This window comes from Burkholderia sp. E168m15 (assembly GCF_016586105.1).
Lineage (GTDB): Bacteria > Pseudomonadota > Gammaproteobacteria > Burkholderiales > Burkholderiaceae > Burkholderia > Burkholderia orbicola.
Window position 1 is genome coordinate 1 of sequence record NZ_BCPO01000220.1, and the last position, 50844, is coordinate 50844.

At 68.4% G+C, this 50844-nt stretch carries 50 protein-coding genes; 25 read left to right on the forward strand and 25 right to left on the reverse strand.

Translation table 11 applies throughout. The features are described from left to right. Both JMF86_RS33490 and JMF86_RS33495 read left to right on the forward strand, forming a co-directional pair. On the forward strand, positions 1-813 hold an 813-nt coding region (locus JMF86_RS33490), incomplete at its 5' end, for an FAD-binding oxidoreductase (protein WP_201317346.1). A 35-nt stretch (positions 814-848) separates the two neighbouring features. After that, positions 849-2000 carry a branched-chain amino acid ABC transporter substrate-binding protein gene (locus JMF86_RS33495; protein WP_027807767.1) on the forward strand — a complete coding sequence of 384 codons (1152 nt, stop codon included), beginning with the start codon at positions 849-851 and terminating at the stop codon, positions 1998-2000. Between the two features lie 31 nt (positions 2001-2031). Here the strand turns inward: JMF86_RS33495 and JMF86_RS33500 are convergent, their stop codons facing one another. From JMF86_RS33500 to JMF86_RS33520, 5 genes are all read right to left on the reverse strand, one after another. Further along, positions 2032-2946, reverse strand: coding sequence for a hypothetical protein (locus JMF86_RS33500; protein ID WP_011545636.1), 915 nt, complete (start codon positions 2944-2946; stop codon positions 2032-2034). An 89-nt stretch (positions 2947-3035) separates the two neighbouring features. Then, positions 3036-3359 carry a TfoX/Sxy family protein gene (locus tag JMF86_RS33505; protein ID WP_077180506.1) on the reverse strand — a complete coding sequence of 108 codons (324 nt, stop codon included), beginning with the start codon at positions 3357-3359 and terminating at the stop codon, positions 3036-3038. Between the two features lie 56 nt (positions 3360-3415). Continuing rightward, positions 3416-5152 (reverse strand): site-specific integrase, encoded by a 1737-nt coding sequence (locus tag JMF86_RS33510; protein ID WP_201317347.1) that lies wholly within the window; start codon positions 5150-5152, stop codon positions 3416-3418. Between the two features lie 186 nt (positions 5153-5338). Beyond that, positions 5339-5530 (reverse strand): DUF2964 family protein, encoded by a 192-nt coding sequence (locus tag JMF86_RS33515; protein WP_011545639.1) that lies wholly within the window; start codon positions 5528-5530, stop codon positions 5339-5341. A 13-nt stretch (positions 5531-5543) separates the two neighbouring features. Further along, complete coding sequence (locus tag JMF86_RS33520; RefSeq protein WP_200160021.1) at positions 5544-6023, reverse strand: universal stress protein; 480 nt, start codon at positions 6021-6023, stop codon at positions 5544-5546. 305 nt (positions 6024-6328) lie between these two features. Here JMF86_RS33520 and JMF86_RS33525 point away from each other — a divergent pair, with 305 nt between their 5' ends. The 3 genes from JMF86_RS33525 to JMF86_RS33535 all read left to right on the forward strand — a co-directional run bounded on the left by JMF86_RS33525 (position 6329) and on the right by JMF86_RS33535 (position 8086). Beyond that, complete coding sequence (locus JMF86_RS33525) at positions 6329-7090, forward strand: 2-keto-4-pentenoate hydratase (protein ID WP_200160019.1); 762 nt, start codon at positions 6329-6331, stop codon at positions 7088-7090. 87 nt (positions 7091-7177) lie between these two features. Continuing rightward, on the forward strand, positions 7178-7549 hold the full coding sequence (locus tag JMF86_RS33530) for a type II toxin-antitoxin system HicB family antitoxin (RefSeq protein WP_200160012.1): 372 nt from the start codon (positions 7178-7180) through the stop codon (positions 7547-7549). A 45-nt stretch (positions 7550-7594) separates the two neighbouring features. Beyond that, complete coding sequence (locus JMF86_RS33535; protein WP_200160010.1) at positions 7595-8086, forward strand: hypothetical protein; 492 nt, start codon at positions 7595-7597, stop codon at positions 8084-8086. A gap of 73 nt (positions 8087-8159) precedes the next feature. Here JMF86_RS33535 and JMF86_RS33540 read toward each other — a convergent pair whose 3' ends face one another. Further along, positions 8160-8720 (reverse strand): endonuclease NucS domain-containing protein, encoded by a 561-nt coding sequence (locus tag JMF86_RS33540; RefSeq protein WP_236593048.1) that lies wholly within the window; start codon positions 8718-8720, stop codon positions 8160-8162. Between the two features lie 344 nt (positions 8721-9064). Between JMF86_RS33540 and JMF86_RS33545 the strand changes: the two genes are divergently transcribed. From JMF86_RS33545 to JMF86_RS33555, 3 genes are all read left to right on the forward strand, one after another. Next, positions 9065-9322 carry a hypothetical protein gene (locus tag JMF86_RS33545; RefSeq protein WP_200160002.1) on the forward strand — a complete coding sequence of 86 codons (258 nt, stop codon included), beginning with the start codon at positions 9065-9067 and terminating at the stop codon, positions 9320-9322. 351 nt (positions 9323-9673) lie between these two features. Then, positions 9674-9982 carry a GNAT family N-acetyltransferase gene (locus tag JMF86_RS33550; RefSeq protein WP_268905726.1) on the forward strand — a complete coding sequence of 103 codons (309 nt, stop codon included), beginning with the start codon at positions 9674-9676 and terminating at the stop codon, positions 9980-9982. A 141-nt stretch (positions 9983-10123) separates the two neighbouring features. Further along, positions 10124-11536, forward strand: a complete 1413-nt coding sequence (locus JMF86_RS33555) for a 3-deoxy-D-arabino-heptulosonate 7-phosphate synthase (RefSeq protein WP_200159998.1) — start codon at positions 10124-10126, stop codon at positions 11534-11536. A gap of 44 nt (positions 11537-11580) precedes the next feature. Here JMF86_RS33555 and JMF86_RS33560 read toward each other — a convergent pair whose 3' ends face one another. The 3 genes from JMF86_RS33560 to JMF86_RS33570 form a co-directional block, all read right to left on the reverse strand. Then, a complete protein-coding gene (locus JMF86_RS33560; protein ID WP_200159996.1) occupies positions 11581-12633 on the reverse strand; it encodes an AraC family transcriptional regulator in 1053 nt (350 codons plus the stop codon). A gap of 148 nt (positions 12634-12781) precedes the next feature. Then, positions 12782-13108: a hypothetical protein gene (locus tag JMF86_RS33565; RefSeq protein ID WP_006481339.1), complete on the reverse strand. Its 327-nt coding sequence runs from the start codon at positions 13106-13108 to the stop codon at positions 12782-12784. Between the two features lie 33 nt (positions 13109-13141). After that, positions 13142-14665, reverse strand: a complete 1524-nt coding sequence (locus JMF86_RS33570; protein WP_011545644.1) for a hypothetical protein — start codon at positions 14663-14665, stop codon at positions 13142-13144. A 449-nt stretch (positions 14666-15114) separates the two neighbouring features. On the opposite strand from JMF86_RS33570, the gene JMF86_RS33575 reads away from it, so the two are divergent. Continuing rightward, a complete protein-coding gene (locus tag JMF86_RS33575; protein ID WP_011545645.1) occupies positions 15115-17283 on the forward strand; it encodes a hypothetical protein in 2169 nt (722 codons plus the stop codon). A gap of 7 nt (positions 17284-17290) precedes the next feature. Further along, entirely contained in the window at positions 17291-17998 is a 708-nt protein-coding gene (locus JMF86_RS33580) for a DUF3142 domain-containing protein (RefSeq protein WP_201317349.1), read from the forward strand. 48 nt (positions 17999-18046) lie between these two features. Here JMF86_RS33580 and JMF86_RS33585 read toward each other — a convergent pair whose 3' ends face one another. Continuing rightward, positions 18047-18697, reverse strand: a complete 651-nt coding sequence (locus JMF86_RS33585; protein WP_201317350.1) for a LysE family translocator — start codon at positions 18695-18697, stop codon at positions 18047-18049. Between the two features lie 166 nt (positions 18698-18863). Here JMF86_RS33585 and JMF86_RS33590 point away from each other — a divergent pair, with 166 nt between their 5' ends. Next, positions 18864-19784: a LysR substrate-binding domain-containing protein gene (locus JMF86_RS33590; RefSeq protein WP_011545648.1), complete on the forward strand. Its 921-nt coding sequence runs from the start codon at positions 18864-18866 to the stop codon at positions 19782-19784. A gap of 96 nt (positions 19785-19880) precedes the next feature. Here the strand turns inward: JMF86_RS33590 and JMF86_RS33595 are convergent, their stop codons facing one another. Further along, the gene (locus JMF86_RS33595; protein ID WP_175682263.1) at positions 19881-20717 is read right to left on the reverse strand and encodes an alpha/beta fold hydrolase; all 837 of its coding nucleotides are present in this window, start codon (positions 20715-20717) and stop codon (positions 19881-19883) included. Between the two features lie 143 nt (positions 20718-20860). Further along, positions 20861-21694 carry an oxidoreductase gene (locus JMF86_RS33600; protein ID WP_011545650.1) on the reverse strand — a complete coding sequence of 278 codons (834 nt, stop codon included), beginning with the start codon at positions 21692-21694 and terminating at the stop codon, positions 20861-20863. A 94-nt stretch (positions 21695-21788) separates the two neighbouring features. On the opposite strand from JMF86_RS33600, the gene JMF86_RS33605 reads away from it, so the two are divergent. Then, positions 21789-22760 (forward strand): AraC family transcriptional regulator, encoded by a 972-nt coding sequence (locus JMF86_RS33605; RefSeq protein ID WP_201317351.1) that lies wholly within the window; start codon positions 21789-21791, stop codon positions 22758-22760. Positions 22761-22801: 41 nt separating this feature from the next. On the opposite strand, the gene JMF86_RS35335 is transcribed toward JMF86_RS33605, so the two are convergent. From JMF86_RS35335 to JMF86_RS33620, 3 genes are read right to left on the reverse strand one after another with little or no spacing between them, the layout of a single operon-like run. Beyond that, positions 22802-22933 carry a hypothetical protein gene (locus tag JMF86_RS35335; RefSeq protein ID WP_023475972.1) on the reverse strand — a complete coding sequence of 44 codons (132 nt, stop codon included), beginning with the start codon at positions 22931-22933 and terminating at the stop codon, positions 22802-22804. Positions 22934-22980: 47 nt separating this feature from the next. After that, positions 22981-24186: an MFS transporter gene (locus tag JMF86_RS33615; protein ID WP_201317352.1), complete on the reverse strand. Its 1206-nt coding sequence runs from the start codon at positions 24184-24186 to the stop codon at positions 22981-22983. Continuing rightward, positions 24183-24548 (reverse strand): RidA family protein, encoded by a 366-nt coding sequence (locus JMF86_RS33620; RefSeq protein WP_006498454.1) that lies wholly within the window; start codon positions 24546-24548, stop codon positions 24183-24185. Before JMF86_RS33620 ends, JMF86_RS33615 begins: the two co-directional genes overlap by 4 nt. A gap of 134 nt (positions 24549-24682) precedes the next feature. On the opposite strand from JMF86_RS33620, the gene JMF86_RS33625 reads away from it, so the two are divergent. Together JMF86_RS33625 and JMF86_RS33630 are read left to right on the forward strand one after the other, a co-directional pair. After that, a complete protein-coding gene (locus JMF86_RS33625) occupies positions 24683-25501 on the forward strand; it encodes a TrmB family transcriptional regulator (protein ID WP_006481350.1) in 819 nt (272 codons plus the stop codon). Positions 25502-25517: 16 nt separating this feature from the next. After that, positions 25518-26378, forward strand: coding sequence for a PhzF family phenazine biosynthesis protein (locus tag JMF86_RS33630; protein WP_124592436.1), 861 nt, complete (start codon positions 25518-25520; stop codon positions 26376-26378). 27 nt (positions 26379-26405) lie between these two features. Here JMF86_RS33630 and JMF86_RS33635 read toward each other — a convergent pair whose 3' ends face one another. Beyond that, positions 26406-27569, reverse strand: coding sequence for an aldose epimerase family protein (locus tag JMF86_RS33635; RefSeq protein WP_201317353.1), 1164 nt, complete (start codon positions 27567-27569; stop codon positions 26406-26408). Positions 27570-27668: 99 nt separating this feature from the next. Further along, on the reverse strand, positions 27669-28574 hold the full coding sequence (locus JMF86_RS33640; RefSeq protein ID WP_201317354.1) for an AraC family transcriptional regulator: 906 nt from the start codon (positions 28572-28574) through the stop codon (positions 27669-27671). 121 nt (positions 28575-28695) lie between these two features. Between JMF86_RS33640 and JMF86_RS33645 the strand changes: the two genes are divergently transcribed. Next, the gene (locus JMF86_RS33645; protein WP_012337491.1) at positions 28696-29604 is read left to right on the forward strand and encodes a LysR family transcriptional regulator; all 909 of its coding nucleotides are present in this window, start codon (positions 28696-28698) and stop codon (positions 29602-29604) included. 174 nt (positions 29605-29778) lie between these two features. Here JMF86_RS33645 and JMF86_RS33650 read toward each other — a convergent pair whose 3' ends face one another. The 6 genes from JMF86_RS33650 to JMF86_RS35200 form a co-directional block, all read right to left on the reverse strand. Next, entirely contained in the window at positions 29779-31266 is a 1488-nt protein-coding gene (locus JMF86_RS33650; protein WP_201317355.1) for a mechanosensitive ion channel family protein, read from the reverse strand. 111 nt (positions 31267-31377) lie between these two features. After that, positions 31378-31803 carry a DoxX family protein gene (locus JMF86_RS33655; protein ID WP_201317356.1) on the reverse strand — a complete coding sequence of 142 codons (426 nt, stop codon included), beginning with the start codon at positions 31801-31803 and terminating at the stop codon, positions 31378-31380. A gap of 229 nt (positions 31804-32032) precedes the next feature. Further along, positions 32033-33838 (reverse strand): winged helix-turn-helix domain-containing protein, encoded by a 1806-nt coding sequence (locus JMF86_RS33660; RefSeq protein ID WP_011545660.1) that lies wholly within the window; start codon positions 33836-33838, stop codon positions 32033-32035. A 445-nt stretch (positions 33839-34283) separates the two neighbouring features. Beyond that, entirely contained in the window at positions 34284-35105 is an 822-nt protein-coding gene (locus JMF86_RS33665; protein ID WP_201317357.1) for an alpha/beta fold hydrolase, read from the reverse strand. A gap of 64 nt (positions 35106-35169) precedes the next feature. After that, entirely contained in the window at positions 35170-35601 is a 432-nt protein-coding gene (locus JMF86_RS33670; RefSeq protein ID WP_011545662.1) for a DUF3331 domain-containing protein, read from the reverse strand. Positions 35602-35727: 126 nt separating this feature from the next. After that, the gene (locus JMF86_RS35200; RefSeq protein ID WP_236593050.1) at positions 35728-36147 is read right to left on the reverse strand and encodes a hypothetical protein; all 420 of its coding nucleotides are present in this window, start codon (positions 36145-36147) and stop codon (positions 35728-35730) included. Between JMF86_RS35200 and JMF86_RS33675 the strand changes: the two genes are divergently transcribed. Next, positions 36128-36949, forward strand: coding sequence for an alpha/beta fold hydrolase (locus JMF86_RS33675; protein WP_230462067.1), 822 nt, complete (start codon positions 36128-36130; stop codon positions 36947-36949). The two genes, JMF86_RS35200 and JMF86_RS33675, sit on opposite strands and share 20 nt — an antisense overlap. 100 nt (positions 36950-37049) lie before the next feature. Here JMF86_RS33675 and JMF86_RS33680 read toward each other — a convergent pair whose 3' ends face one another. Continuing rightward, positions 37050-38630: an MFS transporter gene (locus JMF86_RS33680; protein ID WP_201317359.1), complete on the reverse strand. Its 1581-nt coding sequence runs from the start codon at positions 38628-38630 to the stop codon at positions 37050-37052. An 83-nt stretch (positions 38631-38713) separates the two neighbouring features. Between JMF86_RS33680 and JMF86_RS33685 the strand changes: the two genes are divergently transcribed. Continuing rightward, positions 38714-39742 carry an HlyD family secretion protein gene (locus JMF86_RS33685; RefSeq protein ID WP_201317360.1) on the forward strand — a complete coding sequence of 343 codons (1029 nt, stop codon included), beginning with the start codon at positions 38714-38716 and terminating at the stop codon, positions 39740-39742. Then, positions 39739-41175 (forward strand): efflux transporter outer membrane subunit, encoded by a 1437-nt coding sequence (locus JMF86_RS33690; RefSeq protein WP_201317361.1) that lies wholly within the window; start codon positions 39739-39741, stop codon positions 41173-41175. The genes JMF86_RS33685 and JMF86_RS33690 overlap by 4 nt, the downstream gene beginning before the upstream one ends. Positions 41176-41200: 25 nt before the next feature. On the opposite strand, the gene JMF86_RS33695 is transcribed toward JMF86_RS33690, so the two are convergent. Continuing rightward, on the reverse strand, positions 41201-42472 hold the full coding sequence (locus tag JMF86_RS33695) for an NAD(P)/FAD-dependent oxidoreductase (RefSeq protein ID WP_027811894.1): 1272 nt from the start codon (positions 42470-42472) through the stop codon (positions 41201-41203). Between the two features lie 229 nt (positions 42473-42701). Between JMF86_RS33695 and JMF86_RS33700 the strand changes: the two genes are divergently transcribed. The 7 genes from JMF86_RS33700 to JMF86_RS33730 all read left to right on the forward strand — a co-directional run. Then, positions 42702-42974, forward strand: coding sequence for a ubiquitin carboxyl-terminal hydrolase 14 (locus tag JMF86_RS33700; RefSeq protein WP_201317362.1), 273 nt, complete (start codon positions 42702-42704; stop codon positions 42972-42974). A 339-nt stretch (positions 42975-43313) separates the two neighbouring features. Next, positions 43314-44600 (forward strand): cytochrome c, encoded by a 1287-nt coding sequence (locus JMF86_RS33705; protein ID WP_201317363.1) that lies wholly within the window; start codon positions 43314-43316, stop codon positions 44598-44600. Next, complete coding sequence (locus JMF86_RS33710; protein WP_006498476.1) at positions 44597-45097, forward strand: (2Fe-2S)-binding protein; 501 nt, start codon at positions 44597-44599, stop codon at positions 45095-45097. Before JMF86_RS33705 ends, JMF86_RS33710 begins: the two co-directional genes overlap by 4 nt. Further along, positions 45097-47358: a molybdopterin cofactor-binding domain-containing protein gene (locus tag JMF86_RS33715; protein WP_201317364.1), complete on the forward strand. Its 2262-nt coding sequence runs from the start codon at positions 45097-45099 to the stop codon at positions 47356-47358. The genes JMF86_RS33710 and JMF86_RS33715 overlap by 1 nt, the downstream gene beginning before the upstream one ends. A 104-nt stretch (positions 47359-47462) precedes the next feature. Next, the gene (locus JMF86_RS33720) at positions 47463-48380 is read left to right on the forward strand and encodes a LysR family transcriptional regulator (protein ID WP_006481367.1); all 918 of its coding nucleotides are present in this window, start codon (positions 47463-47465) and stop codon (positions 48378-48380) included. Between the two features lie 181 nt (positions 48381-48561). Beyond that, positions 48562-49779 carry an MFS transporter gene (locus JMF86_RS33725; RefSeq protein ID WP_200159957.1) on the forward strand — a complete coding sequence of 406 codons (1218 nt, stop codon included), beginning with the start codon at positions 48562-48564 and terminating at the stop codon, positions 49777-49779. Positions 49780-49857: 78 nt separating this feature from the next. Continuing rightward, the coding region (locus tag JMF86_RS33730; RefSeq protein WP_201317365.1) for an alkene reductase at positions 49858-50844 on the forward strand (987 nt) is incomplete at its 3' end.

Genomic DNA, 50844 nt, shown 5'->3' on the forward strand with positions numbered 1-50844 from the left:
CTGTACGCGCGGCAGGCGTCGTTCGACGCCGCGCAGCCGTCGCTCGCGCTGCGGCGCCGGCTCGGCGTGCCGTTCGAGACGCTCGATGCAAGCGCGATCCGCCGGCTCGAGCCCGCGCTCGCGCCGATCTTCTCGCGCGGCGTGCTGTTCGCGGGCAGTTGGCATTTCTCCGATCCGCACGGGTTTCTCGGCGAGCTGTTCGCCCAGCTCGCCGCCGCCGGCGCGACGCTCGAACGCGCGCGGGTCGAACGGATCGCCCCGGCCAGCGACAGCGTGAACGTGCACGCGGGCGGCACGGTGCGCGCGTTCGATCACGTCGTCATCGCCGCGGGCGCCCGTTCGCGCGAATTCGCGGCCGCGTGCGGCGATGCGGTGCCGCTCGATACCGAACGCGGCTATCACGTGCAGTTCGGCGCGCACGAGCCGATCGTCACGCGGCCGGTTGGGTGGGCCGAGCGCGGCTTCTACATGACGCCGCTCGACGAAGGGCTGCGCGCGGCCGGCACCGTCGAGCTCGGCGGCTTCGACGCGCCGATGAATCCGTCGCTGGTCGCATTGCTCACGCGCTCCGCGCGCGAAGCCGTGCCGTCGCTCGGCACGCCGACGCGCAGCTGGCTCGGGTTCCGGCCGACGCTGCCCGACGGCGTGCCCGTCATCGGCCGCGCACGCGACAGCGCGCACGTGATCCATGCATTCGGTCATCAGCATCTCGGCGTGACGCTCGCCGGCATCACCGGGCAGATCGTCGCCGACCTCGTCGCCCGGCGCGCCCCGCCGCTGGACCTCACGCCATACCGGGCCGCGCGATTCTGACGCGCGCCACGATTTCCACCCCAAGGAGAAGCATCATGAATCGTCGTTACTGGCTGGCTTGGCTGGCCGTCTGCTCGATCGGCACGGTCGCGGCATCCGCGCAGGCCGCGGACCCGGAAACCGTCAGGATCGGCTTCGCCGGCCCGCTGACGGGGCCGGTCGCGCGCGTCGGCAAGGATCTGCAATATGGCGCGCAGCTCGCCCTCGACGAGGAAAACGCGAAGCATCCGACCATCGGCGGCAAACCGGTGCGCTTCGTGCTCGACGTACAGGACGACCAGGCCGATCCGCGCATCGCGATCCAGGTCGCGCAGAAGCTCGTCGACGACGGCGTGGTCGGCGTGATCGGCCACTACAACTCCGGCTGCAGCATTCCGGCGTCGGCCGTCTACAAGCAGGCGAACGTCGCGATGATCACGCCCGGCTCGACCAATCCGCAACTGACGATGCAGGGCTTCAGGAACGTGTTCCGCACGATGGGGCACGACGGTGTCGGCGGCGTGGTGGCCGGCCGCTTCGCGGTCGAGCAGCTGAAGGCGAAGCGGATCGGCATCATCGACGATCGCACCGCGTTCGGCCAGGGTCTCGCCGACGCGTTCGAGAAGGGCGTGAAGGACGCGCACGGCAGCATCGTCGGCCGTGAATACACGAACGACAAGGCCGTCGATTTCCGCGGCATCCTGACGACGATGAAGAGCAACAACATCGACCTGCTGTTCTTCGGCGGGCTCGACGAACAGGGCGCGATGCTCGTCAAGCAGATGCGCTCGCTCGGCATCCGCGCGCAACTGTTCGGCGCCGGCGCATTGAAAAGCAACGCGTTCCTGAAGATCGCCGGCAACGCGGGCGAAGGCACGCAGGATCTGGAGCCCGGCCCGGCGCTCGACAAGCTGCCGTCGGCCGTCGCGTTCGCGCAGCGCTACAAGGCGCGCTTCAACCAGGATGTCGAACTGTATGCGCCGTTCGCGTACGACGCCGCGCTCGCGATGATCGCGGCGGTCCGCAAGGCCGACTCGCTCGATCGCGGCAAGATCGTCGCGAGCCTGCCCGGCGTGTCGGTCACCGGCGTGACCGGCAAGATCTCGTTCGACGAGCGCGGCGACCTGGTCAAGCCGCCGTACACGCTGTTCCGCGTCGAACAGGGGCAATGGCGCAGCATTCGCACGGTCGGCGGCGCGTCGAACTGATCGACGCCGGGCAGCAGGCGGCAGGCGACGCCTATCGCGCCGTCTGCTGCCGCTGCACCTCCTGCGCTTTCATCTGCAGATACGCGCCGCGCTCCACTTCGTGCAGTTGCTGCGGATACTGCTCGGTCGCGTCGAACCAGCGCGCGAGGCGCTGGTCGACCGGCTTGTCGAGCGTCGCGAGATACGTGTCGATCGCGAGGTAGTAGCGCATCGTGTTGCGCTCCAGCAGCCCGCGCACGCCGCCGACGTACTGCGGCTGCGCGGCCGCGCCGACGTTCGTGAACCCGACCTTGTCGCTGCCGACCGTCGCGAGGTAGGTCTTCATCGCCATCCGGCCGACCGTGCCGAAGCCATACGAATACGTGAGATGCAGGAACGTGCGCGACGCGCCGACCGGCACGGCCTCCAGCGCGATCCGGTAATCCTTCGTACCCATCGGGCCGCTGTCGGCGGTCAGGTCCACCTGGAAATAGTCGGGCGTCGCGGCCGCCACGCGATAGCGGAACTGCACGCGATAGGTGTCCGACAGCTTCTGCTCGATCTTGCGGCCGAGGTTCACGTCGAGCACCGGGCCGTTGCCGCCGCTCGACGCGTGACAGTACTTCGTGTTCAGGTGCAGGATCAGCACCGCGCACCAGTTCGCGGGGCCTTGCGCGGGATCGTTGAGCTGGCCGTTCACGACCGCGAACGGATAATCGACGACCGCATAGATGTCGCCCTTCAGCGACGACGATGCCTCCGACGATTCGAGGACCACGGGCCGGTGAAACGCGTTGTCCTTCAATTGCGCGCCGAGGCTGCGGTAGCGCTCGAGCAGCGCGGCCGCGCCGTTCGCGCCCTCTGCGCCGAACGACAGCGCGCTCCAGCCCACGCACAGGGTCGCGACGAGCGCGTGCCAGACGCGGCGCGCATGCCGCGTGCCGCGTGAAGGTCCGGATGTCTCCATGTGTTTACTCCGTGGCGCACGATGGTCGCGCGCATGTGTCACAGAATACGCCTGCCGCTGCGGGCGTGACGTCGCATGCAGCATGATCGTCATCGGCCGCGCTTCACCGGCAGCGGCAATTGCGCGGCGGTGAGCCGGATCAGCGTCGCGAGCCACTCGCGATCGTCCCAGCGATCGCCGGCGATGACGAGATGCGGCTTCGCGCCCGGATACGGCGGGGCTTCGTCGCACGCGCCGAGATACGCGCGGCCTTCGGACGTCGGCTTGACGAACAGCCGGTCGTCGCAGACGAGCGCGACCATCCTGCCGTCGCAATAGATACCGTATTCGCCGAACATCTTGCGCGCCGATACCGTACCGGCCGCCGCGATCTGCTCGACGATGAAGTCGACCGTGCGCTGGCTCGATGCCATGCGAATCTCCGGGATCGAAACATCGTCTGACCCGCGTCGACGCCGCGCCGTTCAACTCATTTGTCGATACCGAACGCGCTCGACATCTGCCGCGCCCGCTTCACGTCGTCGCCATGCAGATAGATCGACGTCGTCGAGATCGACGCATGCCGCAGATTGTCGCGCACCGTCGTCAGCTCCGCGCCGCGCGCCAGCGCGTGGGTCGCATGCGTATGCCGCATCCAGTGCGGGCTCGCCTGGCGCAGCTTGTGCGCGAGCGCCGGATGGTCGGCTTCGACGGCGTCGGCCGTCTGCGCGAAGAAACGCTGCATCACCTTCCACAGCCGCACGCTCGTGGTCGCGGCCGCGTCGTCTTCCGCGAGGCGCGGAATCAGCGGCGTATCGGGCCGCCAGCGCGCCGGCGTGACCGGCAACCGGCGCGCGACCAGATAGCGATCGAGCGCCGTGCGCGCCAGCGGCGGCAGCGCGACGCGGGCCGCCTTGCTGCCCTTGCCGATCACCTTCAGCCATGCGTCGCCGTGCGCATCCGTCTCGATGTCGCCGAGCGTCGCGCCGACCAGTTCGCTCGCGCGCAACCCGGTCGCATAGCCGAAATCGAGAATGAAGCGCAGCCGTTGCGCGGCGGCCGGCGTCCAGCCCGGCTGCGGCGCGCCGTCGGCCGTGCGCTTGCCGAACTCGAGCCCGTCGGCGATCGTGCGGACCAGCAGCCACTCGCCTTCGGTGAACGCGTGCGACGTGTCGAGCGCGGTCGCGCCGCGCGTGTCGCGCACCTTCACGCCCGCGAACGGATTCGCGAGCAGATAGCGCTGCTCGATCAGCCAGCGGAACAGCGCGCCGAGCACCGACAGCGTGTATGCCGCCGACCGCGCGGACAACGCCCCGGAGAACGGCCGCCAGTCGGGCGCACCGCGCGGCCGCACGGGCCCGACCCAGCGTTCGTGCGGCGTCGGGCGGCGGATGAACGCGCGATACGCGAGCGCATCCTCGGTGGTCAGCGACGACAGCGCGCGGCCGCGCTCGACGATCGCCCACAGGATCAGCCGCTCGGCCTCCTTGCGGTATGCGCGCCGCGTCGCGGCCGATTCGTGCAGCGACAGCCACGCGTGCACGGCCGCGTAATCGTTGTCCGCGTCGAGCGTGCTGGTCGCGCGCGGCGCGCGGAACGTGCCGGCCGAGCCGTCGACTTCGTGCGGCAGCTTCAGGTGCTCCCACGGCACGATGCTGCCGCGCGGCGTCGCGGCGATCAGCGCGCGCGCCCGTTCGGTCAGGTCCGGATGCGCGGCGAAGAATGCCTCGACGCGCCGCGCGCTGGCCATGCCGAGGCCCGCGATCGTGCGCCACCACTGGCGCCGGCGCGGAATCCGCACCGTCAGGTCGGCGAGCGTCGCGATCCCGTGCGCACGCAATGCCACGACCGCGCGTGCCGGCAGCCACAGGCCGACGTCGTCGCTGATCTGCGGGACCGGCGCGCGCGCATGGCGCAGCAGGCCGATCGCGTCGGTGGCCACCTTCGCCTCCCGCAAACGCTCACCGTCCGCGTGGCCGAGCCGTTCCGCGAGATCGGGGCGGCCAACCTGCCGCGCGACGCGCACGAGGCGACGGCGAATCGCGCCGATCACGCCGCGCGCCGACCGCCCGCCGCCGAGCCGGTCGGGCAGGTAGCGTTCGACGGCCTGGCGCACGGTCATGCCCGCGTACCACGCACGCAGCGCGGCCAGTTCGTCGGCGTCGGGAAAGCCTGCGGGCGCAGGCGCGGAATCGGAGGAAGGCGGTGAAGCGAGGCGCGGTTTCATGGGCGCCAGTTTGACAGAAGCGCCGAGCGGGCGGCAACGTCCAAGCGGCCGATATCCCGATCGGGCAGGACCGCACGAAGGCGCCGGCGACGGCAAGCGACCACGCGAAATCCCGGCGGCGCAACGGCGGTCGCCGATCGTCGCGAAACCGACACCCGCCGTGCGCCGTCGCCTCGCCCGACCGCGTCACTCCTCGCCTTTCGGCCCCGGGTTCAGCATCACGACGAAGCCGGCGACGCCGACGATCAACGCGATGGCGCCGCCGCGCAGCGCCGTCGCGGCATCGAACAGCAGGCCCGTCACGACGGCCATCATCCCGGCGAGCGACACGAACACGGCGAGCGCCGCGACGACGATGCGGTACTGGCGGCGTATCATCGCGCGCGCCACGTCATACCGCGGCCGTGGCGGCCGACTCGTCGGCGTCGTCGCCGCGAATCAGCAGCACCGGGCACTTCGAGCCGCGCACGAAACGCTCGGCGACACTGCCGAGCAGCACGCGCCGGATGCCGCGCCGCCCGTGCGTGCCGACCACCGCGAGATCGATCCCGCGCTCCTTCACGTAGCGTTGCAGGCGCTCCGCGATGTCCTCGCCGATGGTCTCGGTCTCGACGAGTTCGGCTTCGCCGTTCGCGCCGGCCAGCGCGATGATCTGTTCGGCTTCGCGCAGCACCTTGCGCCCGTCGTCGCGAATTTCCTCGACGAGCGCGTGCGGATCGAGACGGCCGGCGTACGTGAACAGCACCGACTTGTCGACCACATACACGACGCTGACGTGCGTATCGCCCGCCAGCGCCACCTTCACGGCTTCGGCAAGCGCCTGTTTCGACGAAGCGCTACCGTCGACCGCCACCATGATCTTCTCGTACATGCGAACCTCGCTGGGGTGAGTTTTTGCATGGCAGCGCACTTTGTTGTGCGCGGCCATGTCTCCATCATCGGCCGGCGGCGGGTTCGGATATTGATAGCGGTCAACCCCGGCAGCGGCCGCGCGTGCGGCAAAACGGCACGACGGGCAGGGGGAAGCTTGCGTTTTCAGCACGGCCGCGAGCCGGGCCGGCAATGCGGGCGCCGATGCCCTTTCGAGCGGCCATCGCGCCGAAGGCGCTATCATCGACCATGCGACTTTCGTCCGGCCCTTTTTTGCCGGCCCCACTTTCAACTCGCTCAACCGACATGACAACGACTACCGAACGCGTGGACGGCGCCGCCCAGCATCTCGTCGCCGCCCGCCATGCCGGCTCGCCCGGCCCGCTGCTGCCCGATGCGCTGCGCCCCGACGACATCGAAACCGCGCTCGCGATTCAGCAGCGCGTCACCGACCTGCTCGGCGAACCCGTCGGCGGCTGGAAATGCGCGCTGCCGCCGCCCGATCGCGTGATCCTCGCGCCGATCTTCGCGTCGACGATCCGCGAAGCCGATGCGCCGTACCGCGTCGTCGGCGGGCCGATCGTGCGGATCGAACCGGAAATCGCGTTCGTGCTCGATCGTGATCTGCCGGCACGCGAGCAGCCGTATGACGAAGGCGACGTGCGCGCCGCGATCCGCGAAGTGCGCATCGTGCTCGAAGTCCTCGGCTGCCGCTATGCGGAGCCGGCGCGCGCGTCGAAGTTCGAGCTGCTGGCCGACGGGCAATTCAACCAGGGGCTGTGCGTCGGCCCGGTCGTGCCCGACGGATTGAACGTGCCGCTCGAGACGCTGGCGCTGTCGTTCGAAGGCGCGCTGAACCGCACGATCGACGGCCGCCATCCGGACGGCGATCCGCTCAAGCCGCTGGTGTGGCTCGTCAATTTCCTCGCATCGCGCGGCGATGCGGTGCGCGCCGGCCAGATCGTGACGACGGGCTCGTACGCGGGCGCGATCGAGGTGCCGCTCGGCGACGTGCTGACGGTGCGCTTCGGCGAACTCGGCAGCCTGTCGGTGACGTTGACGGCGTGACAGGGGCAGGTGACCGCAGCATCCTGAAACAGGCCGGTCTGAAATGACCGGCAGTTTTTGAGGAGAGGAGAATACTCTATCCACTTTATGCTGACGGCGGCGGCATGCACACGGCGTCGCCTTTCCTACTTCTCCTGCTGCTTCGCTGCCGCCGATACCTGGGAAGACGTTCGCGCCGCTGTACGGGAAGCGGCCGAGGCGCATTTCTACGGTAAAAAAGGCATAGTGCCGTCATCGTCTGCACTGAAAACGCTCGCGCGTAATTCCGAATACGAAGGCGGCGTTTGGATGCTCTTCGATATCGACCTGTCGAAGATCAGTTCGAAGGCCGTCCGCTTCAACGTCAACATGCCTGAACGGCTCCTGCAGCGGATCGACACCGCTGCAAATGCACGCAAGTTGACTCAGACCTCGTTTCTCTTTCTTGCCGAGGAACACGAGGTTCCGGCGCACGCTTAGTACTGTCACATCACCCTGTGAACTCAAAACAAACTGAGATAAAAAATGTCTCTCCACCAAAACCATCCACAACCGAAAAACGGAATTTCAATAAGCGTCGGTGCAGCAGTAACAGGCGGAATTACGCTTCTCGTTGCCGTTGCTAGCGCACTTGGCGTCACGTACACCCAGGGCGTTCAATACGGAAAAGACTCCGCTCACAGTGAATGCCGGGCTGCGATTGACGATCTCGACTCAACAAAAAAGAAACTGACGGACACGCAGGCCAGCTTAGACGTCACTATTAAGAACTTGATCAGTTGGAGAGAAGCCTACGAAGGATCTCAAAGGGCGATCGCCGACCAAGCGTCGCAGATCGCCGTCTTGAATGGGCGAGTCAAAGCATCTAATCAATGCGACTTCCTTCGCCAGCAATTCGACTACTATCAAACTCAGCTCAATTTGAACAACTGGTCCGCCGACAGCCCACGTCGAGAAGAGTTGATGACAGGTCGCCGAGAGCTCCTCGCTCGGATGGAGTCGTGTACACGCCTCTGATGACGAAAAAGCCCGCGAGACTTTCACCTTACGGGCTCTAGCTTATAACCTTAAAAATGTAATTGCGGTACGCTTACTCGATTCCCGTGCGAGAGAAAGCAAACTGAATCTTGTACGCAACTAACTGCAAATTCTGCACCGCTTGGGCCGCATATCGAATCGGCTCAGAAAACTCACTGGCTATCAGGATACCGCGAGGAGGAGTGCCATCCTGCTTCGCATACCATCCGAGATAGCGGGCGATCTGACCAACCGCTGAGTCCTTTGCTTCCCCCACCTTCAGCTCAATGACAACACGGCGCGCCGAAGCATCTTCCGCGAGAATGTCAACTCGGCCAACATCAATCGAAACCTGACGGTCAATGTAACGGAGCCCCGGCTCCAGCGCGCCTAGATTCTGAATGAGGTGCGCCTCGACATCTCGCTCGAAGCTGACCGAAGCCTCAATCAGTTCCTCGACAGCGTCCGGCTGTTCAATGCCTTGCTCAACCTCCTGCTCATCAGCGTCGTAAGCGGGCGTCCAGACGTTCGGGCCGTGTGACTCCATATTGTAGATATGGAATCGACCATCGGTGGCCTTGTACAAAAACTTTTGAGCGAAGGGATGTGACCGATACGCCTTCGTGCTATTCACTCGGCACCCGTACAAATGTGCATCCAACGTACCCGGCTTCCACCGATCGCCATACGCGTTGGCTATGTGCCCGCGAATCTCCGAAGACGTGACGCCTCCATCTGCGGAACTCACGAACTCTCGGATAGCTTGCGCCATCGTCGTCATTACCTACCCCGTATTGGTTGTGTTATGGACGTCGAGCGTCTGCTCGACGAAGTAATGTTAATAGAAACAGGTGAGCCTGAACGAAATATCCCGTCCGGAAATCCGAGTGGACTTCGTTTTCTACCGACGCATCTCCCCTCATCGGAGGGACTCACGCATTTAAGCAGCATCGGTCACCATATGCATCAGAATACTATATGATCTCCTCTCCACAAACTACGGAGATTAATATGGATAGCGGCGGACCGGCGTTTCCCGTACCAGTTACTACGCTCGATAACCAAAAGCATAGTTCTAGCTTGCAAGGAATGTCTCTGCGCGACTATTTTGCTGCAGCGGCATTGCAAGGTATGATCGCAAATGGAAGCAGCGCCCACTATGCGGGACTTGGCGAAATGGCATACGCTGCAGCAGACAATCTCTTGGCAGCAAGGGTCAACAAAGAGCAACTCTAACGTTGCGAAGCACTACCCGCGACTAAACCTCTCCCACCGTGAAGAGGCCTCACTCCGTTGCCGCGTCCGTCCGCCGCAAACGACACGCTACGGATATAGAACAGCAAGCAATCGTTACAGCCCTTGCGCTCGCATGGCGAGCCCCCCGGATGCACACAATCCCCTCCAGCACCTCGCCGATATCCGACGTCCGGTGAGCTATAGCGCTCGACAGCGGCTGCGAGCGGCTGGACGCACGGAACTGCACTCGTCGACGGCCCACGCATCACGACGCAGTAGGCCGCCGATACCTTGCGGGCCCCGCGCATCGTTTTGCTGACTGCAGAGCTCGAAGGAAAGATCGCCGGCTGAATCGAAGTCAGAAATAAAGAAAACGTCGCCTACATCGGCACGTTGGCTGTCTCGCCGTCGATGCAGAATGACGGGCTTGGCAAGACGTTGCCGAACAAAGCCGAACAGTTCGCCCGCCAGCATTGGCCGATCGGAACAGCGGTTATGGTCCTCGTGTCGGCCCGCCAGGAACTGATCGATTTCTGTCTGCGCCGCAGCTACACGCGAACGGGCGAACCGATGCGCTACCCGCTCGACGCCGGCGTGGGCACGCCGCGCGACGCCAACCTGACCATCGAGACACTGACCAAGGACCTCGGGCCCCGCTGACGCCGCGTCCGACCGCATTCCGCGCGGCCGCGGCAGCGCCCGTCATCGATCCGTTCCGCCCCCGCCGTGATACCGTTGCACATCGTCGCGCGTTCCGGCCCGAAGGCCGCACCCGCGCACCGCTTTCACGCCCAACCCGCCATGTCGCTGACACCGCTTCCCGCCCTGCTCGACACCACCCTGCGCACCGTCGCGCGCCGTTACCGGTTGCCGCCGCTCGAGCGCGCATCGTCGCTGACCGACACGACGCACCCGGCCACCGCGCTGGCGATCGTGATCGAGGAAGCGCGCAGGATGCGGGCGGACGGCCACGCGCCCGACGCGGATTTGCGGCAGCGCTTCATCGATGCGCTCGCGCGGATGATCCGCGACGCGATGGACCCGTCATCCGGCGATCCGTCGTTTCAGGCATCGGTGCTGCGCCACGATGCGCCGAACGTGCGCGAATACGCATCGTTGTCCGCGCACGCGGAGCAGGACCGGCGTGCGCTCTACTCGGCCGTCAATGCGATCGCGCATCCGGCCAAGCTCGAGCGCAGCGCACTGGCATGGCAACGCGACGGCCTCGCGCGCCTGCATGCGGCCGCGACCGCGGCGGCGTGGGCCGAGCTGCATGCGGCGCTCGCGCACCTGCTCGCGCTGCCCGAGATGGCGACCGACGCGGCGTTCGAGCAGGACATCGTCAGGCTCAAGGACAGCCCGGCGCTCGAACGCATGCTGCGGCTCGATGCGCTGGCCGCGGACGCGGACGTCCGTCGCTACCGCGCGCTGTGGGTCCGTCAGGGGCCGCTCGTCGGCAGCACGGTCGCCGTCGCGCAGGGCGCCGCGTCCCAGCAGCGCGGCGCGGCCGTCGAGGCGCTGGCGGCCCAGGCGCTCGACGCACTGGCGCGCAGGCTCGACGCGGTGGACGCGCAACGCACTTATCGCGTGGTCACGTCGATGCGCGTGCCTTCGTCGATCCCGGGCCGGCACGATCGCGCGAAAACCGAATGGGACGCGATCCTGCTCGAACGCGCGCGCGGCAGCGACCCGGCGGCCGCATGGAACGTGCGCTTCCTGGTCGAAGCGAAGGCCTCCGCGGACGCGGCGACGACCGATCTGCCGCGGCTGCTGCGCGGCCTGAACCTGCTCGCGCAGGCCGCGCCCGACGCGGTCTATGCATTCGAGACGCATCAGGGCACGGTGCACGTGCATGGGGCATCGCTGCATGCATTGACGACCGACGAAGCGGCGCTGCCACGCGAAGTACTGTATTGCTGCGACGCGTCCGCGGACACGACGCCGCGCCTGCTGGGCGCCGCAAGCCGGATGCAGTTGCTGTCCGCGCAGGCGAGCCTCGAATACGCGAGCACGCTCGCGCAACGGCCGGATGCCGATCCGGACGGCCTCGGCGTCATCTGGCACGCGCTGCTGACCCTGCCGCAGTGGCAAGCCGTGCTGCATCAGTACCCGTCGTTGCGGCAGGTCCGCGAACTGATGGTGGCCATCGACGACTTGCGCGCGGTGCTCGACGAGATGGATGACGGGGGCATCGCCAGCAGCGTGTGCGCGTGATGCGCTAGCGCGCGTTCACCGCGTGATGCTCACGCGCGGCCCGCTCAGTTGGTGAGCACCCCGAACGGCAGCGTCCATCCCGCCAGCCGGCCGCCGTCGCCCCAGCGCGCATCGGCCGCCCCGCACGGCAGCAGGATCGGCGCGGCCGCACACTCGAGCGTCTCCTTCGGCGTATGGCCGAATTCCGCCTTGAACAACCGGTGAAAATATTTCTCGTCGGGAAAGCCGTGCGCCCACGCGATTTCCGCAATGCGCTGATGCCGGCGCTGCGGATCGCCGAGCACGTGATACGCGTGACGCAAGCGCCGCCGCGTGATCTGCCGCATCACGCCGCCCTCTTCCTTGAACAACTGATAGAGCCGCGCCCGCGACACGCCGATGTCGCGGCAGATCCGCTCGGGCGTGAGGTCCGGCTCCAGCAAATGCAGGTCGATGTAGCGACGCACGCGATCGACCAGCGCATGGTCGATCGGGCCGCGTGCGTCGTTCAACGCCTGCGCGCTCGGCGACACCGCTGCGGCCAGCAGCAACAGCATCGACTGGACGATGCTCGGCACGTCCTGCATGCGCAGGTTCGGCAGGTTCCGGAACAGCGACAGCATCTGGTCGGCGACCAGCCGGCCCACGCCGCTCGTCAGCGTCTGGCCGTGCGCCTGGGCTGCGTGGGCCGGCAGCAGATAGCGGGGCACGACGAGGCTGATCACGTCGCCGGCCTCGACCTTGCAGTCGTTGATCTGCGCGACGTCGTAGACGAACAGGTCGCCGGCGCCCTTGATCAATTCAGGCCCGCCGGTATGGCTCGCCAGCCGGCCGCCGAGCAGCAGCGTGAAGCGGATCGAATCCTGCCCGTCGAGCCGGATTCGCCGCGGCGTGCGGCGGACCGTATAGGTCGGCGCGCGCGAGTGCCAGTGCCGGCCGGACAAGATCAGCGGGCCGAGCGCCGCGCCGGTTGCTTCCGCGTCGCACGGGTCGTGGCCGCCGTCGTCGTCGAGCCGGTAGTCGCACAGCATGTCCTTGACCCAGACGTGGAACCGGTCCGGCTCGGGATAGTCGGTCGTGCGGAACCTGAAAACAGGGACAAATGCGGCTTGATCCATGACAGTTTTTTATCGAACCGGCGGGTCAGGAAAGAATCGGTTCGTCAATTATCCGACCAAACTGCGTCGGCGCAAGGCCCACGCGGTGCATCGTCCCCCTAAGCGATCGACCGACGCCCGACGCCGGGCGTGGTCGTCATCGCGGCCATCACCGTTGCGGATGGCATTCCCAGTTGTTGTACGTCGGCCGATCGATCGGCGTGAGCCCCGGAATCATGAACACCGTACAGCCGAAACGCCGCCCCTTGCCGGTCGTCGCGTCGTAACTCACCTTCTGGCCGCCCAGCCCGTCCTTCTTCCCGTACTGGACGTTGGCGATCGTGATCTCGTCCGACGACGCGAGCCCGAGCGTCTTCGCGGTCGACGTCTGGACGTCGACCATGTTCATCTGCGTCGAGCCGCACGCGGCGAGCACGAGGCCGGCGACGGTGACGGCCAGTGCGGTCCGGGCGGTGCAATACAAGGTTTGCTTCATGGTTTCTCCTTCGATTTCCCCAATACGAGGCGCTTACGTGCCCGGCGTATAAAAACTGGCCTGGATCTGGCTACCGATCGTCGCGACATACGATTGCCAGAGCAGCGCCATCGCCCCCGTCGCGTTGACGGCCAGCGCGGGCCACGACGCGCTCTGCGGCGCCACCGTCGACGCGCTCCACGCGCCCTTCCGGTAGCTGGCCACGATGACGGCCGACGCACCCGGCAAACCGGTGTCCTGCCACGCAGCCGTCACGTTGCCTCCGGCATCGACCACGAGCGGCGGGTACTGAAGTGCGGCGCCGTTCAGGTGTTCCGTCAGCCGCTGCAACGGCCCCCAGTTGCCGCTGGCATCGGACACGCTCACCTGCAGCGCCGCGCCGCCTTCCGCCCACATCGCGGCGGCCACGCCGTTTTCGTTGACGGCCAGCATCGGCGTCGCGATGAACCCGGTCGGCTCGACGATCGCGGGCGCGACCGGTTGCGACGGCTGCCACCCGGTGCCGGACACGTAGCGTTGCGACATCGTGGTGGTAGTGATATGCCCGCCCGTCACGTCGAGCTGCCCCCAGAGCAGCGTGATGTTGCCCTTCGCGTCCATGCCGGCCACCGGCGAGATGATCGTCGTGAACAGGCTCGTGTTCGACACGGCCTGGTTGACGTCGGTCCAGCCGTTGGCGGCGTCGTACGTGGCCGTCCACAGCGCCGAGTGCGTATGGTTGGTCTGCCGCCACGCGAGCACGGCCCGGCCGGACGACAGCACCGAAATCATCGGCCCCACGTTGTCGGTGTCGCCGGTCACCGCGCCCGGCCCGGTCTGCACCGGCATCTGGATCAGCGCCGTCGGCGACCACTGTCCGGACTGCGTGTAGCGCGTCCATGCGATACGCGTGTCGAGCAGGCTGATCGACTGGGTCCACGCGACGAGCGCGTTGCCCTGGCCGTCGATCCCGGCCGAATAGGTCGACCCCGTCACGTCCGGCGCGACTTCGAACGCCGCGCCCCAGCCGCCGGCCGGGCTGTACGGGCGCGCCCACAGCGCATACGTGTTCGGGCCCGGCATCCATTCGGTCCAGAACGCGACGGCCTGCCCGCTCGCGTTGCCGACCACGCGCGACGGGCTCGAGCTCGTCGTGTTCATCGAATGCGAGCCGTCGCCCGTGTCGAGCCGCGTCGCGGTGCCCCAGCCCGAACCTGCGGCATAGCGCGCGCCCCACATCTCGTTGCCGTTCGCGCCGGTCGGGCCGTTGGTCATCCAGGTGGCGAGCGCATTGCCGCTCGCGTCGATAGTCACGCTGGGGGCGCCCTCCGGCCCCTTGCCGTCCACCGCGGCGGCGGTCGACCAGCCGGCCTGCGGCTGCGTGGCGCCGCCGCCAGTCGGGCTGCCGTTCGACCCGCCGCTCGTTCCGCCCCCGGGCGACGTCGAGCCGGACGGCGAACCGGGATTCGTCGGCGTCGACGACGATGACGACGCGCCGCCGTTCGGCGCGACATCGTCGCCGCCGCATGCGGTCAGCGCGAGCGCGGCCGCCATGACCATCCATGTAATGGGTTTCATCGGAATCCTCTTGTTTTCGTTGTCCGGCGCACTCTCGTCTGCCGTTGGCCGACACGACGTATCGTGTCGCCCTTAAAATTGTTAAGTAATGCTACTGAACAGGCATGTAAAACGGCATCCGTTCGCCTCCCTCTCATGATCGATTCCGTCGCGCGGATCGATGCGAACGCCGCTTTCGGCAGACCTCCCCGTCGTGCAGTGCGGCCCCCGTCAGGTCGTCTATCGTCGGACGTCCGCCGCTGCCGGCTGCATCTTAATTCAAGCGATCCGGATTCAAGGTGGCGTTGCGTCCACACTGAGTGGATTTCCGTTTCGCGAGGCCGGCCCGCGGCGCGGCTGGCGGCCCTGCGCACCGCCGGCCGTCACGCCCCGTGAGGTACGATACGCGCCGGGGCAAAACACCCCCTGAGAGAACCGGCCGTCGCGGCCCCCTACCCGGCACAAGAAAAATGCGAAGAAACCCGACGCTGAACCGAAACCTGTTCGCCGCGCTGGCGGCCAGCCTGCTCTGGACGCCCGCCGCCCACGCCAGCGGAGACGACGGCTGCTACGTGCCGAACACGCTCCGGCAGACCTCCTACTCGTGCGGCAACGTGCCGATGCTGACGCCCGCCAACGACACGCGCATCAACGCGATGCTGATGATGGTCGACAGCGCCAAGGTCGCGCAGGTGTTTCCGGACCCGAAGACCATCCCGGCGAAAGACCGGATCAACCAGATCGTCGTGCCGTTCCCGATGGATTTCTCCGGATGGATCTACATCGGCCAGAAGGAGCCCGACAAGAGCGGCGGCGCAGCGGAGGCCGATGCGTCGTCGAACCGGTATGCCGACGGCGAAGGCAGCATCTGCCGCAGCATGAGCGCGGGCGCGGACGCGTTCAACGCCGCACTGGGGGGCGCCGGCGGCCTGCCCGCCGACGAAGCCGCACGCCTGCGCGCGGCGCGCGCCGACATCGCGCAGAAGACCTGTGCCGCGGGCGGCGCGAGCGCCGCGTGGACGAAGCCGCCGGTCAAGTCGCCGCTCGGCCAGCAGTTCGCCGCGTACCTCGACGGCACGAACGCGTTCTACCGCGCCGACTTCCTCACCGCGACCCGGGCCTTCGCGAACGCATCGCACAGCGCGGACCCGTGGCTGAAGGAAACCGGCCTCTACATGGCCGGCCGCGCGCAGTTGAACGCCGCGCAGGCCAACGTATTCGACAACGACAGCCCGACGCCGACGCGCGCACGCGTGATGAAGGTATCGCTCGACGCGGCGAACACGGTGTTCCGGACCTACCTGAAGGTGTATCCGAAGGGACGCTATGCGGTGTCCGCGAGCGGGCTGCTGCGACGGGTCGCGTGGCTCGGCGGGAACGTCACGCAGCAGGCCGACCTGTACGGCCGTGCGCTCGCGCGCTGGTCGCCGGCCACGTCGAACGTGCCGCTGATGCAACTGGCAAACGAACTCGACAGCAAGCTGCTGTTCGGCTCCGAATTCGACGCAAGCCAGATCCAGTCGCCGACCGTGCTCGCCACCGTCGACCTGCTGCGCATGCGCGCGTCGGACAGCAGCGATGCGAGCCGCAAGCCGATGACGCTCGACGAGCTGCAGGCGCAGAAGCCGCGCTTCGCGAACGCGCCCGCGCTGTACGACTACCTGCTCGCGACCTGGTACGTGCAGATCGGGCACAAGCCGGACGCCGCCCTCGACCTGCTGCCGCAAACGCCCGCCGCGCCGCTCGACTACTTCGGGCTGAGCCAGCAGGCGCTGCGCGGGTTCGCGCTGGAGGACAGCGGCCAGAACGACAAGGCCCGCCAGCTGTGGCGCGACCTGATCCCGCTCGCGACGTTCCGCTTCCAGCGCGAAATGCTGGAGCTCGCGCTCGCGATCAACCTGGAGCAGGCCGGGCTCGTCAACGACGCGTTCGCCGACGATTCGCTCGTGCGGAACGTCGCGATCCGCGCGGTGTTGCTGCAGCGCGCGGCCAATGCCGAGCTACTGCGCGCGCAGGCGCAGAATCAGGCGACGAGCGGCGCGCTGCGCGATACCGCGCTGTACACGCTGCTGTACAAGGAGCTCACGCGTTCGCACTACGCGGATTTCATCGCCGATACCGCACTGGTGCCCGGCGCGCCCGCCGATCCATTGAAGCCGTTCGTCGCAGCCGCCGCGAAAAACGAGGACGGCTACACGTGCCTGTCGGCGCGCGACATCGCCGCGACGCTGCAGCAGAATCCCGCCGATCCGAAAGGGCTGAACTGCCTCGCCGATTTCGTGCGCCTTCATCCGCCCGCGTACGGCCTCGAAACCGAACCGGTGCCGTCGTGGGTCCGCAACGCGTCGAGCACGGCCGCCACGCGCGTGCCGCCGACGCTCGGCGCGGCGCCGTCGCAGTTCGCGGGCAAGCCGTACGAACGGATGTCGAGCTACGTGACGGTGATGGCCGATACGCAGGCGAACCCGAACGACCGCGCGTACGCGTTCTATCGCGCGATCAAGTGCTACGCGCCGGGCGGCTCCAACGAATGCGGCGGCAAGGAGGTGCCGAAGAGCACGCGCAAGCGCTGGTTCGACACGCTGAAGACCGCCTATCCAGGTAGCCCGTGGGCGCAGAAGCTCCGCTACTACTGGTAAGCGCCGCATGAAGCGCATCGCGTGCGTCGCGCTGCTGCTGGCCGCGCGCGTCGCGCTGGGCGGCACCGTCGACGCCGCGCGGTACGACGCATTCTGGCTATGGGCCGGCGTAAAGCCGCAGGCGGTCGTGCACGGTGCGCGCATCGTCTACGTGCTGCAAGGTCAGATCGAAGCGTCGCCGCGGGACGAGTCGCAGGTGCGCGTGATCGCGCAGGGCGTCGCGCTGCCGCCCGCGCCCGACGCGCGCGTGTGGCTCGTCTATCGTGCGCATACGCTGCGCTGGACCCCGCGCGTCACGCAGATCATGCTCGCGCAGCTCGCACGCTGGCGTGCGTCGGGCCGCACGATCGCCGGCATCCAGATCGATTTCGATGCGGGCACGCGCCACCTCCAGGATTACCTCGGATTCCTGCGCACGCTGCGCGAAACCTTGCCCGCCGATTGCCGGCTCAGCATCACGGGGCTGCTCGACTGGAGCAGTCGCATCGATACCGACCAGGTCAACCAGCTCAAGGGCATCGTCGACGAGGTGGTCGTGCAGACCTACCAGGGCCGGCGGACGATCCCCGACTACGCGGCCTATCTGCCGCGCGTCGCGCGGCTGCAACTGCCGTTTCGCATCGGCGTGATCCAGGGCGGCGAGTGGGACGCGCCGCCGTATCTCGCGTCGAATCCGTGGTTCCGCGGCTACGTCGTGTTCCTGCGCAACGGTTAGCGGGCGCCAACGCGGCGCCAACGAAGCGTAACGCCAATCGCCGACACGCTACGCAACACCCGCGATCGTGCCGCCGAGCCCGACGAGCGCAATCGCGAGCAGCGCAAGCGCCGACGACGCCGAGATCCACCGCTGCTTCCGATGAATCGCCGGATGGTTGATCGCGGCCATGTAGCCGGTCATGATCGTGAAATCGACCGCGATCCACAACGTGGCGAGGATCGCGAGGCTCACGCGCGAATCGGGCGTGATGCCGACGAACTGCGGAAAGAACGCGACGAAGAACAGCAGATCCTTCGGATTCGCGATGCCGACGAGGAAGCCGCGCACGACGCCGGGCAACCCGCGCGGCTGTGACGCCGGTTCGCCCGCCGCCGTGCCGTCGCCACTGCGCCCGCGACCGGCGCGCCATTCGCCGACCAGCGTCCGGATCGCGAGCACCGCGATGAACAGGCAACCCGCGACGTGCAGCCCGGCGAGCAGCCGAGCGCTGACCATCACGACGCCGAACACCATCAGCATCGCGCCCGCGATCAGCACGAGGCTCGCCGCATTCGCGCCCACCGCGGTCAGCACGCCTTGACGGAACCCGCGCCGCGCGACCGTGCCCGTGACGAGCATGACGACCGGGCCGGGCGTCGCGATGAGCAGCACGATCGCGGCCAGATAGGCAAACAGCAGCGGGTAATGGAGTGTCATGACAAAAAGTTGTTCGATGAGTCGACAGGCGTGCTCGTCACGGTGGCATCATGGGAGCCACGACGTGGCGAAAAACACGGTGACGAGCAGTATCACGCGCCCGGCCTGTCGATCGAAAACGGAAAATCCTGCCTGATGACATGAGTCTTATTCATACTCGAAACCGATGAAGGCCAAACCGCTTCCCCCCGTCTATGCGCTGCGCGCGTTCGAGAGCGCCGCGCGCAACGGCTCGTTCACGCTGGCCGCCGAGGAACTGAGCCTGACGCAAAGCGCGGTCAGCAAGCACGTGAAGACACTGGAGGCCTACTTCGGCCGGAAGCTGTTCGTCCGGCACGGGCCAAAAATGACCGTGACGGCGGAAGCCCACATCTTCGCGGCCGGCCTCAGGCGCGGGTTCCGGCAGGTCGAGGAAGCGTGCATGCTGTTCCGCACGCAACGCGACGTGCTGCGGCTCAAGGCGCCGTCCACGCTGACGATGCGCTGGCTGCTCGACGCACTGGCCGCCTTTCGCGGCACACGGCCGGCGTTCGAGGTGCAGATCGCGAGCGTGTGGATGGATGTCGACACCGTCGATTTTTTCAGCGAATCCTACGATTGCGCGATCCTGCTCGGTGCAGGCAAGTTTGGCGAAAGCACGCATTGCGTGAAGCTGTTCGACGAATGGCTGATTCCGGTGTGCTCGCGGGCCACCGCCGCGGTCGCGCGCGCGAATCCCGCCGCGTGCGAGCTGATCCATCCGTCGCCCGACCGGCGCGACTGGCGCCGCTGGCTCAACGGCAGCGGTCACGACCTGAATGTGGACATCACGCGCGGGCAGGTGTTCGACATGCTCGAACAGGGCATCGCGGCGGCCATCGCCGGTCACGGGATGTCGATCGGCGACCTCGCGCTGTGCGCGACGGCGATCGACGAGAAGCAGCTCGTGCTGCCGTTCAAGACAGCCGTGAGCACCGGCGATGCGTACTACCTCGTATGGCCGGAAGATTCCGCCAAGGCCGCGCAGGTACGCGAGTTGCACGCGTTCCTGGCCGGCCGGATGCCGCGTCTCGCGCATCCGGGCGTTCGCTTCGTCGATTTGGGGTGAAGCACGCGGCGGGCGATCCGTCCTTTTCCACGCGCGGCCGGATCGCCTGCCTTCGATCATGGCGCCGCCCGCCGCAGCGGGCCGGCGCCGATACCGTCAGCCCCGCACGAACGCGAGCAGGTCGGCGTTGAGCACGTCGGCATTGACCGTCAGCATCCCGTGCGAATAGCCCGGGTAGGTCTTCAGCGTGCCATTCTTCAGCAGCTTGATCGATTTCAGCGCGGCATCCGCGATCGGTACGATCTGGTCGTCTTCGCCATGCAGCACGAGCGTCGGGACGGAGATCGACTTCAGGTCCTCGGTCTGGTCCGTTTCCGAAAACGCCTTGATGCCGTCGTAATGCGCCTTCGCGCTGCCTTCCATCCCCTGCCGCCACCAGTTGCGGATCACGCCCTGGTGCACGGTCGCGCCTTCGCGGTTGAACCCGTAGAACGGGCCGCTCGGCACGTCGAGGAAGAACTGCGCGCGATTGTCGGCGAGCGCCTTGCGGAAGCCGTCGAACACCTCGAGCGGCAAGCCTTCGGGGTTCGAATCGGTTTTCACCATCAGCGGCGGCACCGCGCTGACCAGCACGGCCTTCGCGACGCGGCCGGCCGGCTCGCCGTGCTTCGCGACGTAGCGCGCCACTTCGCCGCCGCCGGTCGAGTGCCCGATATGCACCGCATTGCGCAGGTCGAGCGCTTCGACCACCGCGAACGCGTCCGCCGCGTAATGATCCATGTCGTGGCCGTCCCAGACCTGCGCCGAGCGGCCATGGCCGCGGCGGTCGTGCGCGATCACGCGATAGCCGTGCTGGACGAAGAACAGCAGTTGCGCATCCCAGTCGTCGCTGGACAGCGGCCAGCCGTGGTGGAACATGACGGGCTGCGCGTCTTTCGGACCCCAATCCTTGTAGAAAATCTCGACGTTGTCCTTCGTGGTGACGTATGGCATCGCGATGCTCCTGTGAGGTGAATGAACGTGGCGAACGGGCCGCTGCCATTATCGGCCATTATTGTGAAACCACGACGCCATCGTGCAATGCGATGGCCGATCATCCACCGGCAGGAAACGAACGACGCCGCGCGCGTCAGCCGTCAACCGTCCGTTGACACCGTCACGGCTTCCCACGCGCGGATTTCTTCGTCCAGCGCCGCCAGCTTGTTCCGCACGAGCCGCAGCGCGTCGCTGCCGAGCAGCAGATGCGCGGGCGGATGGTCCGCCGCGATCACCGCGAGCATCGCCCGCGCGGCCTTCGCGGGGTCGCCCGGCTGCTTGCCGCTTTTCTCCTCCCGCGCGCGGCGGATCGGATCGAACAACGCGTCGTAGTCGGCGATCGAGCGCGGCGTGCGCGCCATCGAGCGGCCGGCCCAGTCGGTGCGGAACGAACCCGGCGCGACGGCCGTCACCGCGATGCCGAACGGTTCGAGCTCCTTGCCGAGCGTCTCGGAAATGCCCTCCAGCGCGAACTTGCTGCCGCAGTAGTACGCGATGCCCGGCATCGTGATGTGCCCGCCCATCGACGTGATGTTCAGGATGCGGCCGCGCCGGCGTTCGCGCATGAACGGCACGACGGCCTTCATCATCGCGACCGCGCCGAACACGTTCACGTCGAACTGCCGGCGCATCTCGTCGAGCGGCGCCTCCTCCATGATCCCTTCGTGCCCGTAACCCGCGTTGTTCACCAGCACGTCGACGGGCCCGACGTTCGCCTCGATGTCGGCGACGACGCCGTCGATACGCTCGAAGTCGGTCACGTCGAGCACGCGCGCGACGGCCGCCTGCGGGGACAACGCTTCGAAGTCGCGCGCCGCCTGCGCGCCGCGCACCGTACCGACCACCGTGTGACCGGCGGCCAGCGCTTCCTGGGCCAGCGCACGGCCGAACCCGCTGCTGACGCCGGTGATGAGCATGATGTTGCCGGATGCCATGTGAGCCTCTCCCGAATGTCGATTGAAGCATGCATACTAGTCTGACGAACGACGCCGAATAAGCCCGATTCCGCTGATTTTCTTGCACAAAACTATGAGTACCACACCCCGTTCGACCCGAGCTTCGTTACTGTCGCCGCGCGACCGGAAGCGTCTGGTGACGCTGCTGCGCGCGCTGGCGCCCGACGAGGGCTACAACCTGACCGCGCTGCCGAGCGTGCGCATCCTGCGCTCCAACCGCGCGCTGTCGCGCACGCCGGTGCTGTACGACCCGGGCATCGTGATCGTGTGTCAGGGATCGAAGCGCGGGTACTTCGGCGGCGAGCGCTATTTGTACGACGAGCACCATTACCTGGCCGTCTCCGTGCCCGTGCCGTTCAGCATGGAAACCGACGCGACGCCCGAGCGCCCGCTGCTCGCGCTGTACCTGCACCTCGATTTCACGCTGGCCGCCGAACTCGCCGCGCAGATCGACCGAGCCGGCGTCGCGGAAACCGTGCAGGCGCCGAAGAGCATGATGTCGACGCCGATGGATGAAGCGATGCATGCGTCGGTGCTGCGTTTCGTCGAGGCGATGCAGCGGCCGCTCGACGCCGCGGTGCTCGGCCCGGCGCTGCTTCGCGAGCTGTATTTCCGCGTGCTGACCGGCGCGCAAGGCAACGCGATGCGCAGCGCACTGGCGATGCGCGGGCAATTCGGCCGGATCGGCCGATCGTTGCGGATGATCCACGCCGATTACGCACGCCCGCTCGACGTGTCGCAACTGGCCGACGAAGCCGGCATGAGCGTGCCGAGCTTTCACAGTCACTTCAAGGCGATCACGCAGGTATCGCCGATGCAGTACCTGAAGTCGACGCGCCTGCATCAGGCGCGGCTGTTGATGGTGCGTCAGGACCTGACGGCGGAAGCGGCCGGCTACGCGGTCGGCTATACGAGCCCGTCGCAGTTCAGCCGGGAATTCAAGCGCCTGTTCGGCTTGACGCCGGCGAAGGAAACGCAGCGCATGCGCGCGAGCTTCGCGATTCCGCAGGCGTTCGACGATGCGGTGTTCGTGTCGTCGCATTGACGTCATTGACGTGCGCCGAACCGGGCGTGCGACGCACGCGCTCATCGCGCGGCATCGAGCGCGAGGCCGGCCAGCGACTTCAGGATGAACGCGGTCACGCCCCAGATGTCCTGCGGCTGATCGGCCCAATACCAACCGCCCGCACGTTCGCCGTCCGCGTCTTGCCGCGGCAAATCCGATTCACCAGCGCAGCGAACGGGAACACGACAATTTCCTCGGCTCAACCGGCCGACATCGGTTCGCCCGCGGCACTGACCGTCGCACGGGATGCCCCGATCCACCCGGCCGCCGTCACCGCACCGGCCGCGACGAGCATCATCGCGCCCCACCCGATCCATTCGACGAGCACGCCCGCCGCCACGGCGCCGCCTGCGCCGCCTGCGTAGTACAGCGTCAGGTACGCGGCGTTCAACGCACCGGCCCGCGCCGGCTGAATCGCCACGACCCGGGCCTGGTTCGCGACCTGGGCGGCGAAACAACCGGCATCGAACACGGCCAGCCCGACACCCAGCCAGCCCGGATGACCGAGTGCAACACCAAGCAGTAACGTGGCAAGCGCCGCCACGGCGAGTCCGCCGCCGATCACCGCTCGATCGCCGAAGCGATCCGTGAGCTTGCCAGCCACACGCGTCACGCCCAGGCCGAGCACGCCGGCGAGACTGTATGCGCCGATCTCGGCCGCCCCCATGCCGTACGGCGGCGCAGCCAGACGGATCGCCAGCCCCACCCAGACCAGATTGAACGCGAAGAACCACAGCATGCCGGCGCAGGTGCGGCGCCTCAGTGCGGCGCTGTCGCGCAATAGCCGCGGAATCGCGCCGATCGTGGCTGCGTGGCCGGAACGCCCTTCGGGGCGACCGCCGGGCAACAGCACGCCACTGCCGACGGCCGCCAGCGCCACGCAACCGGCCAATGCGAGCAGCGCACCGCGCCACCCGCACCATTGCGACAACGCGCCGCCGACGAAACGGCTCAGCAGGATGCCGGCGGAAATGCCCGCGGACACCACCCCCATTGCCCCGCCGCGCCGCTGCGGCTCCGCGTGCTTGCCGACGACCGCGCTGCATTGTGCCGCGACCGTCGTGGCCGCCCCCACCAGCAGGAAGCAGGCGTCGAGCGCGAACGGCGTCGACGACAGCGACGCGCACGCGAGCAACGCCGCGAGCACGCCCATTTGCGCCGAAACGAGCGTGCGTGGACCGACCCGGTCGACCAGCGGCACCAGCAGCGCCAGGCCGGCCAGATAGCCGAGCATCGTCACGGACGCGAGGGTCGCCATCCGCGCGGCCGACACGCCGAAATCGCCGGCAATGGCCGACAGCGACGGCTGCAGCGCATAGCCGTTGGCGATCGCGACGCCCGCCGCGAGCGCAAGCATCGCGATCGCGGTGCGGGACAGGAATGCGTGCGGGCCGGTGGCCGTCATGCGGCGGTCCGGACCGCGATCGCCTCGACCTCGACCCGAATCTCCGGATCGACGAACGGCAACGCATGGACCAGCGAGAACGCCGGCCGGATCTCGCCGTATATCTCGCCATGCGCACGCGCCGCGTCTTCCCAATGGTCGAAGTCGGCGACCACCAGCCGGCTCTGGACGACATCCGACAGCGCGAATCCGCTGTCCGCGAGGACCTTGCCGAGCGTCGCCAACGCATCGCGCGTCTGCGCATACACGTCGTCGCCTTTGCCGGCCGTCCCCGACACGTAGATCGTGTTGTCGACGACCACGGCACGCGAATAGCCCACCTTGGGCTCCCACGGGGAGCCGGTACTGATCCGTTGACGCATCTTGATGATCCTCCTTGGCAAGGTTTGGAAATCTCACTTACTACTTCGGTAGTAAGTGAGATCGATTCTATACTACTCCGGTAGTTAATCAAGCACCGCCGTGATGCTGATCACGGCCATCCGAGTCCATCCACATGAACGAAAACGCGGAACTGATCACGTCCCTGATCCGGCTTGGCTTCACGCAATACGAGGCGCAGGCGTACGCGGCGCTCGTCGGCCAAGCCGCGTTGACGGGGGCAGAAGTCGGCCGGCGCGCCGGCATGCCGCCATCGAAGGTCTACGAGACCCTCGGCCGCCTGGAGGCGCGCGGCGCGGTGCTCGTCAACCGCTCCGAACCGGTCCGCTATGCCGCCGTGCCGCACCGCTCGCTGCTCGAAGAATTGCGCACGCGCTTCAACGCGGATCTCGAGCTGGCGGCGGGCGCGCTCGACCGGCTGCCGGTGCGGCAAGAGCCGGGGCTGGTCTGGTCGCTGAGCGGGCGGGAGGCGATCGTCAGCGCCTTCGCGCGCGTGATCGACCACGCGAAAACGGAAATCTTCGCGGGCGTCTGGGACGAAGAGATCGACGATCTCGGGCCGCTGCTCGAAGCGGCCGCGGCGCGCGGCGTCGATACGCACGTGGCGATCTACGGCACGCGCACACTCGACGGGCCGCGTCACTACGACATGGCCAAATGCGGCGCCAGCGCGAGACTTCGGCTCTCCGGAAGGCGGCTGGCCGTCGCGGTCGCGGACGACACCGAGGCAGTGGTCGCGGAATTCGGCGATCAGTCGCCCGACCTGGCGACGCTGACGACCAATCCGGTCATCGCGCTGCTCGCGGTCGAGTACATCAAGGCCGACGTGAGCGGCCGCGTACTGATCGACGCAATGGGTCCGGCGGAATACCGGAAAGTGCTGAAGCATCCCGACATGCAGGCGATGCTTGCGCCGCCCGACAAGCAGGGCTGACCTCGACGAGATATCGATGACCCAATACACCTTTCGCCTGCTGAACGTCTTCGCCGAATCGACGTTCGGCGGCAATCCGCTGTGCGTGTTCGACGATGCGCGCGGCATGGACGACGCGACCATGCAGGCGCTGGCCGTGCAGTTCAATCTGTCGGAGACGACCTTCGTACTGCCGTCCGATCGCGGGCACGCGCGCGTGCGGATCTTCACGCCCGGCTACGAGATGGCTTTCGCGGGCCATCCGACGCTCGGCACCGCGCACGTCGTGCGCGATCTGCTCGAGGCAGGCGATGCGCTGTCGCTCGAATTCAAGGCCGGCGTCGTCGACGTCACCGCGCGCGACGACGTGTGGACCTTCATCGCGCCGCACGCCGGCATGCCGAACACCGCGCCATGCGCGTTGCCCGATGCGCAGGTCGCGGCCCTGCTCGGGCTCGCCGAGGACGATCTGCTCGCGCCGCCGCTGTGGGTCAATACCGGTGCCGACCAGTTGCTGGTCGCGCTCAAGGACCCGGCCGCCGTGCGGCGCGCGCGGCCCGACGGCGCGCGCGTCGACATCTGGCCGCCAAGCAGCCTCGGCCGCAGGACCGCGTACGTATTCGCATTCGACGACGCGCGCCCGGGGACGGTCGTGTCCCGCTACTTCTTCGTGAAGCAAGGCGGCGGCGTGGCGGAAGATCCGGGCACCGGTTCGGCCTGTGCGAACCTGGGCGGCTGGCTGCTTGCGGCCAGTCACGATCTGCCGGCCGCGTTTCGGGTCGAACAGGGCGAAGCCGTCGGCCGGCCCTGCCTGCTGCACTTGTCGGTCGATGCAGCGGGCAAAATCGGCGTCGGCGGGCGCGTGATCGAACTCGGGCGCGGCGTGATCAACGTGTGATCGACGCGCGCCCGCCGACGCCGCCGCTCATCGCGCGCCCACCCGCCACACCGTCACTTCGTGCAGCGTCTCGCCCGGCTTGAGCGCCGTCGACGGGAAGGCCGGATGATTCGGCGAATCGGGAAAATGCTCGGCTTCCAGCGCGAATGCATCGGTTTGCCGGTAGACCGTGCCGCCCTTGCCCGCGACGCTGCCGTTCAACCCGTTGGCCGTATAGAACTGCAGCCCCGGCTGCGTCGTGTACAGCTCGAGGAAACGCCCCGACGCCGGGTCGTAGGCACGCGCGGCGAACGCCGGCGCCGGCTGGCCGCCCTGGTCGAGCACCCAGTTCTGGTCGTAGCCATGCGCGATCGCGAGCTGCGGATACGCATCGCGCAAATGCGCGCCGATCGGCGTCAGCTGGCGCAGGTCCATCGGCGTGCCCGCAACGCTCGCCAGTTGCCCGGTCGGAATCGACGTATCGTCGGTCGGCGTGAAGCGCGATGCGGCGATCTCGATGAGTTGCCGCTCGACGCTGCCGCCCGCCTGCCCGGCCAGATTGAAGTAGCTGTGGTTGGTCAGGTTGACGACCGTATCCTTGTCCGTCGTGGCCCGGTAGTCGATGCGGATCTGGTTGTCGCGGGTCAGCGTATAGGTCACGTCCGTCGTCAACGTGCCGGGGAAGCCGTTCTCGCCGTCGGGGCTCACGTAGCGCAGCGTGACGCTCGAACCGGTCGTGTCGCTGTGCGTGCCGGTGACCGTCCAGACCTTCGCGTCGAAACTGTCGGGGCCGCCGTGCAGCGTGTTCGGCCCGTCGTTGACCGGCAGCTTCCACGTCTTGCCGTCGAGCGCGAAGCGCCCGCCCGCGATGCGGTTCGCATACCGGCCGATCAGCGCGCCGAAATGGATGTTGCCGTTGTGCGCCTCGTAGTCGCGCAGCGAATCGAAGCCGAGCACGATGTCGGCCGCGTGCCCGGTGCGGTCAGGCACGTCGAGCGCGGTCACGATACCGCCGTACGTGATGACTTTCAGCGTCACGCCGCGCCGGTTCGCGAGCGTGTACTGGCTCACCGCCTGCCCGGTCGCGGTCGTCCCGTAATCGGCGCGGCTGATCGAGACTTCGGGCGCCGCCGATGCAACGGCTGCGTGCAGCCCGAACGTTGCGAACACACCTATCGCGAGCATCGGTCGTCGCGGCCAGCGTCGTTTCATGAAGACCTCCCAAGTGATGCGGCCCGTGCCGGTGCGCAAGTTGCGTGCCTGCACGTCGCCGCGTTTGTCATGCCGTGCTCCGCATCCGCATCGCGACGCTCACGTATGGTCCGCGCGCCACCGGCGAGGCGTGACGCCGGTCAAGCGCGTGAAGGTGCGCGAGAAATGGCTCTGATCGGCGAAGCCGCACGCAACGGCGATCATGCTCAACGGCATGTTCGGGTCGCGCATCCATTCCTTTGCCCGTTCGACGCGCTGCACGATGAGCCAGCGATGCGGCGGCAGCCCGGTCGTTCGATGAAACGCCTTGACGAAATGGCCGCGAGACAGCCCGCACGCGCTCGCCACGTCGGCCAGACCGATGTTGCCGTCGAGGTGCGCGAGCAGCAACTCCTTCGCGCGGCGCGCCTGCGACGGCGTGAGCTTGCCGTCCGACCTTTCCCGCCGCTCGCCGACGCCGCCGTAACGATGCGCGACGTGCGCCTGAAACGCCAGCCCCACGTGATCGATGAAGATCTGCGACGCTTCAGCGGGGCGGGCCAGCGCGGGCAGCAGCGCGTGCCCGAGCGCATGGATGATCGAGTCGTGGGTGCTCAGATGCGGCGGCAGATAAAGCTGCGGCCGCTGCCGGCCGCCGAGGTCGTCGACCGTTTCCTCGAGCGTGTGGCGCGGCAGATGGAAATGCAGGCAATCGAACGCACCCTGGAGGTCGGCCACCCAGCGACGGTCGAGATCGTAGATCGACACGGTTCCCGCGTCATACGGAACGAACGGTGCGGGGCGGCCGTCGAGCCACAGATCCTGCTCGCCGAACGGGTGCAACTGCAGCACGATCAGGTCCGTATTCTCGAGTTCATAGGGCGCGGTCAGCCCCATGTTCCTGCGCAAGCTCTTGAGCCGGACGATACCGATTTGCCCGTTCGGCAACGCTTGCGTGACGACGGTCTGCCTGACGTCGGCCGGGAGGAAATCGGACGATGGGGTGTCCGGCTGCGGGGCGCTCATGGGGCGAGGCGGGAAGGTGAATGACGAGGCTTATCACTCTAGCAAATCGCGGCGACGCACGCTGCTCGCGCCGCACCCCGCACTGGTATGATGCGCCAGCCACCCCCTACCGGAATTCGCGATGAAGCTGTCATTCGAAGCGCTCGAAGCCCTGGACGCGATCGACCGCACCGGCACCTTTGCCGAAGCAGCGGAACTGCTGCATCGGGTCCCGTCCGCGCTCACGTACCTGGTGCAGAAGCTCGAAAGCGATCTCGGCGTGGCGCTGTTCGACCGCAGCGGACGGCGCGCGAAGCTCACGCATGCGGGCCGCATCGTCGTCGAGGAAGGCCGGCGCCTGCTGCGTGCGGCCGAGCAGCTCGAAATGAAGGCGCTGCGTGCGCAACAGGGCTGGGAAACGGAAGTCCGCGTCTGCATCGACGAGATCTTGCCGTTCGACGCGCTGTGGCCGTACGTCCACCGGTTCTACGCACTCGGGATGGACACGCGGTTGCGGCTGTCGACGGAAGTGCTCGGCGGCGCGTGGGATGCGCTGATTTCGCGGCGGGCGGATCTCGTCGTCGGCGCGGCGGGCGAACCGCCGGAATTGCCGGGCATCGTCGCAAGGCCGATCGGCTCGCTGAAACACGTGTTCGCGGTCGCGCCGTCCCATCCGCTCGCGGCGCTGCCCGAACCGCTGTCGATGGCGTCGGTCGTCCAGTATCGCGGCGCGGTGATCAGCGATACATCGCGCGAACTGCAGCCGCAGTCGGTCGCGATCGATGCGGGCCAGCCGTATCTCGCGGTACCGACGCTGGCCGCGAAGCTGGAAGCGCAATGCGAAGGGCTCGCGGTCGGCACGCTGCCCGAATGCATCGCGGCGCGCGCGATCGCCGACGGCAAGCTCGTCGCGCGCCAGGTGACCGGCATGCGCGATACCACGCACTGCTATCTCGCGTGGCGTGGCGACGAGGCGGGCCGCGCGCTGCACTGGTGGGTCGAGCAACTCGACCAGCCCGATCTCGTCGATCGTTTCACGACGCCGGACTGACGCGTCCGTTCGCGGCCCGCCGGCACGCGGGGACCACACACGCCGGCCGCCCGTCGATGGCTGACGGCCCGGCATCGCGCGCATCATGCAGCGCCCCGGCACGGCGCCACGCGCCGCGAAAGAAAGCGCATGCCCATCCCCTCGCGCCGGCGACCCTCGCGATCCGGCCGCACGTCAGCCGAGCGAATCGTGCAGCCGTTTCATTTCCTTCTCGAGCCAGCCGATCAGGCTGAACCCGGCGTGCGCCTTCTCGACCGGCGGAATCATCACCCGTTCCTCGGTCGCGATATGGTCGGTGAGCGACTCGCACATCAGCCTGCCGAGCGCCGGCTTCCTCGCGATCAATGCCGACAGATCCTCGCTGCGAAGCTGATGCACGGTCATCGCGGTCACCGCGTGAACGGTCGCATGAAGCCGCGTGCCGGCGAGCACGACGGACTGCCCGATCGCATCGCCCGGCGCCATCCGCCGGACTTCCACATCGCCGGACGCGCCCGGCACGAACACCGCCGCGACGCCCGATTCGACGATCGTCAGCACGCGCGATTCCGCATTCGACGCGTAGATCACGTCGCCCTTGCCGAACGAACGCGCGACCAGCGCATCGGCCAGCACGGCCAGATCGTCGTCGTCCACGCGCGCGAACAATTCGACCGCGCGCAACAGCAGTAGCCGGCGCGATACCGGCTGCCCTGGCGAGGTCGATGACGATGCAGCCGCCGGCGCAGGACCCGCGAGCGGTCGCCACGCGACACCCGCCGCGGCCAGATGCCGATGCGCGAGATCGTAGAGCGCGTTGCGCACGGTGATTTTCTTCTGCAGCGCGTCGACGTAGCAGACGAGTTCGTACTGGATCGCGTTCGCGCGGAACGCCTTCACGACCGCGATCGGCGCGGGGCGCGCGAGCACGTCGAGCGAACTCGCCGCGGCCCGCTCCAGCGCACCGACGGCCACCGCCGGCCGCACCGCGGGATCGAGGTCGAGCGCGAGCGTCACGCCGTGCAGACCCGCGGGTTCACTGAGATTCACGATCGTCGCGCGCGCCGCGATGCTGTTCGGCACGACGACCAGGTTGCCGAGGCTGTCGATCAGCTTCGTCGCACGCCAGTTGCTCTCGACGATGCGCCCTTCGAGCTCGCCGATCGAGACCGTATCGTCGAGCCGGAACGGTTGCGTGGTATTCAGCACGAGCCCGGAGAACACGTCGTTCAGCGTGTTCTGGAGCGCGAGGCCGAGTATCACCGCCACGGCGCCGGAGGTCGCGACCAGGCCGCTCAACGGCAGGCCGAGCACGTAGCCGAGGGCGGCCACCGCGGCCGCGCCAAACACGACGGCTTCGGCGAGGTCGTGAAACAGCCGCTGGTTGCGCCACGCATGCGGCAGCAGCAGATGATTGAGCAGCAGACTGAACACGATCGCGCACTGAAGCCACCAGGCGATGCAGACGGCCTGGACCACGATCCGATCGAGCCCGCCGAGCGACGCGGGCACGGCGAGCGGGCTCACGCCGGTCGCGAACAGCACCGCGCTCAGCGCGGCGAACGCCGCACAGCGCCGGATGGCGCGCGCCACGGCGCGATTGCGCCCGACCAGCCGCCACGCGGCGAGATCGGCCAGCACGATCGGCGCGCCGTAGAGCGCCGTATCGGAGAAATTCAACATGTCGGAACGCACGCGCGGTGTGCGAAAGGATGGACGCGGCGGCACGTACGTCGCCGCGCGGACGGAATCGTCGGGCACATGGCGTGCGGGCCGCCGACGTGCTGGCCGCGGCTAGGCGCGCCGGCGCATGACGCCCGGCAATGGCAGCGGCAGCACGTAGCGGCCGGTGCCCGCGATCGCGATCGTGCCGAACAGGATCAGCAGCATCCACGCGAACTGCGCATCGCGCAGCGGCCAGTCGGGGTGGACGAACACCAGCGCGACGAGCGTGACGATCATCACCGGCAGCGCCGCCAGCCTCGGGTACAGACCGACGATCATGAAGACCGGGCACACGACCTCCGCGAAGATCGCGAACAGGATCGACAGCGTGCGGCCGAGATGGAACGGATCTTCGATGGCCGCGGCTTCGGCCGTGTAATGCACGATCTTTGGCAAGCCGTGCACCACGAGCAACAGCACGCTGGCGGCGACGCGCAGGAACAGCAGGCCGAGATCGGTCGCGTGACGGGAAAGGTCGGGTTGGTCAGGTTTCATGCGCGGTTCGTCGGTTGAGCGGGATGCACGGCGACGCGTGCGCCGGGCGTTGCGCCGCGCCGGCGTTCAGCGGGATCGCGCGACGTCGGCGAGCGCACGTGGTCGATGCGCATGCGTGCCGACGGAGTGTCGGCACGCGCCGTTCAGGCAATCTACGCGCGCCGCCTGCCGCCGTCCTGTATCCGGGCTGAATCGTTCTGAAACATCGGGGACGCGCACGAAGCCGGCGTCACGACTCGCGCGACGGCAGCTCGGCCTCGGCCGCATCGAATCCGAGTGCATGGACCTCCGACCACGCATCGTGCACGACCTGCGTCGACCCCGCGGTATGCGCGAGCGCCGCCGCATACGCGGCCAGCACCCGCACGCGTGCATCGTCGGATACCCCGGTTGCATCCGCGTCGCGCATCGCATCGAGCGCGACACGCGCGCGCTCGCGACATTCGTCGACGAGCGACAGATCGAACAGGCACGGCACCGCGACGGCCGTAAGCGCGATGCCGAGCGCCGCGTCGCCCTGGGCCGAAAATGCCCAGTCGAGCGCGGCACGCAGATTGCCGAGCTCGCGCCGGACCGCATCGAGCCGGGTCGCGCCCTCCGGCCCGCTGCCCGGCGCGTCGCCATCGTGGGCCGCGCGCCGGAACAACGCGAGGAAGTAGGTCGCGTGCGCGCGCGCCGCAGCCGCCCCCTCGCCGTGACTGTCGAGCTGCTGTTGCGCGTAGGCCCGCGTGGTCGTCAGCAGCCGGTAGCGCGGCACGCCGTGCGCGGTTTCGAGGATCACCAGCGATTTCGACACGAGGCCGGCGATCGTATCGAGCAGATCGGCGCCGGCCAGCCCGTTGGCGCCGACGACCTCGCGCACGGCCTCGATCGAGAAGCCGTCGCGAAACACGCCGAGCCATCGCAGCAGCAGGCGCTCGGCGTCTCCGAGCAACCGGTAGCTCCAATCGTACATCGCCTGCAGCGTCTGGTGGCGCGGCAACGCGGTGCGAAAACCGCCGGTCAGCAGCCGGAAGTGATCGTCGAGATGGGCGGCCAGCACGTCGATGCCCAGCACGGCGGCGCGGGCCGCCGCCAGCTCGATCGCGAGCGGCAGGCCGTCGAGGCGGCGGCAGACCGACGCCATCAACGCCAGGCTGCGCGCGTCGAGCGGAAAACGCGGATCGGCCGCGCGGGCCCGCGCCGCGAACAACTGCACCGCGCTGGCGTTCATCGCCTCGCGGTCGCCCGCGCCTTCGTCGGGGACGTCGAGCGGCGGCACCGGGCACACGCGCTCGCCGTGGATGCGCAGCGATTCGCGGCTCGTCGCGAGCACGCACAGCCCGTCGTCCGCATCGGTGAGCGCGCTCGCGATCTGCGCGGCGGCGTCGAGCAGGTGCTCGCAATTGTCGAGCACGAGCAGCATCCGGCGACGCGCGACGCTGGCGAGCACCGCTTCGAGGGTCAGCGACCCGGTCGGCTGCGTGATGCCGAACGCGCCGGCCAGCGCGTCAGGCACGAAGCGCGGACACGCGACGGTCGCGAGCGAAACGAATACTGTGCCTTCCGGAAAGCGTGCGTCGGCGCGCGCCGCCGCTTCGATCGCGACGCGCGTCTTGCCGATGCCGCCCGCGCCGACCAGCGTCACGACGCGCGCGCCCTGCAGCGCGGCCAGCACGTCGGCGACCGTCTGTTCGCGGCCGAACAGCGTGCTCGGCGCCGCGGACGGCCGCCACGTCGCGGGACGCACGGGCGCGTCGCCGTCGTCCTGCCCGGCGACCAGCCGATAGCCGCGGCCCGGCACCGTCACGATCAGGTTGCGGTCGCCGGCCAGCGCCTTGCGCAGCGACGCGATGTGCACCTGCAGGTTGTTTTCCTCCACCACGGTGTGCGGCCATACGCGCTGCATGATGTCGTCTTTCGATACCAGCGCACCGTTCGCCCGAATCAACAGCTCGAGAATTTCGAATGCGCGGCTGCCGATGCGCAGCAGCTTGCCGTTCGAACGAATTTCACGTCTGTCGAGAAAAACGTGAAGTGTTCCAATCCGGATCATGAGAATTTCTTGAGGGTGACATTCAACGGCGCCCCACTGAAATCGGGTGCCGGTTCCGCATCAATGCTACGGTATTTGCATGGTCGAATGATTCAAATTATCAGAATGAACGGCTCGAATTTTTTGAAATGACGAAAAATACCGCCGTGCGGCGCTGTTTGCGCCCGAGCACCGCCCAGGCACCGAAATACGGCGAGGCCACGCACGTTTCACGTGCAAATCGTGCATGCGTCCATGAATTCGATTTCGATATATCAGACGAAATGTTTTTCGCGCGGAGAAATACGGCGCATTTTCTTTTCGATTCGCACGGCCGGTTTATTTTCGGCGCCTCTATCGTGCCGGCCGAATATCCGTCGGTTCATTTGCGTGCGCGGCCGGCGCGATGCGCCGCGCGAAACGGGCGGCGCGTGCCCCACGCCGCCGCCGGTCGGCGTCGCGGAGCTCAGTCCTGCGCGAACGCCAGCAATTCGTCGTTCAGCCGGGCCGCATGCGTCAGGTACAGCGCATGCGGCCCGCCTTCATAGACGCTCAGCGTCGCATTCGGCACGCGTTTCGCGGTCGCGGCGCCGGTCAGCGCGAGCGGCGCCGTCTGGTCGTCGTCGCCGTGAATCACGCGCGTCGGCACGTCGAACCGTTGCAGGTCGGCGCGGAAATCGGTTTCGGAAAATGCGCGAACGCACTCGAGCGTGCCCTTCAGCCCGCCCAGCAGCGCCATCACCGAGGTCCAGCCGAGCGCCGCGCGCGACACCGTCGAGCCGCCGCGGTTCGAACCGGTAAAGAGCGGCCAGAAGCCGTCGAAAAACGCCGCGCGATCGGCCACGATGCCCGCGCGAATGCCGTCGAATACCGCGACGTCCACGCCTTCCGGATGATCGTCGCGGCGCGCGACAATCGGCGTCACGGAGCCGATCAGCACCGCCTTCGCGATGCGGCGCGTGCCGTGCCGGCCGATGTAGCGGGCCACCTCGCCGCCGCCCATCGAAAAGCCGACGAGCGTCACGTCATGCAGGTCGAGCGTCTCGAGCAGCGTCGCGAGATCGTCGGCCAGCGTGTCGTAGTCGTAGCCGCTCCACGGTTGATCGGACCGCCCGAAGCCGCGCCGGTCGTACGCGATGCCGCGCAGGCCGTGCGACGCCACGTGATGCATCTGCACGTCCCACATGTCGGCATTCAGCGGCCAGCCGTGAATGAACACGACCGGGCGGCCGCTGCCCCAGTCCTTGTAGTGGATCGACACGCCGTCGCGGGTGGTGAACGTGCTCATGAAGGTTCCTTTCGAGTAGGGAAGCCGCGCCCACGGACGCGGCCAAAGCGTGCGGCGCGGCGCGTCATGCGCGGGACTGCCGGGCGACGAACTGCTCGAGCGCCGTCGCGAGCACCATCTCGCGGCAGTTCGCGGGGCGTTTCTCGCCGCGCCACTGGGGTTTGTAGATCGCGTCGCCGACCCGGATCGGTTGCCCGGTGAGCGCGCAGCGCGCCAGCCGGCGCGCCTTCGCGCTGATCCAGCGTTGTTCGTCGTAGCGGCAGCGCGTCGGATCGCTCCACGACACCAGCATCGACGAATCGGTCTGCCGCTCGACGGCGACGATCGCGCTGCGGCGGCGCACGTCGCCGCTCGACGGCACCGGCGCATCGTCCCGATGCGGGCGACGCGAGCCGTCCGCCTCTCGCGTGCGCGGCAGCGGCGGCATCCGGACGCCCGTGGCAGATAGCGGTCCGAGCGACGTGATCATGTGCTCCCAGCGATTGAAGGCGTCCATGGCGGCTTATCCAGGCAGGTGACGGGCGGCGCGGGCCGGTCGGCCCCGTTCGCGTGGCGCGCGACGTGTGCCGATGACCCGATGCTGACGATAGCCGCCGTGCGCTGAAGAGTCCCGGTCGCGGCCTTAATTTTTCTGCAGTGCGGCAAATCCGTTGGCGGCGCCGCGGCGTTCAAGAGAATTCAGCCGGATTTCAGTACGGCGCGCACCGCGCCGGATTACGCTCCCGACGGCATTCGTTCGTCCGCGCGCCACCATCGACGCGCGACGGCGCACGCCGGCCGGCTGCCGGGCGGGATGGCCGCGACCAGCCGCCACCGATCCACCATCCCGTGCGGCCTCGCCGCCGCATACCTCAGGAGTCCAGATGCATCCCGAACAGACCGACGCCGTTTCGTCGGCCCGCCGCCGCGACATGTTGCTCGCCGGCGCGACGGCCGTTGCCGCAGCCGCGCTGCCCGCCATAGCGGCCGCGGCCGGCACGCCGTCCCACAGCCCCTCTTCGGCCCACTCAGGAGCGCACACGATGAACACGATCACCACCAAGGACGGCACGCAGATCTACTTCAAGGATTGGGGCAGCGGCCGCCCGGTCGTGTTCTCGCACGGCTGGCCGCTGTGCGCGGACGCGTGGGACGCACAGATGCTGTTCCTCGTGCAGCACGGCTATCGCGTGATCGCGCACGACCGCCGCGGCCACGGCCGTTCGAGCCAGCCGTCGCGCGGCAACGACATGAACACGTATGCGGACGATCTCGCCGCGCTGCTCGACGCGCTCGACGTGCGTGAAGCCGCGCTCGTCGGCCACTCCACCGGCGGCGGCGAAGTCGCGCGCTACATCGGCCGCCATGGCACGAAGCGCGTGGCGAAGGCGGTGCTGATCGGCGCGGTGCCGCCGCAGATGGTGAAGTCGCCGACCAATCCGGGCGGCTTGCCGATGGAAGTATTCGACGGCATCCGCAAGAACGTCGCGGAGAACCGCTCGCAGTTCTACAAGGATCTCGCCGTGCCGTTCTTCGGCTTCAACCGGCCGAACGCGAAGGTGTCGCAGGGCACGATCGACGCATTCTGGTCGCAGGGCATGATGGGCGGCATCCACGGCCAGTACCTGTGCGTGAAGGAGTTCTCGGAAGTCGACTACACCGACGACCTGAAGAAGATCGACGTGCCGACGCTCGTGCTGCACGGCGACGACGACCAGATCGTGCCGATCGACGATTCGGCCCGGCTGTCGTCGAAGATCGTCAAGCACGCGGTGCTGAAGGTGATCGAAGGCGGCTCGCACGGCATGTGCGTCGTGAACGCCGATCGCATCAACGCCGAGCTGCTTGCGTTCCTGCAGGCGTAAGCACGCGGTCCGTCGCGGCAGCGCGCATGCTGCCGCGACGGACGCGACGGACGCGCCGTTCAGGACTTTTCAGGAAATTTCAGACCGCCCGGTGCCACACTTACGGCGCCCGCACCGGGCGCAACAGGATGCCGAGCAGCGCGCCGGCGAGCGCGAACGCCATCGCCACCCGGAAGTTGTCGGCCAGCGCGAGCGTCGTGGCCTGCACGCGCACTGCGCGATCGACGAGCGCATAGGCCGCCTGGTTGCCGGTCGCGAACGTGGCGCCATGCGCGACCAGCGACGCCGCGCCGGCCCGCAGCCGTTCGAGCGTTTCGGGATCCGACAGCGACACATGCAGACCGACGAGATTCGAATGGGTAGCCTCCCTGATCCGCTGAATCACCGCGATCGACGTCGTGCCGAGCTGCCCGCTCAGCAGGCGCGTCGCCTGCACGACCGCGCCGAACGTCAACGCGTGCTCGGCCGTCACGTGCTTGCCGAAGAAGAAGATGACCGACGTGAGCGCCATCGTCTGACCGAGCGCCTGCAGCAGCTGCGACGGGATGAAGTCGGGCTCGGCCCACACCGGCGTGAGCCGCGACCCGAGCGCGAACGCGATCGCCACCATCGCGAAGCCGGCGACGATCAGCCGGCGCGGATCGACCCGCTGCAGCAACAGCGCGACGCACGGCGCGAACAGCAGTTGCGGGATCGCGATCCAGCGCAGCGTATCGCCGATCTGCAACGGCCGCAGGCCGTACGTGCTGGCGAGGAACAGCGACGGGATGAAGCTCGTGTTGAGCACGGTGAAACGCACGAGACCGACGAGCACGATCAGCAGCGCGATGTTGGGCCGCGCGAGGTAGCCGAGATCCAGCCCGGCGCGCGGCGACGCGAGTTCGTGGATCAGGAATGCGGCGATCATCAGGATGCCGGCGGCCAGCAACGCGACGATCAACGGCGATTGCAACCAGAACAGCCGCTCGCCCTGGTCGAGCGCGATGCACAGGCACGCAAACCCGCCCGCGCCGAGCAGCATCCCGCGCGCATCGATGCCGGACGCGAAGCGCTTGATCGGCTCGTCGGCGAGCGACAGCATCAGGCACGCGATGAACGGCACGGTCAGCGCCGCGTTCTGCCAGAACAGCCAGCGCCAGCTCAGATGTTCGCTGTACCAGCCTTCGAGCGTGGCCGACAGGTTCAGCGACATCTCCAGATTCATCGCATACGCGGCGATGCCGAACGGAATCAGCCGCGGCGGCAGCGTGCGCACGACGAAGCCGACCGTCAGCGGCACGAACACGCCGGACGCGAGCCCCGCGATCGCCTGGCACACGATGAACGCGCCGAATTGCGTGCACAGCGGCAGCACGGCTTCCGCGCCGAGAAACACCACGGCGCCCGCGACCAGCACGCGGCGCGTGCCGAACATGAAGGCCGCCGCGATCGCGAGCGGCCCGACGAACATCTGCGACGCGGTGAACGCGGTGTTGATCCACGCGCCTTCGTCGACGCCGACGCCGAGCGCGCCGCGCACGTCGGCCAGCCCGAGCGACGTGATGCGCGACGTCAGCGTCGCGATGATCGCGCCGAGCAGCACGGCCGCGATCGCGGCGATCGACCGAAACGTCGGGATGTCGGAGGCCGGGCCTGCGGCCGGCGCCGGCACGGCACTGCCGGTGGCGAACGTCGTGTTCATCGTCGAGCGGCTCCCGCCTGTCAAGCTGGCGCAAGCATAACGCGGTGCGTCGAATCCTGCCCGTACGACGGAGTTTGCCGATCATGACCCCACCCTCTTCCGCACCGTCGCCCGCTGCGCCCGCGCGTTCCCGGCGGCTGGGCGTCGTCGCGATCGCCGTGATCGCGCTGCTGCTCGTCGCCTTGCTCGTGTGCGAGTTCGACGCACGCGATCGCGGCACCGACGACGCGTACGTGACCGGCCACCTGCACGTGATCTCGCCGCGCGTCGCCGGCACGGTCGAGCGTGTGCTCGTCGACGACAACCAGTTCGTGCATGCGGGCGACGCGCTCGTGCAGATCGACCGGCGCGACTTCGACGTGCGCGTCGCGGCGCAGCGTGCCCGCGTCGCCCAGGCGCATGCCGATGCGAGCCGCGCACGCGCGCTGATCGAGCAGGCGGATGCGGCGCTCGTGTCGGCGCACGCCGACGCCGAAAAGGCCGAACTCGATTACGCCCGTGCCCGCGAACTGACCCGCGAGACGCCGCGCGGCCTGTCGAAGCAGGAGTTCGATGCGGCCGATGCCGCCCGCAAGTCGGCCCGCGCGCGCGTCGCGGCGGCCGATGCGCAACGGCGCAGCGCGCTCGCCGCCGCTCAGGCCGCCGAGGCCGCGTCGAGCCAGAACGACGCCGAGTTGCACGACGCGCTGCTGCAACTCGGCTACACGGCGGTCGTCGCGCCGTCGGACGGCTACGTCGGCAAGAAGACCGTCGAGACCGGCGAGCATGTCGCGCCCGGCCAGGCGCTGCTCACGCTGGTCGAGCCGCATCCGTGGATCGTCGCCAATTTCCGCGAGACACAGCTGCGGCACGTGCGCGCCGGCGACGCCGTCCAACTGCGCTTCGATGCGCTGCCGCAGCGCGCGTTCAGCGGCCGCATCGACAGCCTGTCGCCCGCGACCGGCGCGCAGTTCGCGCTGCTGCCGCCCGACAACGCGACCGGCAATTTCACGAAGGTCACGCAGCGCGTGCCCGTGAAGATCCTGCTCGACGGCCCGGCCGCGACGGAGCCGCGCATCCGGCCCGGGCTGTCGGTCGTCGTCACGCTGCAACCCGGCAGCGAATCGCGATGACGCGCGTCTTCGCCCTGCTCGCCGCGAGCCTGCTGGCCGCGTGCTCGATCGCACCGCAGCCGCTCGCGCCCGCCCCGGTCGAAACCGACCGGTTCCGCCATGCCGATCCGGCGACCGATGCGCACGCACCGTCGCTCGCCGCGTGGCCCGCGTGGTTCGGTGACCCGCAACTCGGCCGCCTCGTCGACGCCGCACTCGCGCACAACCTCGACATCCGCGCGGCGGCCGCGCGCGTCGACCAGGCGCAGGCGCTGCTCGGCGTGCGCGAAGCCCCGCTGGCGCCGACCGTGCGCGTCGACCCGTCGTTCAGCCGCACGCGGGTGTCCGGCACGGTCGACAACGCGCTGCCGAAGCGCACGATGCACAACTGGTCGGTGCCCGTCGCCGCGAGCTACGAAGTCGATCTATGGGGCCGCTTGCGCGGCGATGCCGACGTCGGCGAACAGAACCTGCTGCAGGCGGCGGCCGATCGCGATGCGGTGCGTCTGCGGGTGGCGACCGAAGTGGCCGTCGACTACCTGACGCTGCGCTACGTCGACGACGATCTCGTGACGCTCACGCGCGCGATCGGGCTGCGACGCACCGCGCTCGACGTGATCGCCGCCCGCGTGCGGGCCGGCGCGGCCAGCGATCTCGACGGGCTGCGCGCGTCGGCCGATCTCGATACCGCGCATGCCGATCTCGCGGAGAGCCGCCGGCTGCGCGAGAACCTCGTCGACGCCCTCGCGGTGCTGACCGGCGTGTCGCCGACCGCGTTCGACGTCGACACGGGCGCCGTGCCCGTGCAGGTGCCGGAGGTGCCGGCCGGGCTGCCGTCCGCGCTGCTCGCCCAACGCCCGGACGTATTCGCGGCGGCACGGCGCGCCGATGCGGCGTCGCTCGAGCTGGGCATCGCGCGCACCGCGTGGCTGCCGACGCTGACGCTGACCGCCGACGGCGGTTTCGCCACCCGCGACCTGCGCTCGTTTCTCGACCGCAACAGCTCGCTGTGGAGTCTCGGCGCGAACGTCGCGCTGACGCTGTTCGACGGCGGCAAGCGCGATGCCGCGGTGGCCACCGCGCGAGCCGGCACGAACGTCGCCGACGCCAACTACCGCGCGACCGCGATCGGTGCGTTGCGCGACGTGCAGGATGCGCTCAACGACATCGCCGCGCAAAAGGAGCGGATCGTGCGCTACGACAGCGCGGCGCGCGCGACGGACGCGGCGGCGCGGCTGTCGCTGAGCCGCTACGCGCACGGTTACGTCAGCTACCTGGAAGTCATCGACGCCGATCGCGACGCACTGAATGCGCGGCGCCAGCTGATTCACAGCCGGCAGGCGCTGGCCGTCGCGACGGTGAGCCTCGTGCGTGCGTTGGGCGGCGGGTGGACGCCCCCGGGGCACGCCGGCCGGGGCGGGTTGCGCGACGCGACGCAAGCCGACGCGCGATGAACGCATCGAACGGCCCGCGAGCGCGTCACGCGCGCGCGAGCCGATGCGCATCCTCGCCGAGAAACCGGTGCACGAAGGTCACGGCCATCGCGCCTTCGCCGACCGCCGACGCGACACGCTTGACCGAGCCCGATCGCACGTCGCCCGCCGCGAACGATCCCGGCACGCTGGTTTCCAGGTGGTACGGCCGGCGCTCGAGCGGCCACACGCGCTCGAACGCCGGACAGTCGTACAGGTCGCCGCCGGTGACGAGATAACCGTCCGGATTGCGAATGATGTCGGTGTCCTTCGCCCAGTCGGTATTCGGCGCGCCGCCGATGCACACGAACAGGCGCGTGGCCGGCAGCCGTTCGCGCGTGCCGTCCGCCGAGCGAAGCTCGATCGCGTCGAGCCAGCCGTCGCCGTGCAGCGCGGCGACGCTCGACCGGTAGCGGACCTCGATGTTCGGCGTGCGTTCGATCCGGTCGATCAGGTAGCGCGACAGCGTGTCGGCGAGCGACGCGCCGCGCACGAGCATCGTCACCTGACGCGCATGCCGCGAGAAATTCATCGCGGCCTGGCCGGCCGAATTGCCGCCGCCGACGATGAAGACCTGCTCGCCCGCGCACATCGGCGCTTCGCTCGACCCGGCGCCGTAGAACAGCCCCGCGTTGAGAAACGCCGGTTCTTCCGGCAGCCCGAGGCTGCGATATTCGATGCCGGTCGCGCAGATGTTCGCGCGGGCGATCAGGATCGACCCGTCGGCGAGCTCGACACGAATCTTGCCGTCGACGAACGTCGCATGCACGCCCTCGCGCATCGTCAGCAGCTCGACGCCGAACTTCACCGCCTGCTCGCGCGCGCGCTCTGCGAGCTCCGCGCCCGGGATGCCGTCGGGGAAGCCCATGTAGTTCTCGATCAGCGAACTCGTGCCGGCCTGCCCGCCTATCGCGCCGCGCTCGATCACGACCGCGCGCAGCCCTTCGGACGCCGCGTAGACCGCCGCGGACAGCCCGGCCGGCCCCGCGCCGTAGATCGACACGTCGTATTCGACGAAGCGCGGCCGCGCAACCCAGCCGAGCCTTGCGGCGATCTCGGCCAGTGTCGGCTGGTACAGGCGCGAGCCGTCCGGAAAGATCACGACCGGCAGCCGGATGTCGCGCAGCGGCGCGATGCCGAGCACCTGCGCGCAGTCGGCGTCGGACGTCAGCTCGCACCAGTCGTACGCGATCATGCGCCGCTGCAGGAAATCGCGGATCGCATACGCGTCCCTGCTGCGCGGCAGGCCGACGATCCGCACGTGTTGCGGTTGCTCCATGAGCGCCTCCCGATGATGTCGATGTCGAATGCGGTCCGGCCGGTGCGGCGGTGCCGCGGCCGGACGCATTTGCGACTGTACGCCGCCGGTACGCGCCGCGCGGGCCGCTTCATGACAATTAAGGTCCGGCCGCGCCACGACGCCGCACAATGTCGCGTATCCGTCCCGCTTGCGGCCTCGCGCCGGCCCCGCCGCAAGCGTCGCTCCCGCGCCGGCATCGGAGCGCAAGATGGCCAACGCCTGTACGCATCTCGACGAAGTACGTGTGTTCGACACCGACAAGGACTACTGTGAGGAATGCATCAAATCGGGCAGCCGCTGGGTGCATTTGCGGATGTGCCTGGTCTGCGGACACGTCGGCTGCTGCGACTCGTCGCCGAATCGCCACGCGAGCCGGCATTTCCACGACACCGGCCACCGGCTCGTCCGCTCGATCGAGCCCGGCGAGCGCTGGATCTGGTGCTACGCGGACGAAGTCGTCGCGGGCGAGGTTCCGTCGTAACGCGACGTGCGGGGCGGCTGCGGACGATGGCCGCCCGTCATCGTCCCCCGGGCGCCGAACCGGGACCGATCCGGGGCCGGACACCGTTCAGAACGTTTCAGCGCCGCTTCAGGCAATGGAAGCGGCCTCTGCGTAGACTGCCGTTCATGAGCTGCCGCGCAGAACGGCGCGTGCGCCCGTTATCGACTGCTGGAGTGACAACATGATCCCCGCCGCCCATCACCGCCGCTCGGCAACACGCTCGCGGCCGCATCGGACGACCCCGCACGGCCGACCCGCATCGTCCGGTGTCGCCGCGCCTCGCATCGCTTGCGGCGCACCGCGTCGCCCGGAGCACGCATGAAGCACAAACGACTCTGGTTCGGCGCGGCCGGCATCGCGGTCGTCGGCCTCGCGGTCGCGATCGGCATCATGGTGCGGCCGTCGATCGCGCCGATCGATCCGCCCGCCCCCGCGTCGTTCGATCCGCAGCTGGTACGCGCCGGCGCGCGCGTCGTCGCGCTCGGCGACTGCATCGTGTGCCACACCGCGAAGGACGGCAAGCCGTTCGCGGGCGGGCTGCCGCTCGCGACGCCGTTCGGCACGATCTACGCGACCAACATCACGCCGGACGCCGAAACGGGGATCGGCCGCTGGTCGCGCGATGCGTTCGCCCGCGCGCTGCGCACCGGCATCGGCCGCAACGGCCAGCCGCTCTACCCGGCGTTTCCGTACATTCATTTCACGCGAATGTCGGACGACGACATCGCCGCCGCGTACGCGTACCTGATGACGCGTGAACCGGTCCACGCGACGGCGCCCGCCAACGACCTGATCTTTCCGCTGAACTTCCGCCCGCTGGTCGCGTTCTGGAACGTGCTGTTCCTGCGCGAAGGCGCGTATCGGCCGGACCCCGCGCAGTCCGCGCAATGGAACCGCGGCAGGATGCTCGTCGACGGGCTCGGCCACTGCGCGTCGTGCCATTCGCCGCTGAACGCGATCGGCGGCGAGCAGCGCGGCCGCGCGTTCGACGGCGGCATCGTCGACGGCTGGGAAGCGCCGCCGCTCAATGCGCTCGGCCAGGCCGCGCGGCCGTGGACGCAGGCACAGCTCGTCACCTACCTGCGCACCGGCCGCGCGAGCGAGCACGGCGCGGCGGCCGGGCCGATGCTGCCGGTCACGCGCGACCTCGCGACGGTGCCGGTGGAGGACGTCGAGGCGATCGCCGCCTACATCCTGTCGATCCAGAAGCCGGCGAACGCGCGTGCGACCGCCGCCGCGAAGCCGGTCGAACGCGCCGCGACGACGCCGGCCGCGCAACGCGGCGCGACGCTGTTCCAGGCGTCGTGCGCGCAGTGCCACGGGCCGGCCGCGCCGATGCAGTCGATCGGCGAACGGCCGACGCTTTCGTTCAGCACGGCGGTCAACGCCGATACGCCGCGCAACGCGATCCAGATGATGTTCAACGGCATCGGCTGGCACGGCGAGGACACGCTCAACTACATGCCGTCGTTCATCGACCAGTACGACGACGCGCAGATCGCCGATCTCGCCGCGTACGTGCGCGAGACCTATACCGATCGTCCCGCGTGGCCGGGCGTCGACGCGATGGCCGCGAAGCTCAGAAAAGAGGACACCGCACGATGATTACCCTCACCGTCAACGGCGTGCGGCACACGCTGGACATCGATCCGTCCACGCCGCTGCTGTACGCGCTGCGCAACGACCTGCACCTGCACGGCGCGAAGTTCGGCTGCGGCCTCGGCCAATGCGGCGCCTGCACCGTGATCGTCGACGGCAAGCCGACCTTCTCGTGCCTGATGCCGGTGGCCGCGGTCGGCGCGCGCAGCGTGCGCACCATCGAAAGCCTCGGCACCGCCGAGCATCCGGGCCCGCTGCAACGCGCGTTCATCGAGCACCAGGCCGCGCAGTGCGGCTACTGCATCGCCGGGATGATCATGCGCGCGCAGGCGCTGCTCGAACGCAATCCGAAGCCGACCGAACAGGAACTGCGCACGCACATGGAACCGAATCTGTGCCGCTGCGGCACGCATATGCGGATTCTCGCGGCGGTGCGCTCGGTCGCGGGGCTGCCGGCCCCCGAGCCCGCTTCCGCTCCCGTCACGATCAGCAAGGGGCTGTGATGAATTCCCACGACGACATTGACGAAGGCCGCCGGCACTTCATCGTCTCCGGCGCGCTGTTCGTCGCGTTCAGTCTCGCGCCCGCGTCGCGCGCGGCCGCGCAGCTGGTGATCGCCGACGAAGGTGCGGCCGTCCACGTGGCGAAAGCCACCCAGGCGCTCGCGGGCAGCCTGAAGACCAATCCGCTGCTCGACGCGTGGGTCAAGATCGCGCCCGACGGCAAGGTCACCGTGTTTACCGGCAAGGTCGAGCTCGGCACCGGCGTGCGCACCGCACTGCTGCAGGTGGCCGCCGAGGAACTCGACATGAAGCCGTCGCTGATCACGTTCCTGACCGCCGACACCGGCGCGTCGCCGGACGAAGGATTGACCGCCGGCAGCCACACGATGGCCGACAGCGGCTCCGCGCTGCTGAACGCCACCGCGCAGGTGCGCGCGCTGCTGGTGGAAGGCGCGGCGAAACGCTTCGGCGTCGATCCGCGCGTGCTGACCACCGCCGACGCGGTGATCAAGGCACCCGACGGCCGCACGATGACCTACGGCGACGCGATCCGCACGGTCGACCTGCATCGCAATGCCGCGCCCACGTCGCCGCTGAAGAACCCGGCGACGTTCGCCGTGATCGGCACGTCGCTGCCGCGCGTCGACATCCCGAGCAAGGTCACGGGCGGCGTCAGCTACGTGCAGGACATGCAGTTGCCCGGCATGCTGCACGCACGGGTCGTGATGCCGCCGGTGTACGACGCGACGCTGCTGTCGTTCGACGAAGCCGCGATCCTGAAGCTGCCCGGCGTCGTGCGGATCGTGCGCAACGGCAGCATGCTCGCGGTGGTCGCGCAGGGCGAGTGGCAGGCGGTGGTCGCGCAGCGCGCGCTCGCCGCCGGCTGCCGCTGGTCGCCGGGCCGCAAGCTGCCCGAGCGCGGCACCGTGCACGCGGACCTGAAACGGATCTCGACGCAGCGCATCGAGATCGCGAACACGCATGCGGCCACCGCGCCGGCCGTGAAGACGCTGAATGCGACGTTCCTGAAGAACTACCTGCTGCACGGGTCGATCGGGCCGTCGTGTTCGGTCGCGCATCTCGAGAACGGGATGATGACGGTGTGGACCCACTCGCAGGGCGTCTACCCGCTGCGCGACGCGCTCGCGGAGATGCTGTCGATGCCGAAGGCCAGCGTGCGCTGCATTCACACCGAGGGCTCCGGCTGCTACGGCCACAACGCGGCGGACGACGCGGCCGCGCACGCCGCGCTGATCGCCGCCGCGATGCCGGGCAAGCCGATTCGCGTGCAATGGATGCGCGAACAGGAACACACGTGGGATCACTTCACGCCCGCGATGGTGACCGAGGTCAGCGCGTCGCTCGATGCGGGCGGCCGCATCGTCGACTGGAACTATGCGTTGTGGAGCAGTTCGCACAACGAGCGGATCGTCAACGCCGGCCGGCTGCTGCCCGCGCGGATGCTCGAGCCGCCGTTCGTGCCCGCGCCGTCGACGCCGATGCTGCAGCCGGAGGGCGGCGGCGATCGCAACGCGATCCCGCTGTACGCGCTGCCGAACCAGCACATCGTCAACAACTTCTCGCCGACGATGCCGCTGCAGACGTCCGCGATGCGCTCGCTCGGCGCGCACACCAACGTCTGGGCGATCGAGAGCTTCATGGACGAGCTCGCGCACGCGGCCGGCGTCGATCCGGTCGAATTCCGGCTGCGTCACATGGAAGACCATCGCGCGCGGCAGGTGATCCAGCTCGCCGCGAAGCACTTCGGCTGGCCGCGGCCGCCGCGCGCGCGCAACCGCGGCGTCGGCTTCGCGTTCGGCAAGTACAAGAACCTGATGGCCTACGTCGCGATCGCGGTCGAGGTGTCGGTCGTGCCGGAAACCGGCCAGGTGACGCTCGAACACGCGGAAGCCGCCGTCGACGCGGGCCAGATCGTGTCGCCGGACGGCATCCGCAACCAGATCGAGGGCGGCATCGTGCAGGCCGCGAGCTGGACGCTATACGAAGCGCTGAAGTACGACACGGAACGGATTCGCAGCTTCGACTGGAGCAGCTACCCGATCCTGCGCTTCTCGGCCGTGCCGCAGAACGTGAAGGTCCATCTGGTCAATCGCCCCGGCGCGCCGTTTCTCGGCGCGGCCGAGGCGTCGATGGGGCCGACCGCCGGCGCGCTGGCCAACGCGATCTTCGACGCGACCGGGCAGCGCATGCGCGAAATGCCGTTCGCCGGCGACGCATTGAGAAAGCGCATCGACGCCTAGCGGGTCGGTCACCCCGCTACGCGCCCCCCCTATATCCGACATGAGACAAGACGGCGCCGGCACGCACCGGCGCCGCATGCCGACCGGCTGGAGTGCTTCCGACGATGGATACCTTGCTTTCGATGCGCGTGTTCACGCGCATCGTCGAAACCGGCAGCTTCACGCGCGCCTCCGACACGACCGGCCTCACCACGCCGCGCGTGTCCGCGCTGCTGAGCGCACTCGAGCAGCATCTCGGCTGCCGGCTGCTGAACCGCACCACGCGGCGCATCTCGCTGACCGAGGACGGTCAGGCCTACTACGAACGTTCCGTCGCGGTGCTGCGCGAGATCGACGACATGGAGGCGTCGGTCTCGCAGGCCCGTAACGTGCCGCGCGGCCGGCTGAAGGTGAACCTGCCGCCCGCGATGGCGAAGCAGGTCGTGGTGCCCGCGCTGCCGGCGTTTCTCGACGCCCATCCGGACATCATGCTCGAACTCGGCGTGACCGACCGGCAGATCGACCTCGTCGGCGAAGGGGTCGACTGCGTGGTACGCATCGGCGCGCTCGACGATTCGGGCATGATCGCGAAGCGGATCGGCAGCCTGACCACCTGTACGTGCGGCTCGCCTGCGTATTTCGCGCGGTGCGGCGAGCCGCAAACCGTCGACGATCTCGCGCAGCACGTCGCGGTCAGTCACATCTCGGCCGACACCGGGCGGCCGCGCCCGTGGGATTACGTGGTCGACGGCGAGCCGCGCATCGTGCAGATGTGCGGCACGGTGGCCGTCAACGACGCGGACAACTACATCGAGTGCGGCGTCGCCGGCATCGGCCTGATCAAGACGTCGCTGTACCTCGTCGAGCCTTACCTGAAATCGGGCCGGCTGCGCGAAGTGCTGACCGATTTCAACGCGCCGGCCCGGCCGATCTCGGTGCTGTATCCGCCCAATCGCCACATCCCGGTCAAGCTGAAGGTGTTCGTCGACTGGCTCGCGGGCCTGTTCGAGCAGATTCCGACGCTGCAGGGCAAACGCGGCTGAACCCGCGCGGCGCGGCACCTTTGCGTGCCGCGCAACGCTCGATTGCGCGGCGTCCCGATTCCGGCCTGAGCGATTGATCACTAGTATCGACGGCAATGCGGTGCACCGTATCGCGGCCAGGCGAGCTCCATGCCGGCGCGACGCTCCGGTGCCCGGCCCTTCCCTTTTCCAGGAGTCGACCATGTCAACGGATTCAACACCGCTCGCGCCGCCCGCGCACGGCGTCAAGCTCACGCAGGGGCTGATCCTGCTGTTCGCGTTCAGTTGCGGCGCAATCGTCGCGAACCTCTACTACGCGCAGCCGATCACCGAGCTCATCGCGCCGGGCCTGCACATGTCCGGCAACACGGCGAGCCTGATCGTGTCGCTGACGCAGATCGGCTACGCGCTCGGGCTGTTCTTCATCGTGCCGCTCGGCGACCTGCTCGAAAACCGCAAGCTGATGATCGTGACGGCCGTCGTGTCGATCGCGAGCCTCGCGGCGGCGGCGCTCGTGCGCACGCCCGGGCTCTTTCTCGCGATTTCGCTGCTGATCGGGTTCAGCTCGGTGGCCGTGCAGATCCTCGTGCCGCTCGCCGCGCACCTCGCGCCGGACCATTCGCGCGGCCGCGTCGTCGGCACGATCATGAGCGGGCTGCTGCTCGGCATCCTGCTCGCGCGGCCGCTGTCGAGCGTCGTGGCCGACGCGTTCGGCTGGCGCTTCGTGTTCGCGGCGGCGGCCGTGCTGATGACGCTCGTCACGGCCGTGCTCGCGCTGACGATTCCGTCGCGCCAGCCCGATCACCGCGCGACCTATTTCGAACTGATCGGCTCGCTGCTGCACCTCGTTCGTACGATGCCGGTGCTGCGTCACCGCGCGCTCTACCAGGGCCTGATGTTCGCGTCGTTCAGCCTGTTCTGGACCGCCGTGCCCGTCGAGCTGACGCGTCACTACGGGTTGTCGCAATCGGCGATCGGCCTGTTCGCGCTGGTCGGCGCGATCGGCGCGACCTCGGCGCCGGCGGCCGGGCGTCTGGCGGATGCCGGCCATACGGTGCGCGCGACGCTGATCGCGCTCGTCGCCGGCGCGCTCGCGTATGCGGTCGGGTTCGTGCACGGCGCCGGCCTGTACGGGCTCGTCGTCACCGGCATCGTGCTCGACTTCGCAGTGCAGATGAACATGGTGCTCGGCCAGCGCGAGATCTATGCGCTGCACGCGGCGAGCCGCAACCGGCTGAATGCGCTGTACATGACGAGCATCTTCGTCGGCGGCGCCATCGGCTCCGCGCTCGCGAGCCCGCTGTACGAGCATGGCGGCTGGCCGCTCGTCGCCGCGGTGGCCGGCGCGTTCCCGATCGTCGCGCTCGCACACTACCTGCTCGTCGGCCGGCCGCACGCGCAACGCCACGCCGGGGGTTGACCCGCCGTCGCACGCCGAACCGATCCGTTCGCGGGGCGCGCCGCCGCCCCGCTCCCCGTCGAACCACAGGAGTCCATCATGTCTTCCCTGCTCAGTGCTTACGATCTGCGCGGCCTCGCGCTGCCGAACCGCGTCGTGATGGGGCCGATGACGCGCTCGCGCGCGCCGTCGCGCGGGCTGCCCACCGAACTGATGGCCGAGTACTACGCGCAACGCGCGTCGGCCGGCCTGATCGTGACCGAAGCCACCAACGTCAGCCGGGCGTCCGCCGCATTCGAGCTGACGCCGGGCCTCGTCGACGATGCGCAGGCCGCCGCCTGGAAAATCGTCACCGATGCCGTCCATGCGAACGGCGGGCGCATCTTCGCGCAGCTATGGCATGGCGGCCGCGTGAGCTCGCTGACGCTGCTCGGCGGCGCCGCGCCGCTGTCGCCGTCCGGCGTGAACGACGACCTCGAACAGTTGCAGGTCTGGGCGCAGCTGCAGAACGGCTACTACACGAAGATTCATGCGACGCCGTCGCGCGCGATGACGACCGATGAAGTCGTCGCGACCGTCGACGAATTCCGGCAGGCCGCGGCCCGCGCGATGGCCGCGGGCTTCGACGGCGTCGAGATCCACGCCGCCAACGGCTACCTGCCGCACCAGTTCCTGTCGTCGACGCTGAATCGCCGCGACGATCGCTACGGCGGATCGGTCGCGAACCGCGCGCGCTTTCTGGAAGAAATCGTCGACGCGGTCGGCGGCGTGATGCCGCTGAGCCGCGTCGGCGTGCGGATCTCGCCGTACGCGAAATACAACAACGTGCGCGACGCCGATCCGGACGCAACGCTCGCGTACGTCGGCCGGATGCTCGACACGGCGGGCGTCGCCTATCTGCACGCGGCCGACACCAACGGCTGGAGCGGCGAACCCGATCTGCCGCGCATCGTCGATCATGCGCGCCGGTCGTTCCACGGCACGCTGATCGTCAACGGCGGCATTTCACCGGAGGCGGCGAGCGCACTGATCGACGCGGGCGACGCCGATCTCGTCGCGTTTGCCCGCGCGTATATCGCGAACCCG

Excerpts from the sequence above, each read along its gene's own strand:
- JMF86_RS33580 (WP_201317349.1), top strand. The coding sequence starts at position 17,291 with ATGAAGCGCATCGCGTGCGTCGCGCTGCTGCTGGCCGCGCGCGTCGCG.
- JMF86_RS33690 (WP_201317361.1), top strand. The coding sequence starts at position 39,739 with ATGACGCGCGTCTTCGCCCTGCTCGCCGCGAGCCTGCTGGCCGCGTGC.
- JMF86_RS33560 (WP_200159996.1), bottom strand. The coding sequence starts at position 12,633 with ATGGATCAAGCCGCATTTGTCCCTGTTTTCAGGTTCCGCACGACCGAC.
- JMF86_RS33675 (WP_230462067.1), top strand. The coding sequence starts at position 36,128 with ATGAACACGATCACCACCAAGGACGGCACGCAGATCTACTTCAAGGAT.
- JMF86_RS33535 (WP_200160010.1), top strand. The coding sequence starts at position 7,595 with ATGTCTCTCCACCAAAACCATCCACAACCGAAAAACGGAATTTCAATA.
- JMF86_RS33585 (WP_201317350.1), bottom strand. The coding sequence starts at position 18,697 with ATGACACTCCATTACCCGCTGCTGTTTGCCTATCTGGCCGCGATCGTG.
- JMF86_RS33530 (WP_200160012.1), top strand. The coding sequence starts at position 7,178 with ATGCTGACGGCGGCGGCATGCACACGGCGTCGCCTTTCCTACTTCTCC.
- JMF86_RS33685 (WP_201317360.1), top strand. The coding sequence starts at position 38,714 with ATGACCCCACCCTCTTCCGCACCGTCGCCCGCTGCGCCCGCGCGTTCC.
- JMF86_RS33625 (WP_006481350.1), top strand. The coding sequence starts at position 24,683 with ATGAACGAAAACGCGGAACTGATCACGTCCCTGATCCGGCTTGGCTTC.
- JMF86_RS33635 (WP_201317353.1), bottom strand. The coding sequence starts at position 27,569 with ATGAAACGACGCTGGCCGCGACGACCGATGCTCGCGATAGGTGTGTTC.
- JMF86_RS33660 (WP_011545660.1), bottom strand. The coding sequence starts at position 33,838 with ATGATCCGGATTGGAACACTTCACGTTTTTCTCGACAGACGTGAAATT.
- JMF86_RS33640 (WP_201317354.1), bottom strand. The coding sequence starts at position 28,574 with ATGAGCGCCCCGCAGCCGGACACCCCATCGTCCGATTTCCTCCCGGCC.
- JMF86_RS33600 (WP_011545650.1), bottom strand. The coding sequence starts at position 21,694 with ATGGCATCCGGCAACATCATGCTCATCACCGGCGTCAGCAGCGGGTTC.
- JMF86_RS33575 (WP_011545645.1), top strand. The coding sequence starts at position 15,115 with ATGCGAAGAAACCCGACGCTGAACCGAAACCTGTTCGCCGCGCTGGCG.
- JMF86_RS33680 (WP_201317359.1), bottom strand. The coding sequence starts at position 38,630 with ATGAACACGACGTTCGCCACCGGCAGTGCCGTGCCGGCGCCGGCCGCA.
- JMF86_RS33720 (WP_006481367.1), top strand. The coding sequence starts at position 47,463 with ATGGATACCTTGCTTTCGATGCGCGTGTTCACGCGCATCGTCGAAACC.
- JMF86_RS33620 (WP_006498454.1), bottom strand. The coding sequence starts at position 24,548 with ATGCGTCAACGGATCAGTACCGGCTCCCCGTGGGAGCCCAAGGTGGGC.
- JMF86_RS33515 (WP_011545639.1), bottom strand. The coding sequence starts at position 5,530 with ATGATACGCCGCCAGTACCGCATCGTCGTCGCGGCGCTCGCCGTGTTC.
- JMF86_RS33670 (WP_011545662.1), bottom strand. The coding sequence starts at position 35,601 with ATGGACGCCTTCAATCGCTGGGAGCACATGATCACGTCGCTCGGACCG.
- JMF86_RS33715 (WP_201317364.1), top strand. The coding sequence starts at position 45,097 with ATGAATTCCCACGACGACATTGACGAAGGCCGCCGGCACTTCATCGTC.
- JMF86_RS33655 (WP_201317356.1), bottom strand. The coding sequence starts at position 31,803 with ATGAAACCTGACCAACCCGACCTTTCCCGTCACGCGACCGATCTCGGC.
- JMF86_RS33565 (WP_006481339.1), bottom strand. The coding sequence starts at position 13,108 with ATGAAGCAAACCTTGTATTGCACCGCCCGGACCGCACTGGCCGTCACC.
- JMF86_RS33725 (WP_200159957.1), top strand. The coding sequence starts at position 48,562 with ATGTCAACGGATTCAACACCGCTCGCGCCGCCCGCGCACGGCGTCAAG.
- JMF86_RS33495 (WP_027807767.1), top strand. The coding sequence starts at position 849 with ATGAATCGTCGTTACTGGCTGGCTTGGCTGGCCGTCTGCTCGATCGGC.
- JMF86_RS33555 (WP_200159998.1), top strand. The coding sequence starts at position 10,124 with ATGTCGCTGACACCGCTTCCCGCCCTGCTCGACACCACCCTGCGCACC.
- JMF86_RS33695 (WP_027811894.1), bottom strand. The coding sequence starts at position 42,472 with ATGGAGCAACCGCAACACGTGCGGATCGTCGGCCTGCCGCGCAGCAGG.
- JMF86_RS33710 (WP_006498476.1), top strand. The coding sequence starts at position 44,597 with ATGATTACCCTCACCGTCAACGGCGTGCGGCACACGCTGGACATCGAT.
- JMF86_RS33630 (WP_124592436.1), top strand. The coding sequence starts at position 25,518 with ATGACCCAATACACCTTTCGCCTGCTGAACGTCTTCGCCGAATCGACG.
- JMF86_RS33665 (WP_201317357.1), bottom strand. The coding sequence starts at position 35,105 with ATGAGCACGTTCACCACCCGCGACGGCGTGTCGATCCACTACAAGGAC.
- JMF86_RS33545 (WP_200160002.1), top strand. The coding sequence starts at position 9,065 with ATGATCTCCTCTCCACAAACTACGGAGATTAATATGGATAGCGGCGGA.
- JMF86_RS33650 (WP_201317355.1), bottom strand. The coding sequence starts at position 31,266 with ATGTTGAATTTCTCCGATACGGCGCTCTACGGCGCGCCGATCGTGCTG.
- JMF86_RS33520 (WP_200160021.1), bottom strand. The coding sequence starts at position 6,023 with ATGTACGAGAAGATCATGGTGGCGGTCGACGGTAGCGCTTCGTCGAAA.
- JMF86_RS33510 (WP_201317347.1), bottom strand. The coding sequence starts at position 5,152 with ATGAAACCGCGCCTCGCTTCACCGCCTTCCTCCGATTCCGCGCCTGCG.
- JMF86_RS33590 (WP_011545648.1), top strand. The coding sequence starts at position 18,864 with ATGAAGGCCAAACCGCTTCCCCCCGTCTATGCGCTGCGCGCGTTCGAG.
- JMF86_RS33645 (WP_012337491.1), top strand. The coding sequence starts at position 28,696 with ATGAAGCTGTCATTCGAAGCGCTCGAAGCCCTGGACGCGATCGACCGC.
- JMF86_RS33525 (WP_200160019.1), top strand. The coding sequence starts at position 6,329 with ATGACAACGACTACCGAACGCGTGGACGGCGCCGCCCAGCATCTCGTC.
- JMF86_RS33615 (WP_201317352.1), bottom strand. The coding sequence starts at position 24,186 with ATGACGGCCACCGGCCCGCACGCATTCCTGTCCCGCACCGCGATCGCG.
- JMF86_RS33705 (WP_201317363.1), top strand. The coding sequence starts at position 43,314 with ATGAAGCACAAACGACTCTGGTTCGGCGCGGCCGGCATCGCGGTCGTC.
- JMF86_RS33505 (WP_077180506.1), bottom strand. The coding sequence starts at position 3,359 with ATGGCATCGAGCCAGCGCACGGTCGACTTCATCGTCGAGCAGATCGCG.
- JMF86_RS33700 (WP_201317362.1), top strand. The coding sequence starts at position 42,702 with ATGGCCAACGCCTGTACGCATCTCGACGAAGTACGTGTGTTCGACACC.
- JMF86_RS33595 (WP_175682263.1), bottom strand. The coding sequence starts at position 20,717 with ATGCCATACGTCACCACGAAGGACAACGTCGAGATTTTCTACAAGGAT.
- JMF86_RS33605 (WP_201317351.1), top strand. The coding sequence starts at position 21,789 with ATGAGTACCACACCCCGTTCGACCCGAGCTTCGTTACTGTCGCCGCGC.
- JMF86_RS33570 (WP_011545644.1), bottom strand. The coding sequence starts at position 14,665 with ATGAAACCCATTACATGGATGGTCATGGCGGCCGCGCTCGCGCTGACC.
- JMF86_RS33500 (WP_011545636.1), bottom strand. The coding sequence starts at position 2,946 with ATGGAGACATCCGGACCTTCACGCGGCACGCGGCATGCGCGCCGCGTC.